Consider the following 54,700-nt stretch of genomic DNA (forward strand, 5'->3'; position numbering starts at 1 on the left):
ACGTTGCCCGGGTTTTTCGGGTCGTAGTCCTTCATCTTGTCGCGGAACACGAACTGGTCGCGGAAGTACACCAGGCTGAACGAGCCGTTGGTTTGCGGGGTGGCCTGGGTCACCAGGCGCGTCACGCTGCCGCCACGATAGCGGGTGATGTGGTTCCAGATGACTTCCACGCCACTTTTCGGGATCGGGAACGGGATGGCCGTTTCGAAGTTTTCCAGGCCGTTGCCGCCCGACACCAGGTTGGTGTTGGTGGCGTTCTTCTTGATGGCCGCAAACACATCAGCCGGCACGGTGGCGCCGCGATGAGTCGGGTAGACCGGCATCTTGAAGGTGTCCGGGTAGCGCTTGAACATCGCGTACTGCCCTGGCGCCAACTTGTCCTTGTACTGCTCGACGTTTGCCGCGGTGATGGTGAACTGCGGTTGTTCACTGGCGTACGGGTTGGCCAGGAAACCACGGGCGTCGACGGCGCCAGCGTTGGTTGGCAGCGGCGACCATTTCGGAATGGTGCCCGCCGCGTTACCGGCCATCTCGGCGCCCATCGGGGTCAGGGTCGTGCCCAGCTTGGCGGCTTCATCCGCCGAGACTGCCGCCATGACGTTGCTCGCCAGGATCGACAGCCCAAGCACACCCACGTGCAACAGACTTTTCGTTATTTTCATGTTCTGGCCTTCCTGAAATACAGACTGCAAAAAGAGTGTGTGCTTAGAAGTTCACGCCGACGCTCAGGGCGATAAAATCGCGGTCGTCCACGGTGCTGAAATCCCCTCCAAAGAAGTTGGTGTAGTTCAGGCTCGCGGTGTAGGTGTTCTGGTATTCGGCATCCAGGCCCAGGCTGACAGCCTTGCGACCTTCCTCGAAGTTACCGCCAGGGCCTGGCGAGTAACCTTTTACGTCGTGGGACCAGGCCACGTTAGGCTTGAGGTTGACGCCTGCAAACACATCCGGGTATTCCCAGATGGCCCGCCCACGGTAGCCCCAGGACGTGGCGGTGGTGAAGCCGTCGTTGTTGCAATTGGTGTTCAGGCTGCTGGCGTTGGGCAACCCACCACCTTGTGCAGTCGAGTTGTTGAGTGCCGCGCAAGCACCGTTAGGCAATGTGCCTGGGCCGAACACCGGGTCACGCCCGTAACGCACTTTGGATTTGCTCTCCAGGCCACCGACGTAGGTCATGCCGACTTCGCCTACCAGCGTCAGGCGGCTTGCGCCCATGACCTGATCGAAGAAGTGCGTGAACGTGGTTTGGAGTTGGGTGATTTCCTTACGGCGATAGCCATCCAGGTCCTGCCCGGGAACACCTTTCAACAGCGAGGCGTTGCCCAGCACCGGGCCACCCAAAGGCACCACGCCGGCATACAGGATGTCCGTAGAGTTCAACTGCACAGGCGCATTTGGCCGATAGCTAACCTCTCCACTCCAGGCCGTCCCAGTAGGCAACGTGGTGGAGAAGCTCAACCCAAAGAGGTGGATATCTTCTGGGTAATCAACGAAGTATTTCGAGTTGCCTGCCACCACCAAAGGCGCAGCCGTTCCCAAGAAGGGGGCGAGGTTATAGATCGACTGAGGTGCACCAGTGGCACTAAAGATCGGCGCGCGGCTGTGATAGTTCATGTAGTAAGCGCCGAATTCAGTGTCCAGCGGCTCAAAGTTGTAATGCATTGCGAAGCCGTACTGGCCACCATCACGTGCATTACGGTTTGGCGCGCGGCGTACCAGCACCCCTTCTTCGTTTATATCGACGCCACGGGCAGCCAAACCCGGCAACGCTGCAGCCGGAAGCGTCGAGCGCTTGTTCAACACTCGCAAGTTGTCATTACAGCCCGTGGTAATGATGTCCGGCTGCGAGAAGAAGGTCCCGCAGTTGTCGGTAACGGTCTTGTCCCAGCCAATCTGGTAGAAGCCTTCAGCCGACACATTGTCGGTCAGCGTCTGCGACAGGTAGAACATGTTGACCGGAATCAGGCCTTCCTTGATCTCAGCCCCTGGGCGACGGAAAGCGGCCACGTCGATCGGGTTGATGGCGTTGATACCGCCACCGATGAAGGTACTTTCACCCCAGCTCACCACCTGCTTGCCCAAGCGTACAGAACCTGGCTCATCGCCAATCGAGTAGTTGTGGTAGACGAAGGCGTCGAGGATCTGCGCACCGGAAGACCGCGCGCCCGTTGGGCGGTGGTCGTCGCTGATGTTCTTGAAGTCCAGGTCATCGTCTTTGAGTTTGAAGTCGTACCAGTATTTGCCGCGCACAAACACACCGGTATCGCCATATTTCAATTCAAGGTCATGGATACCCTTGAAGATCTTCGAGAAGGAATCACCCTTATCAAAGTTCAGATGGCCGTCGTCAGACGTTTGCGACAACCCCTTGCCGCCATTGTTAACGCCAATCAGGTCTTTGTTACGACCTGCCGCTGACCAACTCGCCCCCACCGACAGAGAGGAGTCAAAGCTGCCTTCGATTTCACCGATGTTGAAACTGACGCCGAATGCGGGCCCGGCGAGCGTAGAAGCGAGACTGACGGCCAGGGGCAGTCTTGCCCGGCGCCAGAACTGGTTTACTGAGGTCATCGACGCTACTCCATGTGCATTATTGTTATGGCAGTGAGTTTTTTCTTTCAGATGCATGTAACGGCCGGAATACAACGATTCCAATGCCGAACGGCAACCGGGCCCGCATGGCCCGAAGCGCAACATCCTTGAAAAACTCTGGGAAGGACTATAGCCAGCAGGGGGTATCGCTTGATCCCTCTAAAGTGTGATTTGCATCACCAACCCGTCTGCCACAACCCTTTCGCCATGCCGACGAAGGTCGGCGGGGCAAGGATGGCTGAAAATCGGCAAATCACAAGTGAAGGCGCCAGATAGAGCATTGCCGCGCCCGAACGGGCGCGGCGGAAGGCATCAAAGGGTAGACAGGAACGTACTGTTGTTGGCCTGCCATTCGATGATGTCGATGCGGATACGTTTTTTGTCGAGCTTTCCTACACTGGTCTTGGGAATTTCAGTAACAACCGCGATCTGGCTCGGAATCGCCCACTTGCTCAGGTGGCCCAATTCAACGAAGGGCTTGAGGTGTTCCTTGAGCTCCCGGGCACCTATCACATGGCCATCACGCACCACCAGCAAGGCAAACGGGCGCTCGCCCCACTGCGGGTCGGCGATGCCCACCACCGCTACTTCGCGTACCGCCGGGTGACGGCTGACCAGGTCTTCCAGGGCCAGGGACGAGATCCACTCCCCGCCCGTTTTGATCACATCCTTGATACGGTCACGGATATCGATCACGCCAAATGCATCAAGGGTGGCCACGTCACCGGTGTGCATCCAGCCGCCTTCCCACAGCTCGGCGCCCTTCTGTGGCTCGTTGAAATAACCTTCGCTGAGCCACGGCGCACGCAGCACCAGCTCGCCCTGGGACTCGCCATCGGCGGGCAGGAAGTTACCGTCAGCGTCGATGATCGCCGCCTCCACCAGTGGCCCGGGCACACCGGCCTTGATGCGGTAGGTGGTACGTTCATCCTCGGTGCCAGCCATCAGTTCTTCATTGAGGTGGGCACAAGACACCAGCGGCCCGGTCTCGGACATGCCGTACGCGGCCGTCAGCTGAATCCCACGGGCCTTGGAGGCTTCGTACAAGGTGCGATTGAGCGCACTGCCGCCAATCACGATCTTCCAGCCACCAAAATCCACGCCCTGGGCGGCCTTGGCATTGAGCACCATCTGCAGGATGGTCGGCACGCAGTGGGAGAAGGTGACCTTTTCCTTGCGCCACAGCTCCACCAGGTACTCGGGGTCGTAGCGGCCGGGGTAGACCTGCTTCAGGCCAAGCATGGTCGCCACATACGGCAGGCCCCAGGCATGTACATGGAACATCGGCGTGATCGGCATGTACACGTCGTTGGTGCCCAACAGGCGCACGCTGTCGACGCTGCCCATGATGGTCGCCACGCCCATGGTGTGCAGGACCAGTTGGCGGTGGGTGAAGTACACGCCCTTGGGGTTGCCAGTGGTGCCGGTGGTGTAGAAGGTGGTGGCGACCGAGTTTTCGTCGAAATCCTGGAAGTCGTACGCGGGGCTGGCGGCGGCCAGCAGGGTTTCGTACTCGCCCACCAGGCCTGGCAACTCGGCGGTCTTGGCGTCACCGTCGGTGAGCAGCAGGGTCTTGTCGACGGTCGTCAGGTGCCCGGCAATCGCCTGGTAGAGCCCCACGAATTCGCTGTTGACCAGCACGAAGCGGTCTTCGGCGTGGTTCATGGTGTAGAGAATCTGTTCCGGCGACAGGCGCACGTTGATGGTGTGGATCACCGCGCCGATCATCGGGATGGCGAACATGCATTCGAGGTAGCGATGGCTGTCCCAATCCATCACTGCCACGGTATCGCCGGCCTTCACCCCGGCCTCGGTCAGCACATTGGCCAGCCGGGCAACCCGTTCGATCAGGGTGGGGTAGGTGTAGCGCAGTTTGTCGCGGTAGATGATTTCCCGGGTTTTCTCGTAGCGAGTCCCGGACATCAGCAGGCGTTTGATCAACAGCGGGTATTGGTACGCGCCTTCGGCGGGCGGGATAACACGGGTCTGCAACATACGAATCCCTTATCTGACTGCACGGTCTTGGCTTGAAGACCTGCACTTTAGAGACCTTATGTTTCAGCCAAATCAGCCAAAGGAATGATTTGCAGCGCCCAATGAATGCTAGCTTTGAGCCATTACTGGAGCCTTGCAGAGATCCAATGTGGGAGCTGGCTTGCCTGCGATGGCCTTAACTCGGTATTTCTGAAACACCCAGTCGCCTGCATCGCGGGCAAGCCCGGCTCCCACAGGGTTATTTCATACTGGTAAACGCCAGCTTCACCCCAATCGCAATCAACACCGCACCCATGGTCCGATCAAACCAGTGCCCCATCCGCGCAAACCCGGCGCGCACGCGTTGCTGGCTGAACAGCATGGCCACCAGGCAGAACCACAGTGCCGTCGCCACCGCCAGGTACACGCCATAACCGGCCTGGATCGCCAGCGGTGTGTGCGGGTTGATCACCACGGTGAACAGCGACAGGAAGAACAGCGTGGCCTTGGGGTTCAAGCCATTGGTCACGAAGCCTGCGGTAAAGGCGCCGCGCGGCGTGCGCTCGCCTGCTTCGCGGTGCAACTCGCCTTCGACCGGTGGCTTGGCGGGCTGGGCACGCAAGGCCTTGAAGCCGATGTACAGCAGGTACGCCGCAGCCGCCCATTTGAGTGCGTTGAACAGCACGATGGACTGGGACACGATCAAGCCAATGCCAAGCAACGAGTAACCCACATGCAGAAAAATCGCCGAGCCCACGCCCAGGGCTGTCCAGGTTCCGGCGCGACGGCCGTGGGTCACACTTTCACGCACCACCACGGCGAAATCCGGGCCGGGGCTGGCCACGGCCAACAAGTGAATCAAGGCTACGGTCAAAAACTCGGCGACGTACATGCTCACTCCATTAAGTAACTGATTATTTCATCTGATAGGCTCCGGAGATTACGCCTTCAAACCCTGTCGCAAAAGGTACAGTTGATGACGAACAATCGCCGTGCGGTCTTCCTTGATCACCCTTCCCTGGACCTGGGGGACCTTGACCTCAGCGAGCTGCGAGACAGTTTCAGCGAGTTGCAGCTGTACTCGGGCACCACCCCGCAGAACGTGCTTGAACGGGTGCAGGGCGCCCACGTCGTCATCAGCAACAAGATCGCCCTCAGCACCGAAACCCTGGCGGCCTGCCCGGGACTCAAGCTGATTCTGGTGTCGGCCACCGGCACCAATAACGTCGACCTCGACGCCGCCCGTGCCCATGGCATCACCGTGAGCAATTGCCAGGGCTACGGTACGCCGTCGGTGGCGCAGCACACGATCATGCTGTTGCTCAACCTGGCCACGCGTTTGAAGGACTATCAACGGGATGTCAGCGCCGGCAAGTGGCAGCAAGCCAAGCAGTTTTGCCTGCTGGACCACCCGATTGTCGAGCTGGAAGGCAAGACCCTCGGCCTGCTCGGCCACGGCGAGTTGGGCGGCGCGGTAGCGCGCCTGGCTGAGGCCTTCGGCATGCGCGTGCTGCTCGGTGCGATTCCGGGGCGCCCTGCCCGCGCCGATCGCGTGCCGCTGGATGAGCTGCTGGCCCAGGTCGACGCACTGACCCTGCACTGCCCGCTCAACGAACACACCCGCGACTTTATCGGCGCCCGTGAACTGGCGCTGCTCAAGCCTGGCGCGTTTGTGGTCAATACCGCACGCGGCGGCTTGATCAACGAACAAGCACTGGCCGATGCGTTGCGCAGCGGTCACCTGGGCGGCGCGGCCACCGATGTGCTGAGCGTGGAGCCGCCGGTCAACGGCAACCCACTGCTGGCCGACGACATCCCCCGGTTGATCGTCACCCCGCACAACGCCTGGGGCAGTCGCGAAGCACGCCAGCGCATCGTCGGCCAACTGGCGGAAAACGCCCGGGGCTTTTTCAGCGGCGCACCGTTGCGCGTCGTGAGTTGATAAACTGCGCCCCTTTTCAAGGAGCAGACCATGGATCCGCGCAGTGAAGTACTGCTTCGTCAGGCCGAACTTTTTCAAGGCAACCTGCTGCTGGTCGGGTTGCCTGCCGACGACTTGCTGGGCCGCCTGCCCAACGCCCACGGCTGGAGCTGGCACGCAGGCGACCAGGCAGCCCTGGACGCACGCTTCCCCGAGCGCAGCCAATTCGGCGTGAACGTGCCCGAGCGTGCGTTCGATGCCGCTGTGATTTTCCTGCCCAAATCCAAGGACCTCACCGACTACCTGCTCAACGCCGTGGCTGCACGCCTGCCCGGCGCCGAGCTGTTTCTGGTGGGGGAGAAAAAGGCCGGCATCGAAAGCGCTGCCAAACAGATGATCCCGTTTGGCAAGCCGCGCAAGCTGGATAACGCGCGGCATTGCCAGTTGTGGCAAGTCACCGTGGCCAACGCCCCGCAAGCGGTGGAGCTGGAAAGCCTGGCCCAGGTGTTCGACGTGCCGCTGGCCGAAGGGCCGCTCAAAGTGGTCAGCCTCCCCGGCGTGTTCAGCCACGGGCGCTTGGATCGCGGCACCGAATTGCTGTTGGAGCATTTGGACAAGCTGCCCAGCGGCCATCTGCTGGACTTCGGTTGCGGCGCCGGCGTGCTGGGGGCTGCGGTCAAACGTCGCTACCCGCACAACAGCGTGACCCTGCTCGATGTGGATGCCTTCGCCGCCGCCAGCAGCCGCCTGACACTGGCTGCCAATGGTCTGGAAGCCGAGGTACTGACCGGTGACGGAATCGACGCCGCGCCGATGGGTTTGAACGCGATTTTGAGCAACCCGCCGTTCCATGTCGGGGTGCACACGGATTATTTCGCCACGGAAAACCTGCTGCGAAAAGCGGCGAAACACCTGGCAAAAGGCGGCGAACTTCGCTTGGTCGCCAACAGCTTCCTCAAGTACCAACCGCTGATCGAAGAGCATCTGGGCGTGTGCGCAATCAAGGCCGAAGGCAATGGTTTCCGCATTTACCGTGCCAAGCGCGGCTGACGGGCGTTTGAAAAAGAAGGCTTGCCGAATGGGTTTTGCCTAGGCAGAATCCGCTCCGTCCTAGGGGAGTAGTCTCCCACGAGCGCCACGCTCGTCCGGCATACGTCAACATACTTGGTCAGCAGACCATGGCGTATGCGACCCAGGAGTCCGCACAGACGGACCGGGGTTTGACAAGACCTATGACACGCACACCTTACCCGGGGCGGGAAGGCTGTACGTGTCATAGCCGTGTCGACCCGCCCCTGGAAACCTACCTGATGCTGGATTCATTACTCGTACCTACCGCAATCGTTGCCTTGGCCGAAATCGGCGACAAGACGCAGCTGCTCGCGCTCATCCTTGCCGCACGCTTTCGCAAGCCTTGGCCGATCATCGCCGGCATCGTCGCCGCGACCCTGGCCAACCATGCGGCGGCTGGTGCCGTGGGGGCCTGGTTCGGAAGCTTCTTCTCGGATGCGGTGTTGCATTGGATCCTCGCGGCGAGTTTCTGCGCCACGGCCTTGTGGACCCTGGTGCCCGACAAACTTGACGATGACGAAGCCAGCACCACGCGCAAATTCGGGCCGTTCCTGACCACGCTGATTGCGTTCTTCCTGGCGGAAATCGGTGACAAGACGCAGATCGCCACGGTGATGCTGGCGGCGCAGTACCCGGAGTTGTGGCTGGTGATTATCGGCACCACCCTGGGCATGCTGATTGCCAACGTGCCGGTGGTATTGGCGGGGAATTTCGCGGCGGAGAAACTGCCACTGACTTTGATTCGCCGATTGGCGGCAACGGCGTTCTTCATCCTGGCCGTGGTGGCGGTGTACAAGGCCATGCAGAGCAGCGGCTGGATCTAGAGCTGTAAACCCAATCCAATGTGGGAGCTGGCTTGCCTGCGATGCAGGCAACTCGGTCTAGCAGATGAACCGAGCCGATGCTATCGCAGCGGTGCGGCGATCCGACAAGCCAGCTCCCACATTTGGATCATCAGCGAACCTGGAGCATCAGGATTTTTTGGCCTGCTGATACAGCGGCATCACTTTTGGAATCGCGGCCTGCAACGAAGCGATTCGGCTGTCGGAAGCCGGGTGTGTGCTCATGAACTCAGGAGGCGCCCCCTCCGAAGCCTTGGCCATCTTGTTCCACAAGGTAATCGCTGCGTTCGGGTTGTAGCCGGCACGAGCGGACAACTCCAAACCAATCAAGTCAGCTTCGTTTTCATTGGCGCGACTGTTGGGCAAGGTCATGCCGTACTGAACGGCTGCATCACCGAGCGCCATGCTGTCCTGACCCAGGCCAAAGATCGCGGCGGCCCCCTGCTTGGCCATCTCGATACCGTATGCCTTGGACATGGCTTCACGGCTGTGTTCGCGCAAGGCGTGGGCGATTTCATGCCCCATTACCGCCGCCAACTCATCATCGGTCAGCTTGAGCGTTTCGATCAGCCCGCTATAGACAAAAATCTTGCCGCCCGGCCCGCAGTTGGCGTTGATCTCGTCACTCTTGATCAGGTTCACTTCCCATTGCCATTGCGCTGCATCTGGGCGGAAAGCCGGCACCTGGACAATCAAACGCTTGGCAATCGCCTGCACGCGCTTGGCATTGGCACTGGTCTTGTCGACAACGCCCTTGCCACTGGCCTCGGTCAAGGTCTTTTGATAGGACTGCGCGTACATCTGGTCGACTTCCTGGCTCGACAACATGCTGTACATATATTGCTTGCGCTCAACACCCACCGCGCCGCCGCTGGTGGTGTTGACCGCCTGGCAACCCGCCATGAGCAACGCCGCAACCAACCCACTTACCGCCCAAGACTTCTTCATGAACACGCTCCCTGAAAACATGCCGCGTATCGTAGGCGGTCAATTGTGTCGGCGCCAGATACACCAGACGTGTAACCGCTGAATTTCGGATACATCCCACACGCCCACTGCGGCAGCGAAAGTCTCATTTGCGACACCCCGCACTATTTTGTAGGACAAGGCTTAAGCCTCCCGACCCCGTGGCCGATACAAAAAAGCAGCCAATCTCCCCCTGCGTCCGGAGCGTTCATGAAATTCAAGTCGATTCAGTTTTCTGTCGCGGCACTGACCGGGGCCATCGTGCTGAGCGTGGTCGCAGTGCTGGTGCTCTACGCCTTGTTTGCCGGCGCACGCACCCAGGAGATGGTGCAGGAACGCACCCAGGCGCAGTTCGAGCAAATTATCGAACAACGTCTCACCACCCTGGCGCAAACCCAGGCCACGCTGATCCAGCGTGAATTGGAAGCGCCCCTGGTGACGGCCAAGGGCCTGGCCACCACCAACGCACTGCTCGGCATGAAAGACGCCAAGGGCGAGCCAGCCCTGCAGATCGGCCGCGAACAGCTGATCGGCCTGCTGCATGAAACCGTGGTGCGTAACCCGAAAATCCTCGGCGCCTACATCGGCTGGGAACCCAACGCGATCGACCACAACGACGCCGCCTACATCAACAGCCCCATCGTCGGCATGGCCGCCGACGGCCGCTTCCTGCCCTGGTGGTATCGCAACGCCGATGGCAGCCTGGGCCTGGACAAGCTCGCTGACGTCAACGACCAGAACATACTTTCCACCGGCGTGCGCGCCAGTGAGTACTACCTGTGCTCCAAGGAAACCAAGAAACCCTGCGCCATCGACCCTGCCCCTTATAAAGTGGGCAACGCCATGGTGATGCTGGCCTCGTTTATCGAACCGATCATGATCGATGGCACCTTCCAGGGCATCGTCGGCGCCGACCTGTCGGTGAACTTCATCCAGGAAATGCTCACCCGCGCCGATCAGAACCTCTACAACGGTGCCGGTGAATTGGCCCTGATCTCCAGCAACGGACGCCTGGTGGCCTACACCAAGGACGCCAGCAAGCTGGGTGAAAAAGCCACTGACCTGCTCGACAGCAACGAACTGGCCAACCTCAGCCAATTGAAAGTCGGCGAGGTGCGCTACGACATCGACAAGGAACACGGGCACATCGAGCTGTTCCTGCCGTTCAACATCGGCCAGGCCGAAGCCCGCTGGACCCTGATGCTGCAACTGCCGCTCAGTGCGGTGATGGCCGACTCGCAAAAACTGCAAAGCGACCTGCAAGCCCAACGCAAGACCGACACCTTCGGCATGGCCATGGTCGGCCTGCTGATCGCCGGCATCGGCTTGCTGGTGATCTGGCTGGTGGGGCACGGTATCGCGCGTCCGCTCAAACAAATGGTGGCCATGCTCAACGACATCGCCCAGGGCGAAGGTGACCTGACCCGCCGCCTGACCAGCGATCGCGCCGATGAACTGGGCGCGATTGCCAGCGGTTTCAATACCTTCCTGATCAAGCTGCAGGGCATGATCACCCAGGTGGTGAGTTCGGTGCAGAAGGTCAGCGACTCGTCGGAGCACACCGCCGACATCGCGATTCGCACCAACCAGGGCGTGCATAAACAGATGGTGGAGATCGACCAGGTCGCGACCGCCGTGCATGAGATGACCGCCACTGCTCAGGACGTAGCGCGCAACGCCACCCAGGCCGCTCAGGCCGCCAGCCATGCCGACCAGGCGGCGAGCCAGGGCATGCGCATCGTGCGCGACACCTCCACCTCCATCGGCGCCCTCGCCGAGGAAATCGGCAAGGCCGTAGGCGTGGTGCAAACCCTGGCCAAGGACAGCGAGAACATCAACGCCATCCTCACCGCGATCCGTGGGATTGCCGAGCAGACCAACCTGCTGGCGCTCAACGCCGCCATCGAGGCGGCGCGGGCCGGCGAGCAGGGCCGTGGTTTTGCCGTGGTGGCCGATGAAGTGCGCAACCTGGCGCAGAAAACCCAGAAGGCCACCGAAGAAATCCAGACCATGATCCAGCAGCTGCAACAAGGCACGCGGGACGTGGTGCGGGTGATGGAAGACAGCCAGAACCGTACCGATGAAAGCGTGCAGCACGCGGCCAAGGCAGCCGAGGCGCTGGAGACGATTACTCAGGCGGTGTCGGTGATCAACGACATGAACACCCAGATCGCCAGCGCGGCCGAGGAGCAAAGCGCAGTGGCCGAAGACATCAACCGCAACGTGATCAATATCGGCCAGGTGGCCAATGAAGTGGCGGGCGGCGCGGATGAGTCCAGTGCGGCCAGTGCGGATTTGACCAAGTTGGCGGAGCAGCAGCGGCGGCTGATCAACCAGTTCAAGGTCTGAGATTTGCGGCGATCTTGAGGGCCCTATCGCAGGCAAGCCAGCTCCCACATTTGAATGTGTTCACACATCAAGTGTGGGAGCTGGCTTGCCTGCGATGAGGCCAGTGGAGTCGACCGCTAGGCCGGGGTCAGGCACTCCGGCCCGTTGAGCTTGGGATCATTAACCATATTGGCCAATACCCGCTCGCGCAACGCGAAGGGCTCACTGGCGAGCAACGCTTGTAGCGCATGCAGCGGTGTTTCCGGATTCAACCAGGCCTCTTGCCCCGCCGCATCCAGGATCAATGGCCGCCGCTGACTCTGTGCCGCTTGCGTCACCACCGCGGTGCTCAGCCACACTTGCTCCTGCACCGGATAGGCTTCCCAGATCGCCGCAAAAAACAGCGTGGAACCCTCCCCCGGCGTCAGCCAATACGGACGCTTGCGCTGGGTGCCGCGCCACTCGTAGAAGCCATTGGCGGGCAACAAGCAACGGCGCTGACGAAAGGCTTCGCGGAACATCGGCTGCTCAGCCAAGGTTTCGGCGCGGGCGTGGGCAGGCGTGCGGGAAAGGTCCGTCAGCCACGGCGGCGTGAGCCCCCAACGCGCACGGGCCAGGGTGCGCTGGCCGTCGGTGGCGCGCTGGATCAGCACCGAATCATTCGGGGAAATGTTCCACTGGGCTTGCTGGTCGGCCGGAAAGCCTGGCAAGGCAGCAAAGGCAGGGTTCCAGCGAAACAGGGCATAACGTCCACACATGGGGCAACACGACTCTTGGGGTAAACCGAGTGACAGCCTAACAGACCAGCACGTCGGGGAAGCTGTCGGGTTCATCGCCGGGCATGGGCTGGGCGCCAATATAGGCAGTGATCAGCTCGCGTGCGTAGACCGCACGGTCGTTATCCACTTCCAGGCCCAACAGGCCGAAAACCGGCAGTTCACCGGTGCCACCCAGCAAATGGCGGCCCACCAGATGAGCCTCGATGCCCTCGCTGGCGAGCATCCGCTGCAGCAACTCGCCTTCCATCAGGTTTTCCGGTTCATAGATTCGCTGCATAGGCGTACCTGTCAGTCGTTTTCAGTACGGGTTTCAAGCATCCACTCGTCACCGTGGACCTGCAGATCAAAAATGATCGGCCGGCAACAGACCTGGCAATCCTCTATGTAAACCTGATCCCCCCCGGACAGGTCCACCGTTGTCTCGACCACTTCACCACAATAAGGACAATCGTACGTCGCGTTTTCCAGCATCGCAGCCTCCAAGGTGACTTGTGCGTATAATCGCCGGTCTATTTACAGGGCTATTTTCGGCCGAGCCCATTACTCGGGCCGCACCCTGGTATTTCCTTTACTTACCCTAGCCGTTTCTAACAAGAGAGCATGATGGGCGAATTCGATACCATCCGACCTTACAACGACAGCGAAGTCCCGGCAGTGCTGGCACGTCTGTTCAGTGACAAGGCCTTTCTGGACATCCTGACCCACTTCCGCTTCCCGCGCTTTGCCGGCGCCCTGGGCTGGCTGCTCAAGCCGATGATCGCCCGCAAACTGCGCCGTGAGTTCGCCGGCGTCACCACCGTGGCCACGCTGCAGGACAAGGTCGAGTATTACGTCGACCACACCATCGACCGTGCGACCGACGGCGTGACCTACACCGGGGTCGAGCAGCTCAAGTCGGGCACCGCCTACCTGTTCCTCGCCAACCACCGCGACATCGTGATGGACCCGGCCTTCGTCAACTACGCCGTGTACCACGCCGGCCTGCCGACGCCGCGTATCGCCATTGGCGACAACCTGCTGCAAAAGCCGTTTGTCAGCGACCTGATGCGCCTGAACAAGAGCTTCATCGTGCACCGCTCGATCACCGGGCGAAAGGAGAAGATGGCGGCTTACCAATTGCTGTCGGCCTACATCAACCATTCGATCCGCAACGACGGTGCGTCGATCTGGATCGCTCAGGCCGAAGGCCGTGCCAAGGATGGGGATGATCGCACTGAGTCGGCGATCCTCAAGATGTTCCACGTCAGCCGCAAGGACGAGCCGTTTGCCGAGGTGATCCAGTCGCTGAACCTGACGCCGGTGTCCATCAGCTACGAATATGACCCGTGCGATTCAGCCAAGGCCCGCGAGCTGTACATCCGCGCCACCACCGGCACCTACAGCAAGGCGCCGGGTGAGGACGACGTGAGCATTGCGCTGGGCATCACCGGCTACAAGGGCCGCGTGCACGTGAACTTCGCACCGCCGATCACCGAGCGCTTCGAAGACACCAAGTTGCTGGCGGTGGAAATGGACCGCCAGATTCTCGGCGGTTATCGGTTGTTCCCGGTGCATTACCTGGCTTACGCACAGTGGAGCGACGCCGACCCGCAATTGCAGGTGCCGACGGCAGCCGAGGTGTTCCCGGCGGATGAACTGGCCAAGGCCAAGGCGGAATGGGAGCGACGCTTGAACGAGTGCCCGGCCGAGCACCGGCCGTTCCTGGTGGTGCAATATGCAACGCCCGTGCGCAATCAGTATCGGGTGAAGGCGGGGATCCCTCTGTAAACACCGATTCAAACTGTGGGAGCTGGCTTGCCTGCGATTCAGGCGCCTCGGTGTATCAGTGGCTCCGAGGCGATGCCATCGCAGGCAAGCCAGCTCCCACAGTTGTTTTGCAGTGTTCTTACAGGCGGGTGCTGATCCAGGAAACGGCCAGCGCCAGGCCCAGGCAGGCGAACCCGATACGGTAAGCCAACCGATGCGCCCGTTCGGTGCGCACATCCAGAAACAGCATGGGCTGGTCGATCGCGCGATCTTCGCTTTGGGCGGTCAGGTCGGCCATCGCTCGCTGCTCGCGCAGGCGGGTAATAAACAACAGCGCGGCAGCCGGGCAAGCCACCAATAAGGCAACAGCATTGATCAACAGTGCGGGCAGCGCCATCGCAAACCTCGGTGAATCAGTATCCAGGTATCAGTTCAGATACAAACCTGAACGATAGTCGCCTCCTGCGCCTACCCGCTCCGTCCCCCATTAACGGCTAATGTATCCAGTAATTTACATCGTCACCTGAACGTCACCTTAACAAGCCACTCTGTTGCCCTTCGAACGTTCGGGAGCTTGTCATGTTGCATGCGCAAAACCAGGATCGGCTGTATCTGATTGCTCAAAGCGATGAGCAGGAAGCACTGGTCGGCGGCCTCGCCTTCAACGTTCAGGACCGTCATTGGCTGGTGTACTGCGCGCTCGGCGGGCACCAGCATGCCGACCTGCCGGAGCAGGACCTGCTCACTGGCGTGAGTGTGCTGGACTTTTATGTCGAAACGGCTGCATGAAGGCTACAGGCGTAAAAAAACCGGGCTCATCACTGAGCCCGGTTTTTTTAGGGGCGGTTACTGCGAGCTGAGCAGCTGGCCGATGCTTGGGTCCTTGAACAGGCGGGTCAAGGCGTCACTCAGCACGTCGCTGACCAGCTTGGTGTTGGTTTCCTGGTTCGGCGCCATGCCAAAACGCTGGTTCAGGGATGCGCCGTAACGGCCGCTGTAGCGGCGGGTGCCGGCGGTGACGTCGGACTTGAAGGTGGCGCCAATGGACGCTTCGGTGACGTACAGGCCTTCTTTAGGCGACTGGTACTTCAGCTCGGCCAGGGTGATGGTCAGCTGCGGCGCACCCGGCGCATTGGGGCTTGGCGTGAAGCCCAGCAGGCGTACGGCGGCTTCCGCCTGAGCCTGCAGCTTGGGCAGTACGTCCTGGGCATTCACAGAAACCAAAGCGGTTTCAGGGTACAAGCCACCGCGCGAACCAAGGGTAGGCGACGGACGGCCATCGACCACACGCACCGACACCGGCTGACCATGCCCGACAGGCGCCAACTGCGAGGTCACTTTCGGCTCTGGGCTGAGTTGTTGCGGGCTGTTGGCGCAGCCAACCAGGGTCAAACTGGTCACAGTGATCAAACCGAACAACAGGCGTTGCAACATACTCATTTCTCCAGGACTAGGCGCAAACAGGCCAGCAGTATAACGGTGCTCGCACGCCACTCACCAGCCATCCTGAACGGCAGCTGAAGCCGGGTTGAAATTACAATTTTGCATAAATCCGTCATTTCAATGTCATGGCACACTGGCAACCTTCGAGCATGTAACGAAATAGGTACAAAGCCATGCGCCTTCTCAAATCGCTGTTCATGCCCAACGCCCGTCATCGCCACTATGCCTTGCTTGACGTGCACGGCCATTGCCTGGCGTTCAAACAGTGCAGCCAGCCTCCCGTCGGCGAAGGCTGGGTGGAAGTGGCAGAGACCCACCTGGGCTGGATGCACCGTCCGCTGCCCGCCAGCGCCCGGGTGAATTCGATGGCGACGCACGGGCACCCGCGTCACGCGCTGGCTTCCTGACCAAAGCCTTAATAAAAGTCATAAAACACGCCCATTTCCCTAGCGTTCTTCGCTACAATCTCCCCCCGATTATAAGGACGTCTCCTGATCGGGCCTCGCAGCATCGTTAATGCCTCGGTATTAACTCCCCAATCGCCCACAGAGAGCCGCCCACACAGATCGAATAGAGCTGGCGTGCTTGCTGCTTTCGTTGCAAACCACCCCTCTTTATATCGCATCTGCCAGAGCTGCCATTGCGCTCGGCCACTTGTGTTGTTTGCCCGTTTTTGCCGCGTGTCGGCAAGGTATCCGGGCCAGGTGCCAGGCTGGGGCAGCCCTTTTTTGAGGTTCACGTCTTCAAAAGAGCGTGAAAAAACGGGTTTTCACAACTTCACAAGAGTGTGGCGAGCAAATGAATAGTTTGGCGTTTGTACAAGCATCATCAGCGTCTGGAACAGCCCAACCACACAGGACCGAGCACGCCTCAACAACCGGAGCTTGAGCCTGTCCGCTACGGATTGGTTGCACGAATCACACGCTTTGACCATAAGTCGAATTGCCACAGGCGCCCATGAATGCGTTCATAGGCAGATTAGCCCGGCAGGAAGCGTGTGCTGAAGGTGCAAAGAATTGCGAATCGGACATGGCGATCCTGGCCATGGGTAACCTGGGGCAACACGTGAACCGCCCCGTCACTCCTGGCAGCCATGCCGTCAATTTGGTGCTGCAGATTTTGGAGACGCGTTAAATGGCGCATAACGAAGCAGTCGACGTAGTACTGGTAGGGGCCGGCATCATGAGTGCCACCCTGGCCGTACTGCTCAAAGAGCTCGACCCCGGCCTCAAGCTGGAAGTCGTTGAGCTGATGGATTCGGGTGCCGCGGAGAGTTCCAACCCGTGGAACAACGCCGGTACCGGCCATGCCGGGCTGTGTGAGCTGAACTACACGCCGCAGGCCGCCGATGGTTCCATCGACATCAAGAAAGCCGTGCACATCAACACCCAGTTCGAGGTGTCGAAGCAGTTCTGGGCGTACCTGACCAAAAAGGGCACCTTTGGCTCGTCCAAGTCCTTTATCAGCCCGGTGCCGCACCTGAGCTTCGTGCAGGGCGACAAAGGCGTTTCCTTCCTCAAGAAGCGCTTTGAGACCCTCAGCCAGCACCACGCGTTCTCGGACATGCACTACACCGAAGACCGCAGCGAGATGGCCGAGTGGATGCCCCTGATGATGCCGGGCCGCCCGCTCGACGAAAAAATCGCGGCCACCCGTGTGATGAATGGCACCGACGTGAACTTCGGCGCCCTGACCAACCAGCTGCTCAGCCACCTGACCAGCTCGCCAGACGCCCAGGTCAAGTACAGCAAGCGCGTGACCGGCCTCAAGCGCAACGGCGCCGGCTGGACCGTGAGCATCAAGGACGTCAACAGCGGCAACAGCCGTGAAGTGGACGCCAAGTTCGTGTTCCTCGGCGCCGGTGGCGCAGCCCTGCCGCTGCTGCAAGCGTCGGGCATCGAAGAAAGCAAAGGTTTTGGCGGTTTCCCGGTCAGCGGCCAGTGGCTGCGTTGCGACAACCCGGAAGTGGTCAAGCACCACCAGGCCAAGGTCTACAGCCAGGCCGCCGTGGGTTCGCCGCCGATGTCCGTACCGCACCTGGACACCCGTGTGGTCGATGGCAAGAAATCCCTGCTGTTCGGGCCCTACGCCGGCTTCACCACCAAGTTCCTCAAGCACGGCTCGTTCCTTGACCTGCCGATGTCGATCCGCGCCGGCAACATCGGCCCGATGCTGGCCGTAGCCCGCGACAACATGGACCTGACCAAGTACCTGGTCAGCGAAGTGCGCCAGTCGATGGAGCAGCGCCTGGAATCCCTGCGTCGCTTCTACCCGGAGGCCAAAGCCGAAGACTGGCGCCTGGAAGTGGCCGGCCAACGGGTGCAGATCATCAAGAAAGACCCGAAAAAAGGCGGCGTGCTCCAATTCGGCACCGAGCTGGTCGCGGCCAAGGACGGCTCGCTGGCCGCCCTGCTGGGTGCTTCTCCGGGTGCTTCGGTGACCGTTTCGATCATGCTGGAACTGATCGAGAAGTGCTTCCCGGCAAAAGCCGCGGGTGAGTGGGCAGCCAAGCTGCACGAGATCTTCCCGGCGCGGGAAAAAGTCCTGGAAACGGATGCCGAGCTGTACCGCAAGATCAACGCGCAGAACAACATCAGCCTGGAGCTGGTTGAGCCTGCTGCCGAGACCGAGAGCTACGCTTGAAGCGTTGACGCAATAAAAAACGCCCCGCTCTCTGCATGAGAACGGGGCGTTTTTTTTATGCCTCGGACAATCAGCCGCGAGCGTTTTCGATCAATTCGATGTACTCGTCCGCGTTGCGCTGGTCCTTGATCAGGTCGACGAAGGTCTGGCCATGCTCGTCCTTGCCATCGAGGTCCAGGCCCGCTTCCTTGAAGAAGCCCAGGAACCGCTCGAAATCGTCGATACGCAGGCCACGGTAGGCCTTGATCAGTTTGTGCAGGGACGGCGACGTCGCATCAACCGGCTCGAAGTCCAGGAACAATTTGATCTGGTCGTCGCCGATCTCGTCACCAATCACCTGTTTCTTATCTTTACGCATTACCGACTCCAGCCTGCAGACATTTACACGGGGCTTGAAGTCTACCTGCCGGACACCACCTTCGAAAACAACCAAACACACCTGTGGGAGCTGGCTTGCCGGCGATAGCGGTGGGTCAGTAACAAATGGGCCAAATGATCCGCCGCTATCGCTGGCAAGCCAGCTCCTACACTGACCGCTGCGTCGCTTGATTACTTGGCGCGAACAGCGCCGGTATGCAGATCCGCCCAAATATGCCCATTGGCGTAGCTGAGGAATTGCACATACACCGTCTCATTGCGCAGCAAGTCGACAATCACCCGGTACTGGGCCACGGGGTAGGACAAGGTCAGGGTTTTGGTCTTGTCGTCGTAGGCCGGCTTTTTGAGGCTTTTGCTTTCGGCATCGAAATTGAGCACCACTTGGGCGATGGTCGCACCCTTGTTCAGGGATTTACCCTTGAGGCGGATCATCAATGGCGACGTCACCGGAATCGGTTGCTGGGTGGATTGACGCTGGTTACCGACGACAACCGCGTACTCGGTCACTTGCAGCAGTTGCTGCTGGTCGGCAGCCTCTGCGCGCAGAGTCAGGTCGTCGGGCGGCAAAAACTGGCTGTGCATCACCGCCGGCGCAGCCGCCAACGGCAGGCTGAGGGTCAGCGCCAGGGCGGCGCAGGTGCGTATCAACAGGCTCATGGGCCGCTCCAGAGAAGGTGGCCGAGCACTGTAGCTCAATCGAACTGGGCAAGCATCCAGCGTTGATACTCGGCCACGCCGGCATCGCCTTCACGAGGCGCCCACTCAGGCTGCTCGCCCTCGCCCACCGGCCGATAAGGACCGGCCTTGCATTCGAACATCACCGTGTTGGGCTCAAGCACCACCAGGCCATGGAAAACTCCGGGCGCAAGATCCACGCCGGAGCAGTCGCCACCGGCCCGCATCACGCGCTTGGCAATCACTTCGCCGGTTTCGCTGAACACCAGCAAACCCAGGCTGCCCTGAAGCACCAGCAACGTTTCTGCCTTGTCAGCACTCAGGTGCCGATGAGGTGGCACATAGGTGTTGGGTTGCAGCCCAACCGCCATGCGATGGCAGGGCTCTTCCATCTGGTGGAAGTTGTGGTGGGTCCGGCCACGGGGGCTCGCGCCCGCTTTCTCGGCCAATTCGGCAAACAGCGTTTGATCAAGAAAGCGGGTCATGGCTTACATCCCTTTGACGGCGTAGATACCGTTGGCGTTGCGCCAGTAGCCTTTGTAGTCCATGCCGTAACCGAAGATGTAGCGATCAATGCAGGGCAGGCCCACGTAATCGGCTTTCAGGTCTGGGCGGGCCTTGCGGTCGTGGTCTTTATCGATCAGCACGGCGGTATGCACTTTGCGCGCGCCGGCGTGTTTGCAGAAGTCGATGATCGCGCCCAGGGTGTGACCTTCGTCGAGGATGTCATCGATGATCAGCACGTCACGGTCGATGAACGAAACTTCCGGCTTGGCTTTCCAGAACAGGTCGCCGCCGCTGGTCTCGTTGCGATAACGGGTGGCGTGCAGGTAGGACGCTTCCAGCGGGAATTGCAGGTGGGTCAGCAATTTGCCGGCGAAAATCAGGCCGCCGTTCATCACGCAGAAGACCACCGGGTTGGTGTCGGCCATTTCGCGAGTAATGTGTGCGCCGACCTCGGCGATCGCTGCTTCGACTTGCGCTTCGGTGTACAGGCAGTCAGCCTCACGCATGATTTGACGGATATGCTCAAGATCAGCGGACATGGCGCTCTCCAAGGGGGTGCTGTGGCAAGAAAAGCGGGCGAAGGTACGCTTCTCGTGCGCTCCGAGCAAGCCTTAATGGACTAACGTACTAGATGTCTATAGGACAACACCCTCGGATAGATTAATCTAGGCCGGTTTTTTTGCCCGCCGCCGGAGCCTTTCCCATGCCCACTCGCGAGATCCGCCACCCGCTGATCCGACACAAACTCGGCCTTATGCGCCGCGCCGACATCAGCACGAAGAATTTCCGTGAGCTTGCTCAGGAAGTCGGAGCGTTGCTCACCTACGAAGCCACCAAGGATCTGCCCCTGGAAACCTACGAGATCCCCGGTTGGGCCGGTCCCGTCCAGGTCGAGAAGATCGCTGGTAAGAAAATCACCGTGGTGCCTATTTTGCGCGCCGGTATCGGCATGCTCGAAGGCGTCCTCAGCCTGATCCCAGGCGCCAAGGTCAGTGCCGTGGGCGTGGCCCGCAATGAAGAGACGCTGGAAGCCCACACCTACCTGGAAAAACTCGTCCCGGAAATCGACGAGCGCCTGGCCATGATCATCGACCCGATGCTCGCCACCGGCAGTTCCATGGTTGCCACCATCGACCTGCTGAAAAAAGCCGGCTGCAAGGACATCCGTGCCATGGTGCTGGTCGCCGCGCCGGAAGGTATCGCCGCTGTCGAGAAAGCCCATCCGGACGTGCAGATCTACACCGCGTCCATTGATGAGCGTCTGAACGAGCACGGCTACATCATCCCGGGCCTGGGCGATGCCGGTGACAAGATCTTCGGCACCAAGCAGAAGGACGCGTGAGCATGCAGGATGAATTCAACGACCCGCTTTGGCGCCAGATCCTGTCTGGCGCACAAATGCTCTTCGTGGCATTTGGCGCGCTGGTGTTGATGCCGCTGATCACAGGTCTTGATCCAAACGTTGCACTGTTCACCGCCGGCCTGGGCACGTTGTTGTTCCAGGTGGTGACAGGCCGGCAGGTGCCGGTGTTCCTGGCATCGAGCTTTGCGTTCATCACGCCGATCATTCTCGCCAAGGGCCAGTTCGGCCTCGCCGCGACCATGGGCGGGGTGATGGCGGCCGGTTTCGTTTATACCTTCCTGGGCCTGGCGGTGAAGATCAAGGGCACCGGATTTATCGACCGGTTGCTGCCCCCTGTGGTCATCGGCCCGGTGATCATCTCCATTGGCCTGGCCATGGCACCGATTGCCGCCAATATGGCGATGGGCAAGGCCGGTGATGGCAGCGAGCTGATCCATTACCAGACGGCGATGATGATCTCGATGCCAGCGCTGCTGACCACGTTGATCGTGGCGGTGTTCGGCAAAGGCATTTTCCGCCTGGTGCCGATCATCTCCGGCGTGCTGGTCGGTTTTGCCATGTCGTTCTACTTTGGTGTGGTCGACACGGCAAAGATCGCCGCCGCGCCGTGGTTCGCCCTGCCCCACTTCACCGCGCCGGAATTCAACTGGCAGGCCATCCTGTTTATCGTCCCCGTGGCCCTGGCCCCGGCGATTGAACACATTGGTGGCGTGATTGCGGTGGGCAGCGTGACCGGTCGCGACTACCTGAAGAAGCCCGGCCTGCACCGCACCCTGCTGGGTGACGGCATCGCCACCACGGCAGCCGGCCTGTTCGGCGGCCCGCCGAACACCACGTACGCCGAAGTGACCGGTGCAGTAATGCTGACCAAGAACTACAACCCGAAAATCATGACCTGGGCGGCCATCTTTGCCATCAGCCTGGCGTTTATCGGTAAGTTCGGCGCGTTGCTGCAGAGCATTCCCGTGCCAGTGATGGGCGGAATTCTGTGCCTGCTGTTCGGCTCGATTGCCGCGGTGGGGATGAACACGCTGATCCGCCACAAGATCGACCTGGGCGAAGCCCGCAACCTGGTGATTGTGTCGGTGACGCTGGTATTCGGGATTGGCGGTGTGCTGGTTGGCACCGGCACCGGCCCGGATGATTTCGGCCTCAAGGGCATTGCCCTGTGTGCAGTGGTGGCGATTGGTTTGAACCTGCTGCTGCCGGGCAATGATGGCTGGAAGAACAAGAAGTCGGATGAGCCGTTGATCTAACAGCTAAGACGCAAATCAGTGTGGGAGCTGGCTTGCCTGCGATAGCGGTGTAACAGTCGACATAGGTGTCGTTTGATACACCGCTATCGCAGGCAAGCCAGCTCCCACATTTTATTTCAGTGGTAGTTAGAGCTCGCCGAGGCCGTCAATCAGCGCCTGGTTCTGCTCCGGCGTACCGATGCTGATCCGCAGGAACTGGGCAATCCGCTCCTGCTTGAAGTGCCGCACGATCACACCCTGCTCACGCAACTTGGCCGCCAGGCCGGCTGCGTCGTGCTTGGGGTGACGGGCAAAGATGAAGTTGGCCGCCGACGGCAATACCTCAAAACCCTTGCCTTCCAGCTGCGCAACCACCTTGTTACGGCTGTCGATCACCCACTGGCACGTCTTTTCGAAATACTCACGGTCCTCGAACGCCGCCGCCGCGCCGACAATCGCCAGGCGATCCAGCGGGTAGGAGTTGAAGCTGTTCTTGACCCGCTCCAGCGCCTCGATCAGGTCCGGGTGGCCCACGGCCAGGCCCACGCGCAAACCGGCCAGTGAGCGCGATTTGGACAGGGTCTGGGTCACCAGCAGGTTCGGGTAGCGATCCACCAGGCTGATCGCGGTTTCACCGCCGAAGTCGATATAGGCCTCATCGACTACGACCACCGAATCCGGGCTGGCCTTGAGGATCTGCTCCACCGCATCCAGCGCCAGCACGCAGCCCGTTGGCGCGTTCGGGTTGGGGAAGATGATCCCGCCGTTGGGCCTGGCGTAATCCGCTACCCGGATCTGGAACTGCTCATCCAACGGCACAGGGGCCGACTGGATGCCATACAGGCCGCAGTAGACCGGATAGAAGCTGTAGCTGATATCCGGGAACAGCAGCGGCAGATCGTGCTGGAACAGGCCGTGAAAAATGTGCGCCAGGACTTCGTCGGAACCGTTGCCGAGGAACACCTTGCCTGCATCCACGCCGTAATACTTGGCCACGGCCTGCTTGAGCAGGTCGCTGTTGGGGTCCGGGTACAGGCGCAGGTTGTCGTTCAGCTCGGCCTGCATCGCGGCCAACGCCTTGGGCGATGGGCCGTAGGGGTTTTCATTGGTGTTGAGCTTGACCAGCTTGGTCAACTTCGGCTGCTCGCCGGGTACGTAAGGCACGAGGTCCTTGACGAAAGGGCTCCAGAATTTGCTCATGTCTCAGTTCCCCTTCTCTTCAAGGATGCGGTATTCGGCGCTGCGGGCGTGGGCACTCAGGGACTCACCGCGGGCCAGTACCGAAGCGGTCTTGCCCAGCTCGGAAGCGCCCTGCGGCGAGCAGAAGATGATCGACGAACGCTTCTGGAAGTCATACACCCCCAGCGGCGACGAGAAGCGTGCGGTGCCGGAGGTCGGCAGCACGTGGTTCGGGCCTGCGCAGTAGTCACCCAGGGCTTCGCTGGTGTGGCGGCCCATGAAGATTGCACCGGCGTGGCGAATCGACGGCAGCCAGGCTTGTGGGTCGGCCACGGACAGCTCCAGGTGCTCCGGCGCGATACGGTTGGCCACTTCGATGGCCTGTTCCATGTCACGCACCAGGATCAACGCGCCACGGCCATTGATCGACTTCTCGATGATCTCGGCGCGCTCCATGGTCGGCATCAGCTTGTTGATGCTGGCGGCGACCTTGTCGAGGAACTCGGCATCCGGGCTGACCAGGATCGCCTGGGCGTCTTCGTCATGCTCAGCCTGGGAGAACAGGTCCATGGCGATCCAGTCCGGGTCGGTCTGGCCGTCGCATACCACAAGGATTTCCGAGGGGCCGGCGATCATGTCGATACCGACCTGGCCGAACACATGGCGCTTGGCAGTGGCAACGTAGATGTTGCCAGGGCCGACCACCTTGTCGACCTTCGGCACGCTTTCGGTGCCATAGGCCAGGGCCGCGACGGCCTGTGCGCCACCGATGGTGAACACACGGTCGACACCGGCGATGCACGCCGCTGCCAGCACCAGTTCGTTGATTTCACCACGCGGGGTTGGCACCACCATGACCACTTCGGTCACGCCGGCCACCTTGGCGGGAATGGCGTTCATCAATACCGACGATGGGTAGGACGCTTTACCGCCAGGCACGTACAGGCCGGCGCGGTCCAGCGGCGTGACCTTCTGGCCCAGCACAGTGCCGTCGGCTTCGGTGTAGCTCCAGGAATCCTGCTTCTGCTTCTCGTGGTAGCTGCGCACCCGCGCCGCCGCCACTTCCAGGGCTTCGCGCTGGGGCGCAGTGATGCGCGTCAGGGCCAGCTCCAGGCGTTCGCGGGGCAGGATCAGGTCGGCCATGGACTTGACGTCCAGGCCATCGAACTGACGGGTGAAATCCACCAGCGCCGCATCACCGCGCTCGCGCACGGCCTTGATGATGTCGAGCACCCGCCCGTTGACCGAATCGTCGGACACGCTTTCCCAGCTCAGCAGATGATCCAGATGATGGGCGAAATCCGGGTCGGCAGCGTTGAGTCGGGCAATTGCAGTGGACGTGGTCATAGCGAGGGCCTCAATAGAATTGGCAAAAACTCAGGCGCCCTAAAACTAGCAGTCGTTTCCGCTTGGGCACCTGAGAATTCTGGCTATGAGGCGGATAGACGGGCGCAGCCTTTCAGCTACGCAGGTAAGTCAACCGCGGTGTCGCGACTCCACTGCCTTGCGCAGGGTGTCAATCAACGCCTGGATACGGGCGTGCTGCATCTTCATCGACGCTTTGTTGACGATCAGGCGGGAGCTGATGTCGGCGATGAAATCCTGAGGCTCCAGGCCATTGGCACGCAGGGTGTTGCCGGTGTCGACCACGTCGATGATCTTGTCGGCCAGACCGATCAGCGGGGCCAGCTCCATCGAACCATAGAGCTTGATGATGTCGACCTGACGACCTTGCTCGGCGTAGTAACGCTTGGCAACGTTGACAAACTTGGTCGCCACGCGCAGGCGGCCTTTAGGCTCAACGTCACCGACACGGCCGGCAGTCATCAGCTTGCACAGGGCAATTCGCAGGTCCAGAGGTTCATACAGGCCCTGGCCGCCGTATTCCATCAGCACGTCTTTACCGGCGACACCCAGGTCGGCCGCGCCATGCTCAACGTAGGTCGGCACGTCGGTAGCCCGCACGATCAACAGGCGAACGTCGTCCTGGGTCGTGGGGATGATCAGCTTGCGGCTCTTGTCCGGATTCTCGGTCGGCACGATGCCCGCTTCAGCCAGAAGCGGCAAAGTGTCGTCAAGGATGCGGCCCTTGGACAGTGCGATGGTCAACATGGGAAACGTCAGTCCTTCATCAGGCTATTGCTGTCCGGTCGCAAACGGCGCCAGACACAGATCGAGGCCATGACAGCCTCGATTTTAAACAAATTTCTGTAGTGAGCGGGCTTGCCCCGCGCGGCGGCGTGTCGGGCGCCTTAACCCTACCTGATACACCGCGGCGCGGGGCAAGCCCGCTCACTACAAGCAGCAACTAGCCCGGTACGCGGCGGATTTTTGCACCGAGCATCTGCAGTTTCTCTTCGATGCACTCGTAACCACGGTCGATGTGGTAGATGCGGTCGATCAGGGTGTCGCCTTCAGCAATCAGCGCCGAGATCACCAGGCTCGCCGAGGCGCGCAGGTCGGTGGCCATCACTGGCGCGCCCTTGAGCTTCTCGGTGCCGGTCACGATGGCGGTGTTGCCTTCAACCTGGATCTTGGCGCCCATGCGGTGCAGTTCGTACACGTGCATGAAGCGGTTTTCGAAGATGGTCTCGATGACCGCACCGGTGCCTTCGGCAATCGCGTTCAGGGAGATGAACTGCGCCTGCATGTCGGTCGGGAACGCCGGGTAGGGAGCGGTACGCACGTTGACGGCTTTAGGACGCTTGCCGTGCATGTTCAGCTCGATCCAGTCTTCACCGGTGGTGATTTCGGCACCGGCTTCGCGCAGCTTCTCAAGGACCGCTTCCAGGATGGTCGGATCGGTGTCCTTGACCTTGACGCGGCCACCGGTGACGGCAGCGGCAACCAGGTAGGTGCCGGTCTCGATACGGTCCGGCATCACTTTGTAGGTGGCCGAGTGCAGGCGTTTAACGCCGTCGATGGTGATGGTGTCGGTGCCGGCGCCGGTGATGTTGGCACCCATGGCGATCAGGAAGTTGGCCAGGTCGACCACTTCCGGCTCGCGCGCGGCGTTCTGCAGGACGCTGCGGCCGTTGGCCAGGGCAGCGGCCATCATGATGTTCTCGGTACCGGTCACGCTGACGGTATCAAAGAAGAAGTTGGCGCCACGCAGGCCGCCTTCCGGCGCCTTGGCCTTGATGTAGCCGCCTTCGACGTCGATGGTCGCGCCCATGGCTTCGAGGCCACGGATGTGCAGGTCGACCGGACGCGAGCCGATGGCGCAACCGCCAGGCAGTGCCACTTCGGCTTCGCCGAAACGGGCAACCATCGGGCCCAGTACCAGGATCGAGGCACGCATGGTTTTCACCAGCTCGTACGGCGCGATCAGGGTCTTGATGGTGCGCGGGTCGATTTCGACGGCCAGTTTCTCGTCGATCACCGGCTCGATGCCCATGCGACCGAACAGCTCGATCATGGTGGTGATGTCGTGCAGGTGCGGCAGGTTGGCCACGGTAACCGGGCCATCGCACAGCAGGGTCGCCGCCAGGATCGGCAGAGCGGAGTTTTTCGCACCGGAAATGCGGATCTCGCCATCAAGGCGGGCACCGCCGGTAATAATCAATTTATCCATAAGAATCTCGACGCCTTGGGGGCTCAGGTGCGCTCGGCCCAGGCCGCGCGGCTGAAAAATTTCATAGTGACCGCATGGATGCTGCCATCGGTGATCCACGGGTTCAAATGGGCATAGATCTGCTGCTGACGCTTGACCGGGCTCAATGCCGCCAGTTCATCGCTAATCACATTCAGCTGGAAGTTGCAGCCTTCGCCTTCAACTTCTACGTTCGTATCCGGCAGCTTTCCTTCAAGGAAGCTCTTAACTTCTAGGGCCTGCATGCTCAACCTCTATCGGCGCCCAGTGCGCACGGGTCGCACATCATACAAAAAAGCCCCGCGCCTGCGAACCCCGCATAGCAGGACTCTGACGGGGGGCTTTCCTGAAAATGGCTATTAAGGATGCGCCAACAGCTCGCTCAGGCCGGAAACCTCGGCAATTTCCCGCATGTCCTCGGGCATTGCACGGATGCTGACCGGTTTTTTGATCGCCTCGGCATCACGGATAAAGCACAGCAACAACGACAAGCCAACGCTGCTGGACTTGGTCACCGCCGAGCAATCGAGCACCAGGGCAGGCGCGCTGCTGGTCTTGATCAGCGCCTGGCCCTGCTTGCGCAGGTCAGGCCCGGTGCGGTAGTCCAGCACGCCGCTGAGGAACAACTCGCCGGCGTCGCCGAGACGAACAGCCGACTCGGTCATTGTGCGGACTTCCCGGCAGCTTGCTTGTCAGTTTCTTCCTTGGCCTTGGCCACTTCACCGGCCCAACCGTTGATGGTCTTGTCCAAGTCGTTACCGTTGCGCTGCATGGCATCAGCGAACTGGTCGCGGAACAGCTTGCCGATGTTGATGCCGTTGATGATCACGTTGCGCAGTTTCCACTCGCCGTTGACCTTCTCCAGCGTGTATTGCACAGGGTAGACAGCGCCGTTGTTGCCTTTGACGGTCATGCCGACGCTGGTACGGTCGCCCGACTCGTCCTTCGCAGGGTCCACGGTGATGCCTTGGTTGTTGTACTCAAGCAACGCGTTGCCGTAGAACTGGAACAGGCCCTTCTTGAAGTTTTCCTGGAAGGTCTGCATCTGCGCCGGGGTCGCCTTGCGCGAATACTTGACGGTCATGATGCTGCGGGAAATGCCTTCGGCATCAACCACAGGGCCCACGATCGAGTTAAGCGCGTCGTAGAACTTACTCGGGTCCTGCTTGTACTGCTCTTTGTTGGCAGTCAGGTCGGCCAGCATCTTGCTGGTCGTGTCCTGCACCAGATCGTGCGCAGAACCTGCCGCGTTGGCCAGCAGCGGCAACGCTGCAAGCAATACCAGCAGGCCACGTCGCAAGGTAGAGATCATGAACAGATTCCTCATTTGGCGTCTTTATTGACCGTATTGAGCAGGAATTTACCGATCAGGTCTTCAAGCACCAGCGACGACTGTGTGTCGTGGATGGTCGAACCATCCTTGAGCAGGGCAGTTTCCCCGCCCACGCTGACGCCGATGTACTTCTCGCCCAGCAGACCCGCAGTGAGGATAGATGCAGTGGAGTCAGTCGGCAGATTATCTACCTTCTTGTCCACCTGCATGGTCACTCGGCCGGTGAAGCTGTCGCGGTCCAGATCGATTGCCGTGACCTTGCCGATGGTAACGCCGGCCATGGTCACTTTAGCTCTGACCGTCAAACCGGCGATATTGTCGAAGTACGCGTAAAGTTTATAGGTGTCGGCAGTGGGGCTGGCCGACAGGCCACTGACCCGCAGGGCCAGCAACAGTAAAGCCAGGATGCCAGCCAGCAAGAAAAGGCCGACACCGATTTCCACAGTGCGGTTTTGCATCAGAAATCTCCAAACATCAAGGCGGTCAAAATGAAGTCAAGGCCCAGTACCGCCAGCGAGGCGTACACAACGGTCTTGGTGGTGGCGCGACTGATCCCTTCTGAAGTGGGCTCACAGTCATAGCCTTGGAATACGGCGATCCAGGTCACTACAAAGGCGAAAACGATGCTTTTAATGATGCCGTTAAGCACATCGCCGCTGAAGGTCACGCTGTTCTGCATGTTGGCCCAGTAGGAACCGTCATAGACGCCCAGCCAGTCAACCGCCACCCACGAACCGCCCCAAATGCCGACCACGCTGAAGATCATTGCCAGCAGCGGCAAGGAAATGAAACCGGCCCACAGGCGCGGGGCAACAATGTACTTGAGCGGGTCCACGCCGATCATTTCGAGGCTGGACAGCTGCTCGGTGGACTTCATGTTGCCGATCTCGGCCGTCAACGCAGAGCCGGCACGCCCGGCGAACAGCAACGCGGTGACCACTGGCCCGAGCTCACGCAGCAACGTCAGGGCGACCATCTGCCCTACTGCCTGCTCCGAACCGTAGCTGGACAGAATATTGAAGCCCTGCAGCGCCAGCACCATACCGATGAACACGCCGGAAACGACGATGATCACCAGGGACATCACGCCCACGGCGTGCAACTGCTTGATCAACAGGCCAAAACCGCCGCCGATACCACCACGGCCGAGCAACGCATGAAACAGGAAGAGGGTAGAACGGCCCAGCACCTCGACAATGTCGATGCCCGAGCGGCCGAAAAGGCGAACCTTCTCGATGAGAGATGTCTTGCGCATCAGCGCTTCCCCAGAAGATCTGAGCGGTAGTCCGCTGCCGGAAAATGAAAAGGCACCGGGCCATCGGGATCGCCGGTCATGAATTGGCGGATGCGCGGGTTATCGGCATTCATGAGTTCTTCTGGCGTGCCCTGCCCCAGCACCTGCCCATCACCGACGACATAGAGGTAGTCGGCGATGCTCGCAGTTTCGGCCAGGTCGTGGGAAACCACGATGCTGGTGATGCCGAGCGCGTCGTTGAGCAGGCGGATCAGACGCACCAACACGCCCATGGCGATCGGGTCCTGGCCCACGAAAGGTTCGTCGTACATGAGGATCTGCGGATCAAGCGCGATGGCACGCGCCAGCGCGACACGGCGCTTCATGCCACCGGACAGCTCGTCAGGCATCAGGTCGATGGCACCGCGAAGGCCCACGGCCTGCAGTTTCAGCAACACAATGTCACGAATCATTTCATCGGACAGCTGGGTATGCACCCGCAGCGGGAAGGCCACGTTTTCGAAAACATCGAGGTCGGTAAACAACGCACCGCTCTGGAACAGCACACCCATGTGCTTGCGCGCGTCGAACAGGTCACTGCGCGAGAGCGTCGGCAGGTTCTGTCCATTGACCCACACTTCGCCAGCAGTGGGCCGCAATTGCATGCCCATCAGACGCAACAGGGTGGTCTTGCCACAGCCTGAAGGCCCCATGATGCCCGTGACCTTGCCGCGGGGAATGCGAATATCGACGTTATTGAAGATGCTGCGCGTCCCGCGCTTGAAGGTAAGGCCCTTCAGCTCGACCGCGTAGGCGTTATCGGCACTCATCTAAACTCCTTGGGATGCAGCCTCTCACTCAGACACCATGTATGCGACATTCGTTTGCAACGGATGTGCAATAGGTAGCCACATGGGTTGGGTGAACCGAACTGGCGGCGAACTATATCACTGCTGGTACAGCGCCCCCAAGGCCGGAACTGCGCTTGTTCAGATTGGCGACAGGGAAAAACATTGCTGACTATGTTAGCGAGAACAGAATCTCGCGAGCCTTATGAATAAAGCCTGACGAACTTGCGTGAGGGAATTGATCATTACCGCTATAATCGCCGACTTTTCGTCAGGCTATACGATTTCAGACATGAGCCAATCCAGCGACCTTATTCAATCCGCACAACGCACCATCCGCCTCGAGCTCGAAGCCGTAGAGGGCTTGCTGGCCCATATCGACGCGGATTTCGTACGCGCTTGCGAGATGATTCTGGCCAGCAAAGGCCGCGTTGTCGTGGTCGGCATGGGTAAATCCGGGCACATCGGCAACAAGATCGCCGCCACCCTGGCAAGCACCGGGACTACCTCGTTTTTCGTGCACCCGGCAGAAGCCAGCCACGGCGACATGGGCATGATCACCAAGGATGACATCATCCTGGCACTGTCCAACTCCGGCACCACCAACGAAATCGTGACCCTGCTGCCACTGATCAAGCGCCTGGGCATCAAGATGATCAGCATTACCGGTAACCCGGAGTCGACGCTGGCCAAGGCCGCCGAAGTGAACCTCAATGTTCACGTGGCCCACGAAGCCTGCCCGTTGAACCTGGCGCCGACCTCCTCGACCACGGCCGCACTGGTCATGGGCGACGCATTGGCCGTTGCCCTGCTGGAAGCCCGCGGCTTTACCGCTGAAGACTTCGCCTTTTCCCACCCGGGCGGCGCCCTGGGCCGTCGTCTGCTGCTGAAAGTGGAAAATGTCATGCATGCGGGTGATGAATTGCCCCACGTCCAGCGCGGCACGCTACTGAAGGACGCGCTGATGGAAATGACCCGCAAGGGCCTGGGCATGACCGTCATCCTGGAAGCCGATGGCCGCCTGGCCGGGGTATTCACCGACGGCGACCTGCGCCGCACCCTGGATCGCACCATTGATATCCACACCGCAACCATTGATGCCGTCATGACCCCTCACGGCAAGACCGCACGCCCGGAAATGCTGGCGGCTGAAGCCTTGAAGATCATGGAAGACCACAAGATCGGCGCGCTGGTGGTGGTCAATGACGATGACCGCCCTATCGGCGCCCTGAACATGCACGACTTGTTGCGTGCGGGAGTGATGTAAATGACTGGCGACCTGTTGCAACGCGGTAAAAACATCAAGCTGGCGATCTTCGACGTTGACGGCGTGCTGACCGATGGCCGCCTTTACTTCCTCGAAGACGGCAGCGAATTCAAGACGTTCAACACGCTGGACGGCCAGGGCATCAAGATGCTGATGGCTTCGGGCGTACAAACAGCCATTATCAGCGGCCGCAAGACCCCGGTAGTGGAACGGCGCGCACAAAACCTGGGGATTCCTCACCTGTATCAAGGCCGTGAGGATAAACTGGTGGTTCTGGACGAGCTTCTTGGCCAACTCAACCTAAGCTATGAGCAGGTCGCCTACCTCGGTGACGACCTGCCTGACCTGCCGGTGATTCGCCGGGTAGGCCTGGGCATGGCCGTCGCCAACGCGGCGGCATTTGTTCGCGAACACGCCCATGGCATCACCACGGCCCGTGGCGGCGAAGGTGCCGCACGTGAGTTCTGCGAATTGATACTGCGTGCCCAGGGCAACCTTGAATCCGCCCACGCCGCCTACTTATAGAGCGTTTTATGCTGAGCAAAAAGATTCGCAACTTCCTGCTATTCGGGGTCATCGCCGCGCTATTCCTGGCGGTGGGCTACTGGAATATCAGCCCGGAGCGCTTCCTCGACAAGCCTGTCGCGCAGGTTGACGACGGCGCTATCGACTATTACGCCATCAATGCCAAAAGCGTGCAGTTCCTGCCCGATGGCAAGGTGCAGTACGAGATGACATCGGACAAGGTCGAGCATTTGAAGGCCACTGAAGTGACCCTGCTGACCAATCCGGACATGAACATCTACCGCGGCACCGAGTTTCCGTGGCACGTCACCAGCAAGCGTGGCGAGGTCAACCCGGACGGCACCCAGGTAGAACTGATCGACTCGGTGCGCGTTGCGCGCACTGACGACAAGAACCGCGACACCGTGATTACCAGCAGTCGCATGACCGTATTCCCGCAGAAGCAATATGCGCAGACCGAGCAAGACGTTAGAATCGACGGCGCTGGCGGTGTATCGACTGGCAAGGGAATGAAAGCGTATTTGAAAGAAAGCAGGATACACCTGCTATCGAACGTAAGAGGACAGTATGAGGCTCGTTAAAACTCTCCCTATTTTGCTCGGTCTGGGCGCAGCACTGGGAAGCGTGAGCGCCTGGGCTCTGCCGAACGATAGCCAGCAACCGATCCACATCCAGGCTGACGATGCGCAGCTGGATGACAAGCAAGGTGTCGCGACCTACACCGGTGGCGTGATCATTACCCAGGGGTCGATGAAGATCACCGGTAATACCGTGACACTGACCCGCACCAAGGCGGGCGACATCGACGTCGTGACGTCGGTGGGCAACCTGGCCTATTTCGAACAGAAGCAGGCGCCTGCCGACACCGCCCCGATGAAGGGCTACGGCAAGACGATCCAGTATCATGCCCAGCAGAACCGCATTGTCCTGATTGACCAGGCCAAGGTTGTCAGCACCGATGGCAACACCACGGAAGGTGAAAAAATCACCTATGACACTGTGAAACAGGTCGCCAACGCCGGTCGCGCCAATGGCAACAAGGTCACCGCACCTCGTCCGCGTATCGACATGGTTATCCAGCCGAAGAAGAAGGCCGAGTAATGGCAACCCTGAAAGCCCAGCATCTGGCCAAGGCCTACAAAAGCCGTCAGGTCGTGCGCGACGTCAGCCTGTCGATCGACAGCGGCCAGATCGTCGGCCTGCTCGGCCCCAACGGTGCCGGCAAGACCACCTGTTTTTACATGATTGTCGGCCTGGTCCAGGCGGATCAGGGTCGCGTTCTGATCGACGACCTGGATGTCAGCCACCAGCCGATGCACGGTCGTGCTCGTGCCGGTATCGGCTATCTACCCCAGGAAGCGTCGATCTTCCGCAAATTGTCGGTTTCGGACAACATCATGGCGATCCTCGAGACCCGCAAGGAGCTCGACCGCGATGGCCGCCGCAAGGAACTGGAAAGCCTGCTGCAGGAATTCCACATCAACCATATCCGTGACAACCTGGGCATGAGCTTGTCCGGTGGTGAGCGTCGTCGCGTGGAAATTGCCCGCGCATTGGCCACCGCACCGAAGTTCATCCTGCTGGACGAACCGTTTGCTGGCGTCGACCCGATTTCGGTGGGCGACATCAAGCAGATCATCCACCACCTCAAGGCCAAGGGCATCGGTGTACTGATCACTGACCACAACGTTCGTGAAACCCTCGATATCTGTGAAACCGCTTATATCGTCAACGATGGCCAGCTGATCGCCGAAGGCGATTCCGCCACCATCCTGGCCAACGAACTGGTCAAGGAAGTGTACCTGGGTCACGAGTTCCGCCTGTAAACACCGTGGTGTCAGGCCGTTTGCCGAGACGCGCGGGAGTCAATAGAAACCTCCGGCTTTTTATTGTTACCGCGCTCTAGGCAAAGCCCCCGATATCAGGCATATAATTTGCTTATGTTTGGCGCTCACGCGCCCTGTCGTGGATGGCGCATTGCGCCGGCGAATAAGGTGTTAAGCCCCTGCCATGAAACCATCGCTAGTCCTGAGAATGGGCCAGCAGCTGACGATGACACCGCAGCTGCAACAGGCCATCCGCCTGCTCCAATTGTCCACACTGGACCTGCAACAGGAAATCCAGGAGGCCCTGGAGTCCAATCCGATGCTCGAACGCCAGGAAGAAGGCGACGACTTCGATAATGCAGACCCGCTGGCCGACAACATCGAGCAAAAACCCAATTCCGACGTGCAGGAACCCTCCTATCAGGAAACCGCCCCGACGGTGGACAACCTGGAGGACGGCGAATGGAACGAACGCATTCCCAACGAACTTCCCGTGGACACCGCCTGGGAAGACGTCTACCAGACCAGCGCCAGTAGCCTGCCGAGCAATGATGATGACGAGTGGGACTTCACCACCCGCACGTCCGCCGGCGAGAGCCTGCAGAGCCATCTGCTGTGGCAACTGAACCTGGCGCCGATGTCCGACACCGATCGCCTGATCGCCGTGACCCTGATCGACTGCATCAATAACCAGGGTTATCTAGACGAGACGCTTGAAGAGATTCTTGAAGCCTTCGATCCGGAACTGGACATTGAACTGGACGAAATCGAAGCCGTCCTGCACCGCATCCAGCAATTCGAGCCAGCAGGCATCGGCGCCCGCACCCTCAGCGAGTGCCTGCTGCTGCAACTGCGCCAGCTTCCGGCCAAGACGCCCTGGCTCGCCGAAGCCCAACGCCTGGTCAATGACTACATCGACCTGCTGGGCAGCCGCGACTACAGCCAGCTGATGCGTCGTATGAAGCTCAAGGAAGACGACCTGCGCCAGGTCATCGAGCTGGTGCAGAGCCTCAACCCGCGCCCAGGTTCGCAAATCGAGTCCAGCGAAGCCGAATACGTCGTCCCTGATGTGATTGTGCGCAAGGACAACGAGCGCTGGCTGGTGGAGCTCAACCAGGAATCGGTGCCACGCCTGCGCGTCAACCCGCAGTACGCCGGTTTTGTACGCCGCGCCGACACCAGCGCCGACAACACCTTCATGCGCAACCAGTTGCAGGAAGCACGCTGGTTCATCAAGAGCCTGCAAAGCCGCAACGAAACCCTGATGAAGGTTGCCACCCAGATCGTCGAGCACCAGCGCGGCTTCCTGGAATACGGTGACGAGGCGATGAAGCCCCTCGTGCTGCACGACATCGCCGAGGCGGTGGGCATGCATGAATCGACGATTTCCCGGGTGACCACGCAGAAATTCATGCATACCCCACGGGGTATTTATGAGCTGAAATACTTTTTCTCCAGCCACGTCAGCACCTCCGAAGGCGGTGAATGCTCGTCCACGGCGATTCGCGCGATCATCAAAAAACTGGTTGCCGCGGAAAATCAGAAAAAGCCATTGAGTGACAGTAAGATCGCTGGTTTACTGGAGGCACAAGGCATTCAGGTCGCCCGTCGAACCGTCGCCAAGTACCGCGAATCCCTTGGGATCGCGCCTTCCAGCGAGCGTAAGCGTTTGATGTGACGGGCGGGCCACAGCGTTCCAGTGGCAGGCACCCCGGCCTGCCGCTTTATGCACTGGCAACGAAGGAGAAGCTGTATGCAAGTCAACATCAGTGGACACCAGCTGGAAGTCACCAAACCCCTGCGTGAATACACCGAGAGCAAGCTGAACAAGCTGGCAGGGCATTTTGACAAGATCACCAACGTGCAGGTCATCATGGAGGTCGATAAGCTCAAGCAGAAAATCGAGGCCACCCTGCACGTACCGAATGCAAAGCTCGTCGCCAATGCGGAACATGAAGACATGTACGCGGCGATCGACTCGCTCTACGACAAGCTGGACCGCCAACTCATAAAGCATAAGGAAAAGAATCTGCACCTGATGCAAGGTACAGGTCGTTAACTCTCCCCCCATGATCCGACTTGAAACCATCCTGACCCCCGGCCGTTCCCTCGTGAACGTGCCGGGCGGCAGTAAAAAGCGCGCCCTCGAACAAATTGCCAACCTGATCGGCCGCGAAGTGCCCGAGCTGGATACGCAAGCTGTGTATGAGGCGCTTATCGCCCGTGAAAAACTCGGTTCTACCGGTTTTGGCAACGGCATTGCCATTCCTCACTGCCGCCTGCAAGGCTGTGAATCCCCGGTGAGCGCCCTGCTCCACCTGGATGCTCCCATCGATTTCGATGCCATCGACGGCGCCCCGGTCGACCTGCTGTTCGTTCTGCTGGTCCCGCAAGCCGCCACCGATGCGCACCTGGAACTGCTTCGGCAGATCGCCAGCATGCTTGACCGCAAGGAAGTACGCGACAAACTGCGCAGCGCCAGCAGCAACGAGGCGCTCTACCAGGTTGTCCTGGATGAACAGAACGGGCAGTAATCATGCGTTTGATCATCGTCAGCGGCCGCTCCGGCTCGGGTAAAAGCACCGCCCTCAATGTTCTTGAGGACAACGGCTTCTATTGCATCGACAACCTGCCGGCCGGCTTGCTGCCAGAGCTGGCGGAACGCGCGCTGATCCACACCGAACTGGCCCAGCCCCTCGTCGCCGTTTCGATCGATGCCCGCAACCTGCCCAGCCACCTTGAGCGTTTTCCGCTGCTGCTCGAGGAAGTGCGGGCCAAGCATATTCACTGCGATGTGCTGTACCTGGACGCCGACGAAGAGACCCTGCTCAAGCGCTTTTCCGAGACCCGTCGACGGCACCCCCTCAGCAGCCCCCATCGCTCCCTGGCAGAAGCCATCGAGGATGAAACCAAGCTGCTGGGCCCGATCATTGACCTCGCCGACCTCAAGATCAATACCACCAGCCTCAACCTGTACCAGTTGCGTGACGCAATCAAATTGCGCCTGCTCAACCAGCCAGAACCGGGTACTGCGTTTCTCGTGGAGTCGTTTGGCTTCAAGCGCGGCATGCCAGTAGATGCCGACCTGGTGTTCGACGTGCGCTGCCTGCCCAACCCCTACTGGAAGCCGGAACTGCGCGAACAGTCCGGGCTGGACCAGCCGGTAGCCGAATACCTGGCCGCGCAGCCGGATGTTGAAGAGATGTTCCAGGATATCTCCAGCTACCTGCTCAAGTGGCTGCCCCGCTTTGCCGCGAGCAATCGCGCGTATGTCACCATTGCCATTGGCTGCACCGGTGGCCACCACCGCTCCGTCTACCTGACTGAACGCCTGGGCCAGGTGCTGCAAAAAACCCTCAAGAACGTCCAGGTCCGCCACCGCGACCTTAGCTGAAAGGAACACCTGCGCGATGCCCGCTCTGGAAATTGAAATCATCAACAAGCTGGGCCTGCACGCCCGTGCCTCAGCCAAATTCGTCGGCGTGGCCGGGCAGTTCCCCTGCCAGATCCGCGCCGGGCGCACGCCGGAGTCCATGGTCGACGGCAAGAGCATCATGGCCATGATGATGTTGGCGGCAGGCAAAGGCACCAAGATTCATCTGAAGACAGAAGGTGAACAGGAAGACGAAGCCATGGCCGCACTGGTGGCACTGATCAACAACTACTTCGACGAAGGCGAATAGCCCCATCCCTTTGTAGGCGCCCGGCTTGCCGGCGATGAGGCCCTTGACTCAGGTGCCGGACTTGAGGACGCCATCGCCGGCAAGCCGGGCTCCTACGGAAAGCGGTTTATCCCAGAGCTGTGTCCATCACCATCATCAAGCAAAAGCCGATGCACAAGCCCAGGCTGGCGAGTTTTTCGTGCCCATTGCGCCGCGACTCCGGAATGACCTCGTGGGTCACCACCAGCAACATCGCACCCGCAGCCAACGCCAAGCCAAGCGGCAACAACACCTCGGCCAGGCTGACCAGCCAGGCGCAGAGCACGGCGAACACCGGCTCCACCAAACCTGACGCCGCGCCGATCAAGAACGCCCTGACCCGCGACATCCCCGCCCCGGCCAATACCAACGCAATCACCAGTCCTTCGGGCACATCCTGCAGGGCTATGCCCATGGCCAGGCTGTCCGCATCCGGCATACCACCGCCCGCCGAGACGCCAACAGCCATGCCTTCCGGGATGTTGTGGGCAATGATTGCAAACACGAATAGCCAGATGCGCGGGGGAATCACAGGGTTATCCGGTGTGCCCACCAGCATTTCCGGGCTTGCGCCGGAGACCTTGCGGTCGACCAGGTACAACCCGAAGGCGCCCAGCATGATGCCGAAGCTGATCAACCCACTGGCGCCCCAAGGCGAAAGCCCCAGGCTTTCAGCTGCGGTAATACCCGGCACGATCAGCGAAAACGCTGTGGCAGCGAGCATCACACCCGCGCCAAAACCCAACAAGGTATCGCTGAGCGCGACGGGCATCCGGCGAATCACCAACACCGGCACCGCACCCAATGCAGTGCCGAGCGCGCAAATCGCCCCGCCCTGCAGTGCCCGCAGAATGCGCGGTTCGAGATCCAGCCAGGCCAGCCCGTGAGCCACCAGCAATGCAGTACCTGCCAACAGCAGCAGCGAGCCAAACGCATAACGAAACATCCGCCCGCTGCTGATCGCCAGTGTTTCAGTGCCCATAGTCGGCCTTAGATCTTGTTATTGGATGAATTTCAGGCCAACGCGGCCTGGTAGCGTGCGGCGACTTCCGGCCAGTTGATGACGCTGTAGAAGGCGTTGATGTATTCGGGGCGACGGTTCTGGTAGAGCAGGTAATAGGCGTGTTCCCAGACGTCGAGACCCAGGATCGGCGTGTTACCGCTCATCAACGGACTGTCCTGGTTGCCGCTGCTTTCCACCACCAGGGTCTTTTGCGGGGTGACGCTCAGCCACGCCCAGCCGCTGCCGAAACGGGTCAGGGCGGCCTTGGTGAAGGCTTCCTTGAAGCTGTCAAAACCACCCAGTTGCTCATCGATGGCCTTGCCCAACGCGCCCTCTGGCTTGCCGCCGCCTTTTGGCGACATCACGGCCCAAAACAGCGAGTGGTTGGCATGGCCACCGCCTTGGTTGATGACCGCAGCCCGCAGTTTTTCCGGTAATTGCTGCACGCTGGACACCAGCCGCTCTACCGGCCAACCCGCAAACTCAGTGCCCTCGACCGCCGCGTTGAGGTTGTTGATGTAGGTCTGGTGATGTTTGGTGTAGTGAATCTCCATGGTCTGCGCATCGATATGCGGCTCAAGGGCGTCGTAGGCATAAGGCAAGGCTGGCAACGTGTAAGTCATATCAATGAGCTCCGTAATAAGGACTGTTGCGGGTCGACGCATCCGTTTGCGCCGCAGTGCCGCCCAGCAAGCGATGGGTACGCGGGTACTCACCGTGATCGCTGATGAAATTCAACAACTCGACGTAGGTCTTGCTGCTCTGACGCAGGGCTGCTTTGCGCAATTGCGGGCTCAGCCGCGGGTCCTGCATGGTCTGAAGCAGGCGCTGGTGGATAGCGCACAGGTATTCCGCGCTCTCCTCCGGCTGGTTCAGGCGCAAATGCAGGTCCGCCAGGTTGTGATGGGAAATGACGCAAGCCGCCACTGCTTCGTCGGCATCCGCCCAGCGCTCGAATAACACTTGAGCCAGCGCCAGGGCTTGCAAATAGGCCTCCCGAGCGTCGACCAATTCGCCCGCCATAAAGCAGCGATTGGCCCGTTCGATCGTGCGTTTCCAGTGCTCCATGGTGAGCCTCCAAAGCAGGGTCGGTGGTTACACGCCGCCAGCGGTGAGCTTTTCCGGGTCCAGCAGGACCTCCAGCTGGCTGCGCGGCAAGTCGGTGTGCTCGAGGGCGACATCAATCACAGGGCGGCCCTGTTGATAGGCCTTCTTGGCGATTTCAGCGGCCTTTTGATAACCAATGATCGGGTTGAGTGCAGTGACCAGGATCGGATTACGCGACAGCGCTTCCTTGAGCTTGCCTTCGTTGACCTTGAAGCTGGCGATGGCTTTGTCTGCCAGCAAGCGACTGGCGTTGGCCAGCAATTCAAGGCTGCCGAGCAGGTTCTGGGCGATGATCGGCAGCATCACGTTGAGCTCGAAGTTGCCTGACTGGCCGGCGACGGTGATCACCGTGTCATTGCCAATCACTTGCGCGGCCACCATGGCGGTCGCCTCCGGGATCACCGGGTTGACCTTGCCGGGCATGATCGAAGAGCCAGGTTGCAGGCCCTCCAGCTCGATTTCGCCCAGGCCCGCCAGTGGACCGGAGTTCATCCAGCGCAGGTCATTGGCGATTTTCATCAATGAGACCGCAGTGGCCTTCAGTTGACCGGACACGGCAACGGCGGTGTCCTGGGAGCCAATCAGTGCAAACAGGTTTTTGCCCGGGGTGAATTTCACGCCGGTGAGATGGCTCAGTTGCTGGCTGAAGCGCGCGGCGAACTCAGGGTGCGCGTTGATCCCGGTGCCCACTGCCGTGCCACCTTGAGCCAATGCCTGCAGGCTCGGCAGCAAGTCCTGCAAATGGCCGATATTGGCCTTCAGTTGCTGCGCCCAGCCATTGAGCACCTGGCTCATGCGCACCGGCATGGCATCCATCAGGTGGGTGCGACCGGTCTTGATGAACGGGTGAACCTCTTCGGCCTTCTGTTCGATCACCTGCACCAGGTGCAGCAGGGCCGGCAGAGTTTGCTCGTGCAGGACCAAAGCAGCGCTGACGTGAATCGTGGTCGGGATGATGTCGTTGCTGCTCTGGCCACAGTTGACGTGGTCATTGGGGTTGACCGCCTCACCGAGCAAACGGCTGGCGAGGGTAGCAATCACCTCGTTGGCGTTCATGTTGGAGCTGGTGCCGGAGCCGGTCTGGAAGATATCTACTGGGAAATGCGGCATGAAGTCGCCTTCGAGCAAGCCCTGGGCGGCATCGACGATGGCCTTGCCCTGCCCTTCGCTGATCTGCTTGAGGTCGACGTTGACCTTGGCGGCCGCTGCCTTGGCCAGGATGAGCGCGCGAATGAATTGCGCCGGCATACGCTGATGACTGATCGGGAAATTGTTCACTGCGCGCTGGGTTTGCGCACCATACAAGGCCTCGGCCGGCACTTGCAGTTCGCCCATGCTGTCGCGTTCGATACGGGTGTTACTCATCGTTAGATCCTTGCACCAGGTCGGAGTGAGAAATAGACGGCAGCAATTCGCAGGTTGCCAATTGCCAGGCAAAGGTCTGCCAGCGCTTGAGGCGGCAGGCACAGAGGGAGAGTTTTTCCAGGTCGCGCAGAGGGCGCCAAGCCTGATCCAAACACAGGGATCGCCAGTGCCAGGGCAGCGCGATATCGGTGGCGGTGTCGATCAGAAGACGGAACGAGGTTTCGGCAATCGACCACGGATGGGTCGCCGTGCAGCACGCCAGGTATCGCCCCTCATTGAGGTAATGTTCGATCAGGCGAGGTTCATTGGGGTCGAGGCCGCAGCGAATCTGACGACTCATCCAGCGCCAGCTTTCCAGGTACGGATCCTCATGCAGGACAGAACTCATGATCCACACTCACTCGGTAATGATATTTATTATTAAATGATATTGAGAATCAAAACAAGAGTGGCACTTTAATCGGACTGAAACGCAGCCATGAAAAAAGGCGCGCCCTCTGCAAGATGGCGCGCCTTTTGGTTTAGCGTGTGAGGATCAACTGCCGGCGACGGTCATCCGCTCAATCAACACAGAGCCCGTGCGAATGTTGCTGCGCAGCTCCAGGTCATTACCCACGGCGACGATCTGCTTGAACATGTCGCGCATGTTGCCGGCGATGGTCACTTCCTGGACGGCGAACTGAATCTCACCGTTCTCCACCCAGAAACCCGCCGCGCCACGGGAGTAATCACCGGTGACCATATTCAGGCCGTGGCCCATCAGTTCAGTCACCAGCAGCCCACGCCCCATCTTCCGGAGCAGCGCGGCCTGATCTTCATCGCCATGGGTCACGAACAGGTTGTGCACGCCACCCGAGTTGGCAGTGCTTGGCAGGCCGAGTTTGCGGCCTGCGTAAGTCCCCAGTACGTAGGACACCAATTCACCTTTCTCGACGAACGGCTTGGCATAAGTCGCCAGGCCATCACCGTCAAACGCCGAGCTGCCCATGGCGCGCATCAAATGCGGACGCTCATCGATGGTCAGCCACTCCGGAAACAGCTTCTGGCCGATGGCCCCTTCCAGGAAGGAAGACTTGCGGTAAAGGTTCCCACCGGAAATCGCCCCCAGGAAACTCCCGAACAGCCCGCCCGCCAGCTCCGCCGAAAACAGCACCGGCACTTCACAGGTGGGCACCGGGCGCGCGCCCAGGCGGCTCGCGGCACGCTGTGCAGCGCGCTGGCCAATGCTGGCGGGATCGGCCAGCAGTTCGCCCTGGCGGTTCACGTCATACCAATAATCACGCTGCATCTGGCCATTGGCCTCGGCGATCATCACGCAGCTCAAGCTGTGACGGGTGGACGCATAACCACCGATAAACCCATGGCTATTGCCATAAACACGGCAACCCTGATGCGTGCTCAACGTGGTGCCATCGGCGTTCTTGATGCGGGCATCAGCGTCGAACGCCGCCGCTTCACAGGCCAGCGCCTGTTCGATGGCCTGCTCCGGCGTAATGTCCCACGCGTGGAACAGATCAAAATCCTTCAGGTCTTTCGCCATCAACGCCTTGTCGGCCAGGCCCGAGCTTTCATCTTCGGAGGTGTGCTTGGCGATCGCCAACGCGGCCGCGACGGTCTCGCGGATCGCCTCCGGGCCGCTGGCCGAGGTACTGGCCGAGCCTTTGCGTTGCCCTACATACAAGGTGATGCCAAAGCCCTGGTCGCGGTTGAACTCAACGGTTTCCACTTCCCGCTGACGCACTGAAGTCGACAGCCCCTGCTCCAGCGACACCGCCACTTCACAGGCACTCGCCCCCTGGCGCTTGGCCTCGGCAAGGATCTGCTCGACTTGTTCCTGCAGTGCCGGTAACGCTTGCGGACCGACGCTTTGGGCTGCACTCATGGTTTTCTCCACTCAAATTCTGCTTTCGGTTAAGGCCATCGAGCGACCGGGCCGGACAAGCGGCCCCCGACTGGTTATCATGGCGGCGTTTCTTTGCGGACTGCCACCATGGTTGATTCTTACGACGACTCCCTCGATGGGGAGAAAAGCAAATCCCAGGTCAAACGCGAGCTGCATGCTCTGGTTGACCTCGGCGAGCGCCTTACAACGCTCAAGAAGGATTTGATTGCAAAACTGCCACTGACCGACGAAATGCGCCGGGCCCTGGCCGATGCACCCAAGCACACCGCGAATATCGCGCGTAAACGTCACATCGCGTTTATCGGCCGGCTGATGCGTGATCAGGACACTGACGCCATTCTCGCCTTGCTCGATCAAACCGATGCCTCCACCCGCCAGTACAACGAACGCTTCCACAACCTGGAACGTTGGCGTGACCGCCTGATCGCGGGCGATGACGCCGTGCTGGAGAAATTCGTGGCCGAGTACCCGGACGCGGACCGCCAGCAACTGCGCTCCCTGATCCGTCAGGCTCAACACGAACTGGCGCATAACAAGGCGCCGGCCACCAGCCGTAAAATCTTCAAGTACATCCGTGAGCTGGACGAGACCCAACGCGGCCTGCGTTGATCCCTTCCCCGGGTGGCGATCGTCGCCACCCGAAGCTCCCCCTTTCTTACGAACCCGTGCCACCCACGGTGATCGCATCAATTTTCAGCGTCGGCTGGCCAACACCCACCGGCACCGACTGCCCATCCTTCCCGCACGTACCCACGCCGCTGTCCAGCGACAGGTCGTTACCGACCATCGACACCTTGCTCATGGCCTCCGGCCCGTTGCCAATCAACGTCGCCCCTTTGACCGGCGCGGTAATCTTGCCGTCTTCGATCAAGTACGCCTCGCTGGTGGAGAACACGAACTTGCCGCTGGTGATGTCCACCTGGCCACCACCGAGGTTGGCGCAGTAGATACCGCGCTTTACCGAGGCAATGATTTCAGCCGGGTCGCTTTCGCCGCCGAGCATGTAGGTGTTGGTCATGCGTGGCATCGGCAGGTGCGCGTAAGACTCGCGGCGACCGTTACCGGTACGCGCCACGCCCATCAGGCGGGCATTGAGCTTGTCTTGCATGTAGCCCTTGAGCACGCCGTTTTCGATCAGCGTGGTGCATTCGGTGGGCGTACCTTCATCGTCGACGCTCAGCGAACCACGGCGACCTGCGAGGGTGCCGTCATCGACAATGGTGCACAGCTTGGACGCGACCATTTCACCCATGCGCCCGCTATAAGCCGAACTGCCCTTGCGGTTGAAGTCACCTTCCAGGCCATGGCCAACGGCTTCGTGCAGCAGCACGCCGGACCAGCCCGAACCCAACACCACCGGCAACGTGCCCGCTGGCGCCGGAATGGCTTCGAGGTTCACCAACGCCTGGCGCAGCGCCTCACGGGCGTAGCCCATGGCACGATCCTCGGCGAGGAAATAACGGTAGTCGGTACGCCCACCGCCGCCGTGGCCACCGCGCTCGCGACGGCCGTTCTGCTCGACGATCACGCTGACGTTGAAGCGCACCAGCGGCCGCACATCCGCCGCCAACCCACCATCGGTGGACGCCACCAGGATGCGTTCCCACACCCCGGCCATGCTCACGGTGACTTGCTGGATACGCGGGTCGAGGGCACGCGTGGCGGCGTCGACACGCTTGAGCAGCTCGACCTTCTCGGCACGGCTGATCACTTCCAGGGGGTTATCCGGCGCATACAACTGGGCCACGTCCTGGGTACTGAACGCCTGCACCGTGCCATTTTGACCGGCACGGGAGATCGACCGCGCAGCGCGTGCCGCCAGGCCCAAGGCTTCCAGGGTGATCGCGTTGCTGTAGGCAAAACCGGTTTTCTCACCGGATTGCGCACGCACGCCCACACCCTGGTCGAGGTTGAAACTGCCTTCCTTGACGATGCCGTCTTCCAGGGCCCAGGACTCGGAGATCTGCCCCTGGAAATACAGGTCGGCCGCGTCGATACCGGGCCCGGCCAGATCGCCAAGCACGGTTTGCAAACTTTCGATGGTCACGCCACCGGGTGCCAGGAGGTGTTCACTGACTGAGGACAACAACTCGCTCATAGGTTTGGCCTTAAATTCATCGTTCTGAAGCAGGCCGCTGTGCGCCCTGCGAGAAAAAGCGCCGATGGTTGACCACCGGCATGCGCGCCCGTATCGACGCCTGTTCACTGCTGTCGCGTTCGGCCAACAACACCGCTTCGCCTCTATCCTGTTGTGCCAGCACACGCCCCCAAGGGTCGACAATCGCCGCATGCCCATGGGTTTCCCGTGGGCCCGGGTGCACACCACCCTGCGCCGCTGCCAGCAGGTAGCACTGGGTCTCGATGGCCCGCGCACGGATCAGCACGTCCCAATGCGCAGCGCCCGTCACCGCCGTAAAGGCCGAAGGTGCGGTAATCAATTCGGCTCCGGCTGCACGCAATTCGCTGTACAGCTCCGGGAAGCGCAAGTCGTAGCACACCGTCAGGCCCAATCGCCCCACCGGAGTGTCCGCCACCACCACGTTGCCACCAAAAGCATAGTCGTCGGATTCCCGATAACGACCCCGAAAATCGGCGACGTCGACATCGAACAGGTGCAGCTTGTCGTAACGGGCGACGATTTCGCCATAATCATCGACCAGCAGCGAGCAGGCATTGGACTTGGCGTTCGGCTGGTCCTTGGGCGGCAGCGGTAAAGTGCCGGCCACTATCCATAAGGTGAGGTCACGGGCGGTCTGTTTCAACCATGGCAGGATCGGGCCCTCGCCCAGGGCTTCGGCGCGGCCGATATCGGCCACGTCGCGACGGCCCATAGCGGCGAAGTTCTCCGGCAGCACTGCCAGCTTCGCCCCACCGGCCGCCGCTTGCTCCAGCAAACGCCGAGCCTGGGCCAGGTTGGCCAGCACATCGCTCTGGCTGACCATTTGAATTACCGCAAAGGACATGGGCCGACACTCCGTAAAAGGCATGGGGCCATGCTACTCCACAGGCTCTCAGTTTGGCTTTTCAAAAGGCTTGTCGAAGGTGATTTTTGGATCCTTCCAAGGGCCTTCCACTTTGTACTGCACGCTGGCGAAGCGCGAAACACGGTCACCGATCAGCTTGTCGATCAGGAACAACGCACCACCGATGGCGGGCGCCCCCACAATCAATGCGGCAATTGGCAGGTTGTTGGTGACTGGCAGGGTCACCAGCAATTTAGCGTCAACGCGGTCGGCCACCAGGTCCAGTGTGCCGTTGAGTTCAAGATTGGTCGACGGGCCCGTCATGGTGATGGGCTCACGCGTCACGAACACGCCATTGCTGGCCGCCAGCAGGCCTTTGACCCGGTCATAGCTCAAGCCCTTGCCGAGCAAGTCCGAGAAATCGAGGCGCAGGCGGCGACCGATGGAGTTGAAGTTGAGCAAGCCAAACACTCGCAGGGCCTGCGCCCCGCCTTCCACTTCAACGAACTGCCCTTTGCGGAATGCGGCGTCGAGGCTACCGGAGAAACGCTTCGGCCCGACCCAGGCCGGTGAACCCGGCCAGCGGCCATCCACGTCCAAGTGGAAGTCCTCACTGGTCACCGTTGGAGCAAAGCCCCAGCCCTTGAGGACATCGGCGATGTTCTTGCCGTCCAGACGCCCCTTGTACCAACTGCCGCTGCTGCTTGGCGCACCTTCCCAGCCACCGGCGCCCTTGAGCTGCATGCCCTTGAGCCCCAGGTCCAGGTTATTGAAGGCCAGGCCCTTGGCGGTGGGCCGGATCTTCAACGACCAAGCGCCGACCAGGTCGGGCCCCTGGAACAGTTGGTCGATGGCGATATCCAGCGCCGGAATATCTTTCGGATCGATGTCGGCCAAGGGGTCCGGCGCGTTTTCGTCGGCCTGCACCGTCGGGTCCACGGCCGGCAGCTTCACGTACTGCAGGTTGATGGCGATCGGTGCGCCCTTGGCATCCGGTAGGTTGACCGTGCCCTTGGCCTGCTGGCTGTCCAACTGCAAGCCCCAGGCGGCCGGCTTGCGATCGAGCAGCAGGTTGACCTGATCGAACTGGGTGCCAAAGCCGGTGAGCTTGCCCACCTTGAAGTCGGCGCCGCTGAGCAATTGCTTGGCGCTGCCGCCCGGGTCATTGCCGGCGTAGCGATCAATCAGCTTCTTCCAGGGATCGATATCCAGCTCCGACAACACACCGCGAATACGCAGACCCTTGGCCGCCGGCAATACCGCATCGCCATCACCCAGGAACAACTCGCCGCGGCCGTCGTTAAACTTGTCCGGCGGCGAAGCAAAGGTGAAGTTCGCCAGCTCGCCGTAATCGAACCAGTAGCGCCGCTCGGCGCCCTGCAACGTCATGCGGAACACGCTGTCGCGGCCCTGGCTGGCAGGCATGCCAAAGGGCGCTGGCAGGTCAACGGCCACACCCTTCATGTTGGAGCTGACCATCAACTGGCTGTCGGCACCGTCCAGGGTGAGCTGCAATTGGTACGGAATATCACCCGACACCGGCAATGGCTGGCTGATCTTCAACCAGTCAGTCAATCGCTTGACCGTGACCTGGCCCTTGGCAGCCACGCGGGTGCTGAGATTGCCCGGCTTGCCATCGGCAAAGATCTGCGCAGTGATCGGTCGGTCGAATGCCTGGGCCGTGATGTTCTGACCGCTCAAGCCCTTGGCGCTGTCAAAACGGAAGTCACCCTTGAGCTGGGTCAGGTCTAGGGTCGGCTCCGCCAGCTGCAGGCGCGACTTGTCGGTCTGGAAGTCCACCACGATCTTCGGCTCGGTGCCCTTGGCCAAAGGCACGTCCAGGTCCAGCTTGCCCTGCAGGTCGCCCTCACCCTTCCAGCCGGCAAAGGTCGACGCCGTACCAATCGGCGCCTCCTGAAGAATCTTCAGGCCATCGCCCAAGCCACCGGAAAACCCGCCCGTCAGCAGCAGATGGCTGTCTTTGCCGGCGGGTGCGTGGGGAATATTGACGTAGACATCCTTGACCTTGGTGTCGAGCAACTGGCCCTTGCTGGCCAGGATGCGCACGCCGCTCTCCTCGACGAACACTTCGCCGTTGACCTTGCTCACATGGGGCCAGCCTGGCTGGAACGCCAGTTCGGCGTCATGCACCTTGAAAAACAGGCTGATATTGCGCGCGGCCGGCAGCGCGTCGTGGTTCAGCGAGCCCTGGTACTGGAAGAACCCCTGGTCCACAGCGCCCTTGAGAATCGCCGTACGCAGCCATTCATCCAACGACGGGCTGAGGACGGCTGGCAGGTACTTGGGCGTGAAACGGCCATCGCCATCGACCATGCCGACCCGCAGGTCCATGTAGTCTTCCTGGTCATGGTCAAAATGCAGGCGGATCAGGAAGTCGGCGGCCACCTTGCCTTCTTCACCCAATACCTTGATATACGGCGCGATCAGGGTGAAGCCTTCCTTGTCCAGCTTCCAGGTCAGGCGCGCATTGGCCTGGATGTATTGCCAAGGCTTGGCGAAAATCGGAAACAGATGCAGGGAAAAGTCCTTGCTGTCCATGCGCAACTCGCCATGGCCCAGGTCACCGCTGATGCTGCCGGACACGTTACGCGCCGCAGGGGCGCCGAAGTAGGCATCAAAGCCCACCCGCTCAAGGTTGGCGGCAAAGCTGACCTTCTGGTCGGTACTGTCCTGCGGGCGAAAATCCACCAGCACGTTACGCAGCAAACCCGTGGCCTTGAGGTGTTCGATGGTCTTGGCAAAGCCCTCTGGCAGTGGCGCCAGGGCATTTAGCAAGGGAGTAATCGGGGTCAGGTCGAGGCGATCGGCCTGCAGCTTCCAGACCTCCTGGTCCTTATCGGTAGCCAGGGTCTGCTGCAGTTGCACGCGCGACTCCCAGCGGGTGTCCCCCAGGTTCATCGCCAGCGAATCCAGCAACACTTTCAAGCCTGTGTCACTGCGTTGCAGGTAGGCGGTGAGGGCGAGGTTTTCAATGTGGACCGGCTTGCGGTCGGCGTAGCTGCCCTTCACCTGGGGTGAGTTCAGACGTACTACGGCACTTTGCACAGTGCCCTTGGCCCAGGTCAGCCAGAACTCGCCGCCTGCCTTGAACTGGGTAAGTTTCCATTGCTGGGTCAGCTTGGCCGGAACCCATTTGGCCCAATCGCTCTGCGGCAAGCTGAGGTAGGCCTGCACCTCTGCATCTTTCCATTGGCTGGCGCGTATGCGCGTGCGCAGGCTCACGGCCAGCGGCTGGCCGTCCGGCAGGGTCAGGCGGGCGTCGAGGCGCTGGCGGGTCATGCCGGTGTGCAGGCTCATGCCGACATAAGTCAGGGTCATGGGGGCCTGGTCGAACGGCTGCAAGGTCACCTGGCTATCGAGCAACGACACGCGCTTGATCATTTGCATGCGCTTGAGCAGTTGCTCAGGGTCGAGCGGCTGGTCGTCCTGCACCGGCAAGCCTTGCAGCGCCCAGTGGCCGTCCTTGTCTTCCTTCACGCTCAGTTGCAGGCCGCTGACTTCCAGATGGGCGATACGCACTTCGCGCGCCATCAGGCTGGCCCACATGTCCGGCACCACTTCGACCTGATCCAGGCGCAAGGCACTGCTGCCCTCGCCCAGCATCACGTCGTGGGCCAGCAACACCGGGGCAAAACCGCTCCAGCGCCCTTCGAGGCTGCCGATGTGCAAGGGCATATCCACCGCAGCCTGGGCCTTGGCTTCGATTTCGGCGCGGTACTCGGCCACCAGTGGGGTCAATTCACGCCCCAGGCTCACGTACACCGCCGCCAACACCAGCAGCAACGCACAGAGGCCCAGGCCCCAACGGGTCAAAGCGGCAAAAAAGCGTATCAGACGCTCCATGTCAGGCGACCCTCAAGGCAGTAGTCGGACGGCAGATCAAGGTCTGCCGGTCTCGTGGAAGTAAGCGAATGGGGATCAGAGCAGCACCACGTCGTATTGTTCCTGGGAATACATGGTTTCGACCTGAAAGCGTATCGTGCGCCCGATAAACCCTTCCAGCTCGGCAACGTTACCGGACTCTTCATCCAGCAACCGATCTACCACTTTCTGGTTAGCGAGCACCCGATAACCCTCGGCCTGGTAGGCTCGCGCCTCACGCAGGATTTCCCGGAAAATCTCGTAGCAAACGGTTTCCGGAGTCTTCAATTTACCGCGGCCCTGGCAGCTGCTGCACGGTTCGCACAGGACCTGCTCCAGGCTTTCGCGGGTGCGCTTGCGGGTCATCTGCACCAGGCCCAGCTCGGTGATGCCGATGATGTTGGTCTTGGCGTGATCACGTTCCAACTGCTTCTCGAGCGTACGCAGCACCTGGCGCTGGTGCTCTTCATCTTCCATGTCGATGAAGTCGATGATGATGATGCCGCCCAGGTTACGCAGGCGCAGCTGGCGAGCAATCGCAGTCGCCGCTTCGAGGTTGGTCTTGAAGATGGTCTCTTCCAGGTTGCGGTGCCCCACGAACGCGCCCGTATTGACGTCGATGGTAGTCATGGCCTCGGCCGGGTCTACCACCAAATAGCCGCCAGACTTGAGCGGCACCTTGCGTTCCAGGGCTTTCTGGATTTCGTCTTCGACGCCATACAGGTCGAAGATCGGCCGTTCGCCCGGGTAATGTTCCAGGCGGTCGGCAATTTCCGGCATCAGCTCGGCGACAAATTGCGTGGTGCGCTGGAAGGTTTCCCGCGAGTCGATGCGAATTTTCTCGATCTTGGGGCTGACCAGATCGCGCAGGGTGCGCAAGGCCAGGCCCAGGTCTTCATAGATCACGCTGGGCGCGCCGATGGTCTTGATCTGCGCACCAATCTGGTCCCACAAGCGCCGCAGGTAGCGGATGTCCATGAGGATTTCATCGGCGCCGGCACCTTCGGCGGCCGTACGCAGGATAAACCCACCGGCTTCCTTGATGCCTTCGGCGGCCACGCAGTCGCTGACCACTTTTTTAAGGCGTTCGCGTTCAGCTTCGTCTTCGATCTTCAGCGAAATTCCGACGTGGGCGGTGCGCGGCATGTACACCAGGTAGCGCGAGGGAATCGACAGTTGCGTCGTCAGCCGCGCCCCCTTGGAACCGATGGGGTCCTTGGTGACTTGTACCACCAGGCTCTGCCCTTCGTGCACCAGGGCGCTGATGCTTTCTACCGCAGGGCCTTCACGCAAGGAGATTTCCGAAGCATGGATAAACGCGGCACGGTCCAGGCCGATATCAACGAATGCCGCCTGCATGCCCGGCAAGACGCGCACGACTTTGCCTTTGTAGATGTTGCCAACGATCCCGCGCTTCTGGGTGCGCTCAACGTGCACTTCTTGCAGAACACCGTTTTCTACCACCGCCACGCGTGATTCCATCGGCGTGATATTGATCAGAATCTCTTCACTCATGGCTGGGTCTCGTTCAGGCGTTTTCACAATAGTGACCGATCGCTAAAGGCTTGGCGCTGGAATACGGCGTTCAACGCACGGTAAGGTTTTGCCAACAGGGTATGCCGAATTGGCCGAGCAGTTGCGCGGTTTCACACACGGGCAGGCCGACCACGGCGGAATAACTACCGTTGAGCCCAGCCACAAACACCGATCCCAGGCCCTGGATAGCATAGCCGCCCGCCTTGTCCTGGGGTTCGCCACTGTGCCAGTAGGTTGTAGCCTCTTCGACAGAAATACCGCGAAACCGTACACGACTGCTTACACAAACAGTTTCGCTACGCCGGCCATCAGTCAGGGCTATGGCGGTGAGGACTTCATGTTCACGCCCCGCCAACGCCATCAACATGGCCAGGGCATCCGCTTGATCCACAGGCTTGCCGAGGATCTTCCCATCAACGATGACGGCTGTATCAGCGCCCAGCGCGCAAGCGCCGGAGGTGTTTTCGAGCGCAGCAAAACCCGCCGCCGCCTTGCCGCGCGCAAGGCGCTCGACGTAGGCAACAGCAGGCTCGTTTGTGAGAGGAGTTTCATCAATAGCGGCGCTGACCACGGTGAAGGGCACACCGATCTGGGTCAGCAGTTCACGCCGTCTCGGAGAGCCCGAGGCCAGATAAAGCGAATTCATTCCAGACTCTCCCTGTAGGGTTCGATAACCAGGCAGAGCCTCGCAATCCATTCAATTGATCTTATAGCGACGACGTAACCCACGCAGGCCAAAACTGATCCAGGGCCACAGCAGCGCACTGACCAGCGCCGGCAATACCAGCGCCAGCGTTGGCTGACGGTTACCCGTCAAGGCACTCAGCCAGAGCTGCACCAACTGCGCCAGGCCGAAGATCACCAGGATCACCAGGCACTGCTGCCACATCGGAAACATGCGCAACCGTTGTTGCAACGACAGCACCAGAAAGGTGATCAGCGTGAGGATCAACGCGTTCTGCCCCAGCAAGGTGCCATAGAGCACATCTTCCGCCAAGCCCAGGAACATCGCCGTGACCATGCCGACCTTGTGCGGCAGGTTCAGCGACCAGAACGCCAGCAGCAGCGCCAGCCAGAGCGGTCGCAGGATTTCCATGAATTGTGGCAGTGGCGAAACGCTGAGCAGCAAGCCAATGGCAAAGGTCAGCCAGACGATCCAGCCGTTGCGCGAATGAGTACCGGCCATTATTCCTCCCTCTGCCGTGTGGTTGCCGGGGCGGTCGTCGCAGGCCTGGCCGCAGGCGCCGCGGCCGGTGGCTTGGTCGCTGCCGGTTTAGCCGCACGTGTACTGTGAGCCGCAGGCTTGGCGGGAGTGGCTACGGGTGCCGCCGCAGCAGGTGCGGGCGCAGGCGGCCCCACGAATGCCGGCTTTGGCACGGTTGCAGGCACGATCGGCGCAACACCGTTTTGCTTGTCTTCCGCTTCCTGGGCCTGGGCGGCGTCATTGGCTCGCTCTTCAGGCGTACGGTTGTCGCTGAACACCAGCAGCAGGTAGCGGCTGCGGTTCAAGGCCGCCGTCGGTACGGCACGCACGATGGCGAAGGGCTGGCCGGAATCGTGGATCACTTCCTTGACCGTCGCCACCGGGTAGCCGGCCGGAAAACGCTGACCAAGGCCGGAGCTGACCAGCAGGTCGCCTTCCTTGATATCCGCCGTGTCCGCCACGTGGCGCAACTCCAGGCGTTCCGGGTTGCCGGTACCGCTGGCAATCGCACGCAAGCCGTTGCGGTTCACTTGCACCGGGATGCTGTGGGTGGTGTCCGTCAGCAGCAGAACCCGCGAGGTGTAGGGCATCAGCTCCACCACCTGGCCCATCAGGCCACGCGCATCGAGCACCGGCTGGCCGAGGACCACGCCGTCACGTTCACCCTTGTTGATGATGATGCGATGGGTAAAGGGGTTGGGGTCCATGCCGATCAGCTCGGCCACTTCGACCTTCTCGTTGACCAACGCGGAAGAATTGAGCAACTCGCGCAGCCGAACGTTCTGCTCGGTGAGGGCCGCCAGCTTTTGCATGCGCCCCTGCAGCAGCAGGTTTTCGGTCTTGAGTTTTTCGTTCTCGGCAACCAGCTCGGTGCGGCTGCCGAATTGGCTGGCCACGCCCTGGTAGAGACGTTGCGGCAGGTCGGTGATCCAGTAAGTCTGCATCAACACCAGCGACATCTGGCTGCGCACGGGCTTGAGCAGTGCAAAGCGGGCATCGACCACCATCAGCGCGACCGAAAGCACGACCAGCACCAGCAGGCGCACGCCCAATGAGGGGCCTTTGGCGAAAAGCGGTTTAATAAGCCGCTCCTCCCAGGCAAATGTTCTCTTTATTCATACGGCATCTAACCGGCCTGGATGCAGATTGAAGAAGATAAACGCCAACAGGCAGCACTGCAAAGTGCTGCCTGCGGGCGAAACATGGGCTAACCAGCAACGACTTATTCGCTGGAGAGCAGGTCCATGGTGTGTTTATCCATCATTTCCAGTGCACGGCCGCCGCCACGAGCAACGCAGGTCAGCGGGTCTTCGGCGACGATCACCGGCAGGCCAGTTTCCTGGGCCAGCAGCTTGTCGAGGTCACGCAGCAAGGCGCCACCACCGGTCAACACCAGGCCACGCTCGGCGATATCGGAAGCCAGCTCCGGTGGCGATTGCTCCAGGGCGCTCTTCACTGCCTGAACGATAGTGGCCAGGGACTCTTGCAGAGCTTCCAGCACTTCGTTGGAGTTCAGGGTGAAGGCACGTGGAACGCCTTCGGCCAGGTTGCGACCGCGAACATCAACTTCGCGAACTTCGCCACCCGGGTAAGCGGTGCCGATTTCCTGCTTGATGCGCTCGGCGGTTGATTCGCCGATCAGGCTGCCGTAGTTACGACGCACATAAGTGATGATCGCTTCGTCGAAACGGTCGCCGCCCACACGCACGGATTCGGCATACACCACACCGTTCAGGGAGATCAGGGCGATTTCAGTGGTACCACCACCGATA

59 protein-coding genes, 1 pseudogene and 1 riboswitch (2 of these 61 running past the window's edge) are annotated in these 54,700 nt (G+C 60.5%); of the genes and pseudogenes, 22 read left to right on the top strand and 38 right to left on the bottom strand.

Annotated elements, in window-relative coordinates; genetic code table 11:
* The 4 genes from HX792_RS05010 to HX792_RS05025 form a co-directional block, all read right to left on the bottom strand.
* Positions 1 to 662 carry the 5' portion of a DUF1329 domain-containing protein gene (locus HX792_RS05010; protein ID WP_176995049.1) on the bottom strand. Its footprint begins 703 nt before the window's first position, so the window shows 662 of its 1,365 coding nt (coding positions 1–662); the start codon lies at positions 660 to 662; its stop codon lies off the left edge, out of view.
* 43 nt (positions 663 to 705) lie between these two features.
* The gene (locus HX792_RS05015; protein WP_176995050.1) at positions 706 to 2,568 is read right to left on the bottom strand and encodes a DUF1302 domain-containing protein; all 1,863 of its coding nucleotides are present in this window, start codon (positions 2,566 to 2,568) and stop codon (positions 706 to 708) included.
* Between the two features lie 333 nt (positions 2,569 to 2,901).
* A complete protein-coding gene (locus HX792_RS05020) occupies positions 2,902 to 4,584 on the bottom strand; it encodes a fatty acid--CoA ligase (protein ID WP_176995051.1) in 1,683 nt (560 codons plus the stop codon).
* A gap of 238 nt (positions 4,585 to 4,822) precedes the next feature.
* Positions 4,823 to 5,455 carry a LysE family translocator gene (locus HX792_RS05025; protein WP_176995052.1) on the bottom strand — a complete coding sequence of 211 codons (633 nt, stop codon included), beginning with the start codon at positions 5,453 to 5,455 and terminating at the stop codon, positions 4,823 to 4,825.
* 84 nt (positions 5,456 to 5,539) lie between these two features.
* On the opposite strand from HX792_RS05025, the gene HX792_RS05030 reads away from it, so the two are divergent.
* The 3 genes from HX792_RS05030 to HX792_RS05040 all read left to right on the top strand — a co-directional run bounded on the left by HX792_RS05030 (position 5,540) and on the right by HX792_RS05040 (position 8,379).
* Complete coding sequence (locus HX792_RS05030; protein ID WP_176995053.1) at positions 5,540 to 6,505, top strand: 2-hydroxyacid dehydrogenase; 966 nt, start codon at positions 5,540 to 5,542, stop codon at positions 6,503 to 6,505.
* A 30-nt stretch (positions 6,506 to 6,535) separates the two neighbouring features.
* Entirely contained in the window at positions 6,536 to 7,534 is a 999-nt protein-coding gene (locus HX792_RS05035) for a class I SAM-dependent methyltransferase (protein WP_176995054.1), read from the top strand.
* Positions 7,535 to 7,585: 51 nt separating this feature from the next.
* A riboswitch (yybP-ykoY riboswitch) is annotated at positions 7,586 to 7,705 on the top strand.
* Positions 7,706 to 7,794: 89 nt separating this feature from the next.
* Positions 7,795 to 8,379: a TMEM165/GDT1 family protein gene (locus tag HX792_RS05040; RefSeq protein WP_101266603.1), complete on the top strand. Its 585-nt coding sequence runs from the start codon at positions 7,795 to 7,797 to the stop codon at positions 8,377 to 8,379.
* A gap of 147 nt (positions 8,380 to 8,526) precedes the next feature.
* Here HX792_RS05040 and HX792_RS05045 read toward each other — a convergent pair whose 3' ends face one another.
* The gene (locus HX792_RS05045; protein ID WP_176995055.1) at positions 8,527 to 9,345 is read right to left on the bottom strand and encodes a M48 family metallopeptidase; all 819 of its coding nucleotides are present in this window, start codon (positions 9,343 to 9,345) and stop codon (positions 8,527 to 8,529) included.
* A 1,314-nt stretch (positions 9,346 to 10,659) separates the two neighbouring features.
* Here HX792_RS05045 and HX792_RS30540 point away from each other — a divergent pair.
* A pseudogene (locus tag HX792_RS30540) lies at positions 10,660 to 10,854 on the top strand (HAMP domain-containing protein); the annotation flags it as partial.
* A 114-nt stretch (positions 10,855 to 10,968) separates the two neighbouring features.
* The gene (locus HX792_RS30545; RefSeq protein ID WP_371319328.1) at positions 10,969 to 11,712 is read left to right on the top strand and encodes a methyl-accepting chemotaxis protein; all 744 of its coding nucleotides are present in this window, start codon (positions 10,969 to 10,971) and stop codon (positions 11,710 to 11,712) included.
* Positions 11,713 to 11,828: 116 nt separating this feature from the next.
* On the opposite strand, the gene HX792_RS05055 is transcribed toward HX792_RS30545, so the two are convergent.
* From HX792_RS05055 to HX792_RS05065, 3 genes are read right to left on the bottom strand one after another with little or no spacing between them, the layout of a single operon-like run.
* Entirely contained in the window at positions 11,829 to 12,449 is a 621-nt protein-coding gene (locus HX792_RS05055; RefSeq protein ID WP_176995057.1) for an SOS response-associated peptidase, read from the bottom strand.
* A 37-nt stretch (positions 12,450 to 12,486) separates the two neighbouring features.
* Complete coding sequence (locus tag HX792_RS05060) at positions 12,487 to 12,747, bottom strand: putative signal transducing protein (protein WP_176995058.1); 261 nt, start codon at positions 12,745 to 12,747, stop codon at positions 12,487 to 12,489.
* A gap of 11 nt (positions 12,748 to 12,758) precedes the next feature.
* A complete protein-coding gene (locus tag HX792_RS05065) occupies positions 12,759 to 12,941 on the bottom strand; it encodes a CPXCG motif-containing cysteine-rich protein (RefSeq protein WP_176995059.1) in 183 nt (60 codons plus the stop codon).
* 132 nt (positions 12,942 to 13,073) lie between these two features.
* Between HX792_RS05065 and HX792_RS05070 the strand changes: the two genes are divergently transcribed.
* The gene (locus HX792_RS05070) at positions 13,074 to 14,237 is read left to right on the top strand and encodes a 1-acyl-sn-glycerol-3-phosphate acyltransferase (RefSeq protein WP_176995060.1); all 1,164 of its coding nucleotides are present in this window, start codon (positions 13,074 to 13,076) and stop codon (positions 14,235 to 14,237) included.
* 118 nt (positions 14,238 to 14,355) lie between these two features.
* Here HX792_RS05070 and HX792_RS05075 read toward each other — a convergent pair whose 3' ends face one another.
* The gene (locus tag HX792_RS05075) at positions 14,356 to 14,613 is read right to left on the bottom strand and encodes a hypothetical protein (protein ID WP_176995061.1); all 258 of its coding nucleotides are present in this window, start codon (positions 14,611 to 14,613) and stop codon (positions 14,356 to 14,358) included.
* A gap of 182 nt (positions 14,614 to 14,795) precedes the next feature.
* On the opposite strand from HX792_RS05075, the gene HX792_RS05080 reads away from it, so the two are divergent.
* Positions 14,796 to 15,005: a hypothetical protein gene (locus tag HX792_RS05080; protein ID WP_176995062.1), complete on the top strand. Its 210-nt coding sequence runs from the start codon at positions 14,796 to 14,798 to the stop codon at positions 15,003 to 15,005.
* Between the two features lie 57 nt (positions 15,006 to 15,062).
* On the opposite strand, the gene HX792_RS05085 is transcribed toward HX792_RS05080, so the two are convergent.
* Positions 15,063 to 15,650 (bottom strand): YajG family lipoprotein, encoded by a 588-nt coding sequence (locus HX792_RS05085; protein WP_176995063.1) that lies wholly within the window; start codon positions 15,648 to 15,650, stop codon positions 15,063 to 15,065.
* Between the two features lie 182 nt (positions 15,651 to 15,832).
* On the opposite strand from HX792_RS05085, the gene HX792_RS05090 reads away from it, so the two are divergent.
* Together HX792_RS05090 and mqo are read left to right on the top strand one after the other, a co-directional pair.
* Positions 15,833 to 16,066 carry a hypothetical protein gene (locus HX792_RS05090; RefSeq protein ID WP_176995064.1) on the top strand — a complete coding sequence of 78 codons (234 nt, stop codon included), beginning with the start codon at positions 15,833 to 15,835 and terminating at the stop codon, positions 16,064 to 16,066.
* Between the two features lie 727 nt (positions 16,067 to 16,793).
* On the top strand, positions 16,794 to 18,302 hold the full coding sequence (gene mqo, locus HX792_RS05095) for a malate dehydrogenase (quinone) (protein WP_176995065.1): 1,509 nt from the start codon (positions 16,794 to 16,796) through the stop codon (positions 18,300 to 18,302).
* 70 nt (positions 18,303 to 18,372) lie between these two features.
* Here mqo and HX792_RS05100 read toward each other — a convergent pair whose 3' ends face one another.
* The 4 genes from HX792_RS05100 to HX792_RS05115 form a co-directional block, all read right to left on the bottom strand.
* Entirely contained in the window at positions 18,373 to 18,660 is a 288-nt protein-coding gene (locus HX792_RS05100; RefSeq protein WP_016976601.1) for a PA4642 family protein, read from the bottom strand.
* Between the two features lie 191 nt (positions 18,661 to 18,851).
* The gene (locus HX792_RS05105) at positions 18,852 to 19,337 is read right to left on the bottom strand and encodes a hypothetical protein (protein WP_176995066.1); all 486 of its coding nucleotides are present in this window, start codon (positions 19,335 to 19,337) and stop codon (positions 18,852 to 18,854) included.
* A 35-nt stretch (positions 19,338 to 19,372) separates the two neighbouring features.
* Positions 19,373 to 19,840 (bottom strand): WbuC family cupin fold metalloprotein, encoded by a 468-nt coding sequence (locus tag HX792_RS05110; protein ID WP_176995067.1) that lies wholly within the window; start codon positions 19,838 to 19,840, stop codon positions 19,373 to 19,375.
* 3 nt (positions 19,841 to 19,843) lie between these two features.
* On the bottom strand, positions 19,844 to 20,401 hold the full coding sequence (locus HX792_RS05115; RefSeq protein ID WP_176995068.1) for a hypoxanthine-guanine phosphoribosyltransferase: 558 nt from the start codon (positions 20,399 to 20,401) through the stop codon (positions 19,844 to 19,846).
* A gap of 164 nt (positions 20,402 to 20,565) precedes the next feature.
* Between HX792_RS05115 and upp the strand changes: the two genes are divergently transcribed.
* On the top strand, positions 20,566 to 21,204 hold the full coding sequence (gene upp / locus HX792_RS05120; protein ID WP_105520868.1) for a uracil phosphoribosyltransferase: 639 nt from the start codon (positions 20,566 to 20,568) through the stop codon (positions 21,202 to 21,204).
* A 2-nt stretch (positions 21,205 to 21,206) separates the two neighbouring features.
* A complete protein-coding gene (locus tag HX792_RS05125; protein ID WP_176995069.1) occupies positions 21,207 to 22,481 on the top strand; it encodes a uracil-xanthine permease family protein in 1,275 nt (424 codons plus the stop codon).
* A gap of 126 nt (positions 22,482 to 22,607) precedes the next feature.
* On the opposite strand, the gene hisC is transcribed toward HX792_RS05125, so the two are convergent.
* The 10 genes from hisC to HX792_RS05175 all read right to left on the bottom strand — a co-directional run bounded on the left by hisC (position 22,608) and on the right by HX792_RS05175 (position 30,628).
* Positions 22,608 to 23,660, bottom strand: coding sequence for a histidinol-phosphate transaminase (gene hisC / locus HX792_RS05130; RefSeq protein ID WP_176995070.1), 1,053 nt, complete (start codon positions 23,658 to 23,660; stop codon positions 22,608 to 22,610).
* 3 nt (positions 23,661 to 23,663) lie between these two features.
* Complete coding sequence (hisD, locus tag HX792_RS05135) at positions 23,664 to 24,986, bottom strand: histidinol dehydrogenase (RefSeq protein ID WP_176995071.1); 1,323 nt, start codon at positions 24,984 to 24,986, stop codon at positions 23,664 to 23,666.
* Positions 24,987 to 25,115: 129 nt separating this feature from the next.
* Positions 25,116 to 25,751, bottom strand: a complete 636-nt coding sequence (gene hisG, locus HX792_RS05140) for an ATP phosphoribosyltransferase (protein ID WP_003188599.1) — start codon at positions 25,749 to 25,751, stop codon at positions 25,116 to 25,118.
* Between the two features lie 196 nt (positions 25,752 to 25,947).
* Positions 25,948 to 27,213, bottom strand: coding sequence for a UDP-N-acetylglucosamine 1-carboxyvinyltransferase (gene murA / locus HX792_RS05145; protein WP_176995072.1), 1,266 nt, complete (start codon positions 27,211 to 27,213; stop codon positions 25,948 to 25,950).
* 23 nt (positions 27,214 to 27,236) lie between these two features.
* Positions 27,237 to 27,476 (bottom strand): BolA family protein, encoded by a 240-nt coding sequence (locus HX792_RS05150; RefSeq protein ID WP_027604803.1) that lies wholly within the window; start codon positions 27,474 to 27,476, stop codon positions 27,237 to 27,239.
* 114 nt (positions 27,477 to 27,590) lie between these two features.
* Complete coding sequence (locus HX792_RS05155; RefSeq protein ID WP_176995073.1) at positions 27,591 to 27,896, bottom strand: lipid asymmetry maintenance protein MlaB; 306 nt, start codon at positions 27,894 to 27,896, stop codon at positions 27,591 to 27,593.
* Positions 27,893 to 28,543 carry a phospholipid-binding protein MlaC gene (locus HX792_RS05160; protein WP_176995074.1) on the bottom strand — a complete coding sequence of 217 codons (651 nt, stop codon included), beginning with the start codon at positions 28,541 to 28,543 and terminating at the stop codon, positions 27,893 to 27,895. The genes HX792_RS05155 and HX792_RS05160 overlap by 4 nt, the downstream gene beginning before the upstream one ends.
* A gap of 11 nt (positions 28,544 to 28,554) precedes the next feature.
* Positions 28,555 to 29,022, bottom strand: a complete 468-nt coding sequence (gene mlaD / locus HX792_RS05165; protein WP_005784855.1) for an outer membrane lipid asymmetry maintenance protein MlaD — start codon at positions 29,020 to 29,022, stop codon at positions 28,555 to 28,557.
* Complete coding sequence (gene mlaE, locus HX792_RS05170; RefSeq protein ID WP_176995075.1) at positions 29,022 to 29,819, bottom strand: lipid asymmetry maintenance ABC transporter permease subunit MlaE; 798 nt, start codon at positions 29,817 to 29,819, stop codon at positions 29,022 to 29,024. The genes mlaD and mlaE overlap by 1 nt, the downstream gene beginning before the upstream one ends.
* Positions 29,819 to 30,628, bottom strand: coding sequence for an ATP-binding cassette domain-containing protein (locus HX792_RS05175; RefSeq protein WP_017738751.1), 810 nt, complete (start codon positions 30,626 to 30,628; stop codon positions 29,819 to 29,821). Before HX792_RS05175 ends, mlaE begins: the two co-directional genes overlap by 1 nt.
* A gap of 310 nt (positions 30,629 to 30,938) precedes the next feature.
* Here HX792_RS05175 and HX792_RS05180 point away from each other — a divergent pair, with 310 nt between their 5' ends.
* The 10 genes from HX792_RS05180 (at position 30,939) to HX792_RS05225 (ending at position 37,947) form a co-directional block, all read left to right on the top strand.
* Complete coding sequence (locus tag HX792_RS05180) at positions 30,939 to 31,913, top strand: KpsF/GutQ family sugar-phosphate isomerase (protein ID WP_176995076.1); 975 nt, start codon at positions 30,939 to 30,941, stop codon at positions 31,911 to 31,913.
* Positions 31,914 to 32,438, top strand: coding sequence for an HAD family hydrolase (locus HX792_RS05185; RefSeq protein ID WP_176995077.1), 525 nt, complete (start codon positions 31,914 to 31,916; stop codon positions 32,436 to 32,438).
* Positions 32,439 to 32,446: 8 nt separating this feature from the next.
* The gene (lptC, locus tag HX792_RS05190; protein ID WP_176995078.1) at positions 32,447 to 33,019 is read left to right on the top strand and encodes an LPS export ABC transporter periplasmic protein LptC; all 573 of its coding nucleotides are present in this window, start codon (positions 32,447 to 32,449) and stop codon (positions 33,017 to 33,019) included.
* Positions 33,006 to 33,539, top strand: a complete 534-nt coding sequence (gene lptA / locus HX792_RS05195) for a lipopolysaccharide transport periplasmic protein LptA (RefSeq protein WP_176995079.1) — start codon at positions 33,006 to 33,008, stop codon at positions 33,537 to 33,539. The genes lptC and lptA overlap by 14 nt, the downstream gene beginning before the upstream one ends.
* A complete protein-coding gene (gene lptB, locus HX792_RS05200) occupies positions 33,539 to 34,264 on the top strand; it encodes an LPS export ABC transporter ATP-binding protein (RefSeq protein ID WP_016974288.1) in 726 nt (241 codons plus the stop codon). Before lptA ends, lptB begins: the two co-directional genes overlap by 1 nt.
* A 184-nt stretch (positions 34,265 to 34,448) precedes the next feature.
* A complete protein-coding gene (locus HX792_RS05205) occupies positions 34,449 to 35,942 on the top strand; it encodes an RNA polymerase factor sigma-54 (RefSeq protein WP_176995080.1) in 1,494 nt (497 codons plus the stop codon).
* A 75-nt stretch (positions 35,943 to 36,017) separates the two neighbouring features.
* Positions 36,018 to 36,323: a ribosome hibernation-promoting factor, HPF/YfiA family gene (hpf, locus tag HX792_RS05210; RefSeq protein ID WP_003171804.1), complete on the top strand. Its 306-nt coding sequence runs from the start codon at positions 36,018 to 36,020 to the stop codon at positions 36,321 to 36,323.
* A gap of 10 nt (positions 36,324 to 36,333) precedes the next feature.
* Positions 36,334 to 36,798, top strand: coding sequence for a PTS IIA-like nitrogen regulatory protein PtsN (ptsN, locus tag HX792_RS05215; RefSeq protein ID WP_048723965.1), 465 nt, complete (start codon positions 36,334 to 36,336; stop codon positions 36,796 to 36,798).
* Between the two features lie 2 nt (positions 36,799 to 36,800).
* A complete protein-coding gene (gene rapZ, locus HX792_RS05220; RefSeq protein ID WP_176995081.1) occupies positions 36,801 to 37,658 on the top strand; it encodes an RNase adapter RapZ in 858 nt (285 codons plus the stop codon).
* Positions 37,659 to 37,674: 16 nt separating this feature from the next.
* Positions 37,675 to 37,947: an HPr family phosphocarrier protein gene (locus HX792_RS05225; RefSeq protein WP_010213120.1), complete on the top strand. Its 273-nt coding sequence runs from the start codon at positions 37,675 to 37,677 to the stop codon at positions 37,945 to 37,947.
* Positions 37,948 to 38,053: 106 nt separating this feature from the next.
* Here HX792_RS05225 and HX792_RS05230 read toward each other — a convergent pair whose 3' ends face one another.
* The 6 genes from HX792_RS05230 to pmbA all read right to left on the bottom strand — a co-directional run bounded on the left by HX792_RS05230 (position 38,054) and on the right by pmbA (position 43,322).
* Positions 38,054 to 38,947, bottom strand: coding sequence for a ZIP family metal transporter (locus HX792_RS05230; RefSeq protein ID WP_176995082.1), 894 nt, complete (start codon positions 38,945 to 38,947; stop codon positions 38,054 to 38,056).
* 32 nt (positions 38,948 to 38,979) lie between these two features.
* Positions 38,980 to 39,591 carry a superoxide dismutase gene (locus HX792_RS05235; protein WP_176995083.1) on the bottom strand — a complete coding sequence of 204 codons (612 nt, stop codon included), beginning with the start codon at positions 39,589 to 39,591 and terminating at the stop codon, positions 38,980 to 38,982.
* A 1-nt stretch (position 39,592) separates the two neighbouring features.
* A complete protein-coding gene (locus HX792_RS05240; RefSeq protein ID WP_176995084.1) occupies positions 39,593 to 40,036 on the bottom strand; it encodes a hypothetical protein in 444 nt (147 codons plus the stop codon).
* Between the two features lie 27 nt (positions 40,037 to 40,063).
* On the bottom strand, positions 40,064 to 41,440 hold the full coding sequence (locus tag HX792_RS05245) for an aspartate ammonia-lyase (RefSeq protein WP_176995085.1): 1,377 nt from the start codon (positions 41,438 to 41,440) through the stop codon (positions 40,064 to 40,066).
* Complete coding sequence (locus tag HX792_RS05250) at positions 41,433 to 41,828, bottom strand: FagA protein (RefSeq protein WP_176995086.1); 396 nt, start codon at positions 41,826 to 41,828, stop codon at positions 41,433 to 41,435. Before HX792_RS05250 ends, HX792_RS05245 begins: the two co-directional genes overlap by 8 nt.
* A gap of 147 nt (positions 41,829 to 41,975) precedes the next feature.
* Positions 41,976 to 43,322, bottom strand: coding sequence for a metalloprotease PmbA (gene pmbA / locus HX792_RS05255; RefSeq protein WP_176995087.1), 1,347 nt, complete (start codon positions 43,320 to 43,322; stop codon positions 41,976 to 41,978).
* Between the two features lie 108 nt (positions 43,323 to 43,430).
* Here pmbA and yjgA point away from each other — a divergent pair, with 108 nt between their 5' ends.
* The gene (yjgA, locus tag HX792_RS05260; RefSeq protein WP_176995088.1) at positions 43,431 to 43,952 is read left to right on the top strand and encodes a ribosome biogenesis factor YjgA; all 522 of its coding nucleotides are present in this window, start codon (positions 43,431 to 43,433) and stop codon (positions 43,950 to 43,952) included.
* Positions 43,953 to 43,998: 46 nt separating this feature from the next.
* Here the strand turns inward: yjgA and tldD are convergent, their stop codons facing one another.
* The 8 genes from tldD to mreB all read right to left on the bottom strand — a co-directional run.
* Complete coding sequence (gene tldD, locus HX792_RS05265; RefSeq protein WP_017529090.1) at positions 43,999 to 45,441, bottom strand: metalloprotease TldD; 1,443 nt, start codon at positions 45,439 to 45,441, stop codon at positions 43,999 to 44,001.
* A 16-nt stretch (positions 45,442 to 45,457) separates the two neighbouring features.
* Positions 45,458 to 46,306, bottom strand: a complete 849-nt coding sequence (locus HX792_RS05270; protein WP_176995089.1) for a carbon-nitrogen hydrolase family protein — start codon at positions 46,304 to 46,306, stop codon at positions 45,458 to 45,460.
* A 48-nt stretch (positions 46,307 to 46,354) separates the two neighbouring features.
* Positions 46,355 to 50,170, bottom strand: coding sequence for a YhdP family protein (locus tag HX792_RS05275; RefSeq protein ID WP_176995090.1), 3,816 nt, complete (start codon positions 50,168 to 50,170; stop codon positions 46,355 to 46,357).
* 75 nt (positions 50,171 to 50,245) lie between these two features.
* Positions 50,246 to 51,703 (bottom strand): ribonuclease G, encoded by a 1,458-nt coding sequence (gene rng, locus HX792_RS05280; protein WP_010213134.1) that lies wholly within the window; start codon positions 51,701 to 51,703, stop codon positions 50,246 to 50,248.
* Positions 51,704 to 51,773: 70 nt separating this feature from the next.
* Complete coding sequence (locus tag HX792_RS05285; RefSeq protein ID WP_176995091.1) at positions 51,774 to 52,370, bottom strand: nucleoside triphosphate pyrophosphatase; 597 nt, start codon at positions 52,368 to 52,370, stop codon at positions 51,774 to 51,776.
* Positions 52,371 to 52,421: 51 nt separating this feature from the next.
* The gene (mreD, locus tag HX792_RS05290) at positions 52,422 to 52,910 is read right to left on the bottom strand and encodes a rod shape-determining protein MreD (protein ID WP_003171788.1); all 489 of its coding nucleotides are present in this window, start codon (positions 52,908 to 52,910) and stop codon (positions 52,422 to 52,424) included.
* On the bottom strand, positions 52,910 to 54,010 hold the full coding sequence (mreC, locus tag HX792_RS05295; protein ID WP_176995254.1) for a rod shape-determining protein MreC: 1,101 nt from the start codon (positions 54,008 to 54,010) through the stop codon (positions 52,910 to 52,912). Before mreC ends, mreD begins: the two co-directional genes overlap by 1 nt.
* 140 nt (positions 54,011 to 54,150) lie before the next feature.
* Positions 54,151 to 54,700: the 3' portion of a rod shape-determining protein MreB gene (gene mreB / locus HX792_RS05300; RefSeq protein WP_002555108.1), read on the bottom strand. Its footprint extends 488 nt past the window's final position; only the last 550 of its 1,038 coding nucleotides appear in the window; the start codon falls outside the window, past its right edge; the stop codon is at positions 54,151 to 54,153.

The sequence above is a fragment of the Pseudomonas sp. B6002 genome (genome assembly GCF_013385985.1).
In the GTDB taxonomy this organism is placed as follows: domain Bacteria; phylum Pseudomonadota; class Gammaproteobacteria; order Pseudomonadales; family Pseudomonadaceae; genus Aquipseudomonas.

Excerpts from the sequence above, each read along its gene's own strand:
- HX792_RS05015 (WP_176995050.1), bottom strand. The coding sequence starts at position 2,568 with ATGACCTCAGTAAACCAGTTCTGGCGCCGGGCAAGACTGCCCCTGGCC.
- HX792_RS05020 (WP_176995051.1), bottom strand. The coding sequence starts at position 4,584 with ATGTTGCAGACCCGTGTTATCCCGCCCGCCGAAGGCGCGTACCAATAC.
- HX792_RS05025 (WP_176995052.1), bottom strand. The coding sequence starts at position 5,455 with ATGTACGTCGCCGAGTTTTTGACCGTAGCCTTGATTCACTTGTTGGCC.
- HX792_RS05030 (WP_176995053.1), top strand. The coding sequence starts at position 5,540 with ATGACGAACAATCGCCGTGCGGTCTTCCTTGATCACCCTTCCCTGGAC.
- HX792_RS05035 (WP_176995054.1), top strand. The coding sequence starts at position 6,536 with ATGGATCCGCGCAGTGAAGTACTGCTTCGTCAGGCCGAACTTTTTCAA.
- HX792_RS05040 (WP_101266603.1), top strand. The coding sequence starts at position 7,795 with ATGCTGGATTCATTACTCGTACCTACCGCAATCGTTGCCTTGGCCGAA.
- HX792_RS05045 (WP_176995055.1), bottom strand. The coding sequence starts at position 9,345 with ATGAAGAAGTCTTGGGCGGTAAGTGGGTTGGTTGCGGCGTTGCTCATG.
- HX792_RS30545 (WP_371319328.1), top strand. The coding sequence starts at position 10,969 with ATGGTGGAGATCGACCAGGTCGCGACCGCCGTGCATGAGATGACCGCC.
- HX792_RS05055 (WP_176995057.1), bottom strand. The coding sequence starts at position 12,449 with ATGTGTGGACGTTATGCCCTGTTTCGCTGGAACCCTGCCTTTGCTGCC.
- HX792_RS05060 (WP_176995058.1), bottom strand. The coding sequence starts at position 12,747 with ATGCAGCGAATCTATGAACCGGAAAACCTGATGGAAGGCGAGTTGCTG.
- HX792_RS05065 (WP_176995059.1), bottom strand. The coding sequence starts at position 12,941 with ATGCTGGAAAACGCGACGTACGATTGTCCTTATTGTGGTGAAGTGGTC.
- HX792_RS05070 (WP_176995060.1), top strand. The coding sequence starts at position 13,074 with ATGGGCGAATTCGATACCATCCGACCTTACAACGACAGCGAAGTCCCG.
- HX792_RS05075 (WP_176995061.1), bottom strand. The coding sequence starts at position 14,613 with ATGGCGCTGCCCGCACTGTTGATCAATGCTGTTGCCTTATTGGTGGCT.
- HX792_RS05080 (WP_176995062.1), top strand. The coding sequence starts at position 14,796 with ATGTTGCATGCGCAAAACCAGGATCGGCTGTATCTGATTGCTCAAAGC.
- HX792_RS05085 (WP_176995063.1), bottom strand. The coding sequence starts at position 15,650 with ATGTTGCAACGCCTGTTGTTCGGTTTGATCACTGTGACCAGTTTGACC.
- HX792_RS05090 (WP_176995064.1), top strand. The coding sequence starts at position 15,833 with ATGCGCCTTCTCAAATCGCTGTTCATGCCCAACGCCCGTCATCGCCAC.
- mqo (WP_176995065.1), top strand. The coding sequence starts at position 16,794 with ATGGCGCATAACGAAGCAGTCGACGTAGTACTGGTAGGGGCCGGCATC.
- HX792_RS05100 (WP_016976601.1), bottom strand. The coding sequence starts at position 18,660 with ATGCGTAAAGATAAGAAACAGGTGATTGGTGACGAGATCGGCGACGAC.
- HX792_RS05105 (WP_176995066.1), bottom strand. The coding sequence starts at position 19,337 with ATGAGCCTGTTGATACGCACCTGCGCCGCCCTGGCGCTGACCCTCAGC.
- HX792_RS05110 (WP_176995067.1), bottom strand. The coding sequence starts at position 19,840 with ATGACCCGCTTTCTTGATCAAACGCTGTTTGCCGAATTGGCCGAGAAA.
- HX792_RS05115 (WP_176995068.1), bottom strand. The coding sequence starts at position 20,401 with ATGTCCGCTGATCTTGAGCATATCCGTCAAATCATGCGTGAGGCTGAC.
- upp (WP_105520868.1), top strand. The coding sequence starts at position 20,566 with ATGCCCACTCGCGAGATCCGCCACCCGCTGATCCGACACAAACTCGGC.
- HX792_RS05125 (WP_176995069.1), top strand. The coding sequence starts at position 21,207 with ATGCAGGATGAATTCAACGACCCGCTTTGGCGCCAGATCCTGTCTGGC.
- hisC (WP_176995070.1), bottom strand. The coding sequence starts at position 23,660 with ATGAGCAAATTCTGGAGCCCTTTCGTCAAGGACCTCGTGCCTTACGTA.
- hisD (WP_176995071.1), bottom strand. The coding sequence starts at position 24,986 with ATGACCACGTCCACTGCAATTGCCCGACTCAACGCTGCCGACCCGGAT.
- hisG (WP_003188599.1), bottom strand. The coding sequence starts at position 25,751 with ATGTTGACCATCGCACTGTCCAAGGGCCGCATCCTTGACGACACTTTG.
- murA (WP_176995072.1), bottom strand. The coding sequence starts at position 27,213 with ATGGATAAATTGATTATTACCGGCGGTGCCCGCCTTGATGGCGAGATC.
- HX792_RS05150 (WP_027604803.1), bottom strand. The coding sequence starts at position 27,476 with ATGCAGGCCCTAGAAGTTAAGAGCTTCCTTGAAGGAAAGCTGCCGGAT.
- HX792_RS05155 (WP_176995073.1), bottom strand. The coding sequence starts at position 27,896 with ATGACCGAGTCGGCTGTTCGTCTCGGCGACGCCGGCGAGTTGTTCCTC.
- HX792_RS05160 (WP_176995074.1), bottom strand. The coding sequence starts at position 28,543 with ATGATCTCTACCTTGCGACGTGGCCTGCTGGTATTGCTTGCAGCGTTG.
- mlaD (WP_005784855.1), bottom strand. The coding sequence starts at position 29,022 with ATGCAAAACCGCACTGTGGAAATCGGTGTCGGCCTTTTCTTGCTGGCT.
- mlaE (WP_176995075.1), bottom strand. The coding sequence starts at position 29,819 with ATGCGCAAGACATCTCTCATCGAGAAGGTTCGCCTTTTCGGCCGCTCG.
- HX792_RS05175 (WP_017738751.1), bottom strand. The coding sequence starts at position 30,628 with ATGAGTGCCGATAACGCCTACGCGGTCGAGCTGAAGGGCCTTACCTTC.
- HX792_RS05180 (WP_176995076.1), top strand. The coding sequence starts at position 30,939 with ATGAGCCAATCCAGCGACCTTATTCAATCCGCACAACGCACCATCCGC.
- HX792_RS05185 (WP_176995077.1), top strand. The coding sequence starts at position 31,914 with ATGACTGGCGACCTGTTGCAACGCGGTAAAAACATCAAGCTGGCGATC.
- lptC (WP_176995078.1), top strand. The coding sequence starts at position 32,447 with ATGCTGAGCAAAAAGATTCGCAACTTCCTGCTATTCGGGGTCATCGCC.
- lptA (WP_176995079.1), top strand. The coding sequence starts at position 33,006 with ATGAGGCTCGTTAAAACTCTCCCTATTTTGCTCGGTCTGGGCGCAGCA.
- lptB (WP_016974288.1), top strand. The coding sequence starts at position 33,539 with ATGGCAACCCTGAAAGCCCAGCATCTGGCCAAGGCCTACAAAAGCCGT.
- HX792_RS05205 (WP_176995080.1), top strand. The coding sequence starts at position 34,449 with ATGAAACCATCGCTAGTCCTGAGAATGGGCCAGCAGCTGACGATGACA.
- hpf (WP_003171804.1), top strand. The coding sequence starts at position 36,018 with ATGCAAGTCAACATCAGTGGACACCAGCTGGAAGTCACCAAACCCCTG.
- ptsN (WP_048723965.1), top strand. The coding sequence starts at position 36,334 with ATGATCCGACTTGAAACCATCCTGACCCCCGGCCGTTCCCTCGTGAAC.
- rapZ (WP_176995081.1), top strand. The coding sequence starts at position 36,801 with ATGCGTTTGATCATCGTCAGCGGCCGCTCCGGCTCGGGTAAAAGCACC.
- HX792_RS05225 (WP_010213120.1), top strand. The coding sequence starts at position 37,675 with ATGCCCGCTCTGGAAATTGAAATCATCAACAAGCTGGGCCTGCACGCC.
- HX792_RS05230 (WP_176995082.1), bottom strand. The coding sequence starts at position 38,947 with ATGGGCACTGAAACACTGGCGATCAGCAGCGGGCGGATGTTTCGTTAT.
- HX792_RS05235 (WP_176995083.1), bottom strand. The coding sequence starts at position 39,591 with ATGACTTACACGTTGCCAGCCTTGCCTTATGCCTACGACGCCCTTGAG.
- HX792_RS05240 (WP_176995084.1), bottom strand. The coding sequence starts at position 40,036 with ATGGAGCACTGGAAACGCACGATCGAACGGGCCAATCGCTGCTTTATG.
- HX792_RS05245 (WP_176995085.1), bottom strand. The coding sequence starts at position 41,440 with ATGAGTAACACCCGTATCGAACGCGACAGCATGGGCGAACTGCAAGTG.
- HX792_RS05250 (WP_176995086.1), bottom strand. The coding sequence starts at position 41,828 with ATGAGTTCTGTCCTGCATGAGGATCCGTACCTGGAAAGCTGGCGCTGG.
- pmbA (WP_176995087.1), bottom strand. The coding sequence starts at position 43,322 with ATGAGTGCAGCCCAAAGCGTCGGTCCGCAAGCGTTACCGGCACTGCAG.
- yjgA (WP_176995088.1), top strand. The coding sequence starts at position 43,431 with ATGGTTGATTCTTACGACGACTCCCTCGATGGGGAGAAAAGCAAATCC.
- tldD (WP_017529090.1), bottom strand. The coding sequence starts at position 45,441 with ATGAGCGAGTTGTTGTCCTCAGTCAGTGAACACCTCCTGGCACCCGGT.
- HX792_RS05270 (WP_176995089.1), bottom strand. The coding sequence starts at position 46,306 with ATGTCCTTTGCGGTAATTCAAATGGTCAGCCAGAGCGATGTGCTGGCC.
- HX792_RS05275 (WP_176995090.1), bottom strand. The coding sequence starts at position 50,170 with ATGGAGCGTCTGATACGCTTTTTTGCCGCTTTGACCCGTTGGGGCCTG.
- rng (WP_010213134.1), bottom strand. The coding sequence starts at position 51,703 with ATGAGTGAAGAGATTCTGATCAATATCACGCCGATGGAATCACGCGTG.
- HX792_RS05285 (WP_176995091.1), bottom strand. The coding sequence starts at position 52,370 with ATGAATTCGCTTTATCTGGCCTCGGGCTCTCCGAGACGGCGTGAACTG.
- mreD (WP_003171788.1), bottom strand. The coding sequence starts at position 52,910 with ATGGCCGGTACTCATTCGCGCAACGGCTGGATCGTCTGGCTGACCTTT.